Annotated in this window: 52 protein-coding genes (2 of these 52 cut by a window edge); 33 read left to right on the forward strand and 19 right to left on the reverse strand. The window is 60.9% G+C overall.

Going from position 1 to position 57,062, the window contains the following annotated elements; all coding sequences use genetic code 11:
• The 3 genes in view from ASE94_RS07950 to ugpC (ASE94_RS07960) are tightly spaced (at most 27 nt apart) and all read left to right on the forward strand, a layout consistent with a single transcriptional unit that may run on beyond the window.
• A protein-coding gene (locus ASE94_RS07950) for a carbohydrate ABC transporter permease (protein WP_062629918.1) crosses the window boundary here: on the forward strand, positions 1-144 show its final stretch. 735 nt of this gene lie to the left of the window's left edge; the window shows 144 of its 879 coding nt (coding positions 736-879); its start codon lies beyond the left edge, outside the window; its stop codon occupies positions 142-144.
• A gap of 27 nt (positions 145-171) precedes the next feature.
• Positions 172-1,164, forward strand: a complete 993-nt coding sequence (locus ASE94_RS07955; protein WP_062629919.1) for a levansucrase — start codon at positions 172-174, stop codon at positions 1,162-1,164.
• A 20-nt stretch (positions 1,165-1,184) separates the two neighbouring features.
• The gene (gene ugpC, locus ASE94_RS07960; protein WP_062629920.1) at positions 1,185-2,270 is read left to right on the forward strand and encodes a sn-glycerol-3-phosphate ABC transporter ATP-binding protein UgpC; all 1,086 of its coding nucleotides are present in this window, start codon (positions 1,185-1,187) and stop codon (positions 2,268-2,270) included.
• A 72-nt stretch (positions 2,271-2,342) separates the two neighbouring features.
• Here the strand turns inward: ugpC (ASE94_RS07960) and ASE94_RS07965 are convergent, their stop codons facing one another.
• The 4 genes from ASE94_RS07965 to ASE94_RS07980 form a co-directional block, all read right to left on the reverse strand.
• Positions 2,343-5,468 carry an autotransporter domain-containing protein gene (locus ASE94_RS07965; RefSeq protein ID WP_156352018.1) on the reverse strand — a complete coding sequence of 1,042 codons (3,126 nt, stop codon included), beginning with the start codon at positions 5,466-5,468 and terminating at the stop codon, positions 2,343-2,345.
• 139 nt (positions 5,469-5,607) lie between these two features.
• A complete protein-coding gene (locus ASE94_RS07970; RefSeq protein WP_062629922.1) occupies positions 5,608-6,105 on the reverse strand; it encodes a DUF427 domain-containing protein in 498 nt (165 codons plus the stop codon).
• A gap of 63 nt (positions 6,106-6,168) precedes the next feature.
• On the reverse strand, positions 6,169-8,712 hold the full coding sequence (locus tag ASE94_RS07975; RefSeq protein ID WP_062629923.1) for an FtsX-like permease family protein: 2,544 nt from the start codon (positions 8,710-8,712) through the stop codon (positions 6,169-6,171).
• Complete coding sequence (locus ASE94_RS07980; RefSeq protein ID WP_062629924.1) at positions 8,709-9,413, reverse strand: ABC transporter ATP-binding protein; 705 nt, start codon at positions 9,411-9,413, stop codon at positions 8,709-8,711. The genes ASE94_RS07975 and ASE94_RS07980 overlap by 4 nt, the downstream gene beginning before the upstream one ends.
• A gap of 66 nt (positions 9,414-9,479) precedes the next feature.
• On the opposite strand from ASE94_RS07980, the gene ASE94_RS07985 reads away from it, so the two are divergent.
• The gene (locus tag ASE94_RS07985) at positions 9,480-10,106 is read left to right on the forward strand and encodes an arylesterase (protein WP_062629925.1); all 627 of its coding nucleotides are present in this window, start codon (positions 9,480-9,482) and stop codon (positions 10,104-10,106) included.
• A 10-nt stretch (positions 10,107-10,116) separates the two neighbouring features.
• On the opposite strand, the gene ASE94_RS07990 is transcribed toward ASE94_RS07985, so the two are convergent.
• Positions 10,117-11,130: a LacI family DNA-binding transcriptional regulator gene (locus ASE94_RS07990; RefSeq protein ID WP_082461063.1), complete on the reverse strand. Its 1,014-nt coding sequence runs from the start codon at positions 11,128-11,130 to the stop codon at positions 10,117-10,119.
• Between the two features lie 120 nt (positions 11,131-11,250).
• Here ASE94_RS07990 and ASE94_RS07995 point away from each other — a divergent pair, with 120 nt between their 5' ends.
• The 9 genes from ASE94_RS07995 to ASE94_RS08035 all read left to right on the forward strand — a co-directional run bounded on the left by ASE94_RS07995 (position 11,251) and on the right by ASE94_RS08035 (position 20,789).
• A complete protein-coding gene (locus ASE94_RS07995) occupies positions 11,251-12,207 on the forward strand; it encodes a glycosyl hydrolase family 32 (protein WP_062629926.1) in 957 nt (318 codons plus the stop codon).
• Positions 12,204-13,361: a serine hydrolase domain-containing protein gene (locus ASE94_RS08000; RefSeq protein WP_062629927.1), complete on the forward strand. Its 1,158-nt coding sequence runs from the start codon at positions 12,204-12,206 to the stop codon at positions 13,359-13,361. The genes ASE94_RS07995 and ASE94_RS08000 overlap by 4 nt, the downstream gene beginning before the upstream one ends.
• A 108-nt stretch (positions 13,362-13,469) precedes the next feature.
• A complete protein-coding gene (locus tag ASE94_RS08005; RefSeq protein ID WP_200913607.1) occupies positions 13,470-14,771 on the forward strand; it encodes an ABC transporter substrate-binding protein in 1,302 nt (433 codons plus the stop codon).
• Between the two features lie 172 nt (positions 14,772-14,943).
• Entirely contained in the window at positions 14,944-15,879 is a 936-nt protein-coding gene (locus ASE94_RS08010; protein ID WP_082461065.1) for a sugar ABC transporter permease, read from the forward strand.
• Positions 15,876-16,700 carry a carbohydrate ABC transporter permease gene (locus ASE94_RS08015; RefSeq protein WP_061909262.1) on the forward strand — a complete coding sequence of 275 codons (825 nt, stop codon included), beginning with the start codon at positions 15,876-15,878 and terminating at the stop codon, positions 16,698-16,700. The genes ASE94_RS08010 and ASE94_RS08015 overlap by 4 nt, the downstream gene beginning before the upstream one ends.
• A gap of 13 nt (positions 16,701-16,713) precedes the next feature.
• Positions 16,714-17,799 carry a sn-glycerol-3-phosphate ABC transporter ATP-binding protein UgpC gene (gene ugpC / locus ASE94_RS08020; protein ID WP_062629929.1) on the forward strand — a complete coding sequence of 362 codons (1,086 nt, stop codon included), beginning with the start codon at positions 16,714-16,716 and terminating at the stop codon, positions 17,797-17,799.
• 166 nt (positions 17,800-17,965) lie between these two features.
• Complete coding sequence (locus tag ASE94_RS21480) at positions 17,966-18,994, forward strand: ABC transporter substrate-binding protein (RefSeq protein ID WP_062629930.1); 1,029 nt, start codon at positions 17,966-17,968, stop codon at positions 18,992-18,994.
• Positions 18,995-19,035: 41 nt separating this feature from the next.
• A complete protein-coding gene (locus ASE94_RS08030) occupies positions 19,036-20,031 on the forward strand; it encodes an iron ABC transporter permease (RefSeq protein WP_062630014.1) in 996 nt (331 codons plus the stop codon).
• Positions 20,028-20,789, forward strand: a complete 762-nt coding sequence (locus ASE94_RS08035) for an ABC transporter ATP-binding protein (protein WP_062629931.1) — start codon at positions 20,028-20,030, stop codon at positions 20,787-20,789. Before ASE94_RS08030 ends, ASE94_RS08035 begins: the two co-directional genes overlap by 4 nt.
• 49 nt (positions 20,790-20,838) lie before the next feature.
• Here ASE94_RS08035 and ASE94_RS08040 read toward each other — a convergent pair whose 3' ends face one another.
• From ASE94_RS08040 to ASE94_RS08055, 4 genes are read right to left on the reverse strand one after another with little or no spacing between them, the layout of a single operon-like run.
• A complete protein-coding gene (locus tag ASE94_RS08040) occupies positions 20,839-21,825 on the reverse strand; it encodes a TIM barrel protein (protein ID WP_062629932.1) in 987 nt (328 codons plus the stop codon).
• A 14-nt stretch (positions 21,826-21,839) separates the two neighbouring features.
• Entirely contained in the window at positions 21,840-23,303 is a 1,464-nt protein-coding gene (locus ASE94_RS08045) for an FGGY family carbohydrate kinase (RefSeq protein ID WP_062629933.1), read from the reverse strand.
• Positions 23,300-24,259: a transketolase C-terminal domain-containing protein gene (locus tag ASE94_RS08050; RefSeq protein WP_062629934.1), complete on the reverse strand. Its 960-nt coding sequence runs from the start codon at positions 24,257-24,259 to the stop codon at positions 23,300-23,302. Before ASE94_RS08050 ends, ASE94_RS08045 begins: the two co-directional genes overlap by 4 nt.
• The gene (locus ASE94_RS08055; protein WP_200913624.1) at positions 24,259-25,011 is read right to left on the reverse strand and encodes a transketolase; all 753 of its coding nucleotides are present in this window, start codon (positions 25,009-25,011) and stop codon (positions 24,259-24,261) included. The genes ASE94_RS08050 and ASE94_RS08055 overlap by 1 nt, the downstream gene beginning before the upstream one ends.
• 485 nt (positions 25,012-25,496) lie before the next feature.
• Between ASE94_RS08055 and ASE94_RS08060 the strand changes: the two genes are divergently transcribed.
• The 13 genes from ASE94_RS08060 (at position 25,497) to ASE94_RS08120 (ending at position 40,705) form a co-directional block, all read left to right on the forward strand.
• A complete protein-coding gene (locus ASE94_RS08060) occupies positions 25,497-26,240 on the forward strand; it encodes a DeoR/GlpR family DNA-binding transcription regulator (protein WP_244483997.1) in 744 nt (247 codons plus the stop codon).
• A 319-nt stretch (positions 26,241-26,559) separates the two neighbouring features.
• Positions 26,560-28,419 (forward strand): ABC transporter substrate-binding protein, encoded by a 1,860-nt coding sequence (locus tag ASE94_RS08065; protein ID WP_162236061.1) that lies wholly within the window; start codon positions 26,560-26,562, stop codon positions 28,417-28,419.
• Between the two features lie 71 nt (positions 28,420-28,490).
• A complete protein-coding gene (locus tag ASE94_RS08070) occupies positions 28,491-29,492 on the forward strand; it encodes an ABC transporter permease (RefSeq protein WP_062629938.1) in 1,002 nt (333 codons plus the stop codon).
• On the forward strand, positions 29,489-30,400 hold the full coding sequence (locus ASE94_RS08075; RefSeq protein ID WP_200913610.1) for an ABC transporter permease: 912 nt from the start codon (positions 29,489-29,491) through the stop codon (positions 30,398-30,400). Before ASE94_RS08070 ends, ASE94_RS08075 begins: the two co-directional genes overlap by 4 nt.
• Positions 30,397-31,308 (forward strand): ABC transporter ATP-binding protein, encoded by a 912-nt coding sequence (locus ASE94_RS08080; RefSeq protein WP_062629939.1) that lies wholly within the window; start codon positions 30,397-30,399, stop codon positions 31,306-31,308. Before ASE94_RS08075 ends, ASE94_RS08080 begins: the two co-directional genes overlap by 4 nt.
• Positions 31,305-32,129 carry an ABC transporter ATP-binding protein gene (locus tag ASE94_RS08085; RefSeq protein ID WP_062629940.1) on the forward strand — a complete coding sequence of 275 codons (825 nt, stop codon included), beginning with the start codon at positions 31,305-31,307 and terminating at the stop codon, positions 32,127-32,129. The genes ASE94_RS08080 and ASE94_RS08085 overlap by 4 nt, the downstream gene beginning before the upstream one ends.
• 37 nt (positions 32,130-32,166) lie before the next feature.
• A complete protein-coding gene (locus tag ASE94_RS08090) occupies positions 32,167-33,744 on the forward strand; it encodes a DUF5060 domain-containing protein (protein WP_062629941.1) in 1,578 nt (525 codons plus the stop codon).
• A gap of 10 nt (positions 33,745-33,754) precedes the next feature.
• The gene (locus ASE94_RS08095) at positions 33,755-35,269 is read left to right on the forward strand and encodes a DUF5060 domain-containing protein (protein ID WP_062629942.1); all 1,515 of its coding nucleotides are present in this window, start codon (positions 33,755-33,757) and stop codon (positions 35,267-35,269) included.
• 3 nt (positions 35,270-35,272) lie between these two features.
• A complete protein-coding gene (locus tag ASE94_RS08100) occupies positions 35,273-36,235 on the forward strand; it encodes a nucleoside hydrolase (RefSeq protein ID WP_062629943.1) in 963 nt (320 codons plus the stop codon).
• A gap of 462 nt (positions 36,236-36,697) precedes the next feature.
• Entirely contained in the window at positions 36,698-38,620 is a 1,923-nt protein-coding gene (locus ASE94_RS08105; RefSeq protein ID WP_062629944.1) for a hypothetical protein, read from the forward strand.
• Between the two features lie 11 nt (positions 38,621-38,631).
• Positions 38,632-38,859, forward strand: a complete 228-nt coding sequence (locus ASE94_RS08110; RefSeq protein ID WP_062629945.1) for a hypothetical protein — start codon at positions 38,632-38,634, stop codon at positions 38,857-38,859.
• An 8-nt stretch (positions 38,860-38,867) separates the two neighbouring features.
• Positions 38,868-40,007, forward strand: coding sequence for a YcaO-like family protein (locus ASE94_RS08115; protein ID WP_280137170.1), 1,140 nt, complete (start codon positions 38,868-38,870; stop codon positions 40,005-40,007).
• Positions 40,004-40,705: a TfuA-like protein gene (locus ASE94_RS08120; RefSeq protein WP_062629947.1), complete on the forward strand. Its 702-nt coding sequence runs from the start codon at positions 40,004-40,006 to the stop codon at positions 40,703-40,705. Before ASE94_RS08115 ends, ASE94_RS08120 begins: the two co-directional genes overlap by 4 nt.
• A gap of 42 nt (positions 40,706-40,747) precedes the next feature.
• Here ASE94_RS08120 and ASE94_RS20930 read toward each other — a convergent pair whose 3' ends face one another.
• Genes ASE94_RS20930 through ASE94_RS08135 form a run of 4 tightly spaced genes read right to left on the reverse strand, consistent with a single transcriptional unit; the run spans position 40,748 to position 43,026 of the window.
• Positions 40,748-40,990, reverse strand: coding sequence for a hypothetical protein (locus ASE94_RS20930; protein ID WP_156352024.1), 243 nt, complete (start codon positions 40,988-40,990; stop codon positions 40,748-40,750).
• Complete coding sequence (locus tag ASE94_RS08125; RefSeq protein ID WP_062629948.1) at positions 40,974-42,017, reverse strand: DUF3618 domain-containing protein; 1,044 nt, start codon at positions 42,015-42,017, stop codon at positions 40,974-40,976. The genes ASE94_RS20930 and ASE94_RS08125 overlap by 17 nt, the downstream gene beginning before the upstream one ends.
• Complete coding sequence (locus tag ASE94_RS08130) at positions 42,017-42,433, reverse strand: phage holin family protein (protein WP_062629949.1); 417 nt, start codon at positions 42,431-42,433, stop codon at positions 42,017-42,019. Before ASE94_RS08130 ends, ASE94_RS08125 begins: the two co-directional genes overlap by 1 nt.
• A 2-nt stretch (positions 42,434-42,435) precedes the next feature.
• Positions 42,436-43,026, reverse strand: a complete 591-nt coding sequence (locus ASE94_RS08135; RefSeq protein WP_062629950.1) for a hypothetical protein — start codon at positions 43,024-43,026, stop codon at positions 42,436-42,438.
• A 265-nt stretch (positions 43,027-43,291) separates the two neighbouring features.
• Here ASE94_RS08135 and ASE94_RS08140 point away from each other — a divergent pair, with 265 nt between their 5' ends.
• Positions 43,292-45,202 carry a methyl-accepting chemotaxis protein gene (locus tag ASE94_RS08140; protein WP_162236062.1) on the forward strand — a complete coding sequence of 637 codons (1,911 nt, stop codon included), beginning with the start codon at positions 43,292-43,294 and terminating at the stop codon, positions 45,200-45,202.
• Between the two features lie 78 nt (positions 45,203-45,280).
• Positions 45,281-45,535: a hypothetical protein gene (locus tag ASE94_RS08145; RefSeq protein WP_156352027.1), complete on the forward strand. Its 255-nt coding sequence runs from the start codon at positions 45,281-45,283 to the stop codon at positions 45,533-45,535.
• Positions 45,536-45,538: 3 nt separating this feature from the next.
• On the opposite strand, the gene ASE94_RS08150 is transcribed toward ASE94_RS08145, so the two are convergent.
• Positions 45,539-46,075, reverse strand: a complete 537-nt coding sequence (locus ASE94_RS08150; RefSeq protein WP_062629953.1) for a TetR/AcrR family transcriptional regulator — start codon at positions 46,073-46,075, stop codon at positions 45,539-45,541.
• 81 nt (positions 46,076-46,156) lie between these two features.
• Here ASE94_RS08150 and ASE94_RS08155 point away from each other — a divergent pair, with 81 nt between their 5' ends.
• Positions 46,157-47,677: an MFS transporter gene (locus ASE94_RS08155; protein WP_062629954.1), complete on the forward strand. Its 1,521-nt coding sequence runs from the start codon at positions 46,157-46,159 to the stop codon at positions 47,675-47,677.
• Here ASE94_RS08155 and ASE94_RS08160 read toward each other — a convergent pair whose 3' ends face one another.
• Positions 47,678-48,568 (reverse strand): LysR family transcriptional regulator, encoded by an 891-nt coding sequence (locus tag ASE94_RS08160; RefSeq protein WP_062629955.1) that lies wholly within the window; start codon positions 48,566-48,568, stop codon positions 47,678-47,680.
• Between the two features lie 98 nt (positions 48,569-48,666).
• Here ASE94_RS08160 and ASE94_RS08165 point away from each other — a divergent pair, with 98 nt between their 5' ends.
• Positions 48,667-49,770 (forward strand): aldo/keto reductase, encoded by a 1,104-nt coding sequence (locus tag ASE94_RS08165; protein WP_062629956.1) that lies wholly within the window; start codon positions 48,667-48,669, stop codon positions 49,768-49,770.
• A 19-nt stretch (positions 49,771-49,789) separates the two neighbouring features.
• On the opposite strand, the gene coaBC is transcribed toward ASE94_RS08165, so the two are convergent.
• Both coaBC and ASE94_RS08175 read right to left on the reverse strand, forming a co-directional pair.
• Entirely contained in the window at positions 49,790-51,010 is a 1,221-nt protein-coding gene (gene coaBC, locus ASE94_RS08170; RefSeq protein ID WP_062629957.1) for a bifunctional phosphopantothenoylcysteine decarboxylase/phosphopantothenate--cysteine ligase CoaBC, read from the reverse strand.
• Positions 51,007-51,786: a nitrilase-related carbon-nitrogen hydrolase gene (locus ASE94_RS08175; RefSeq protein WP_162236063.1), complete on the reverse strand. Its 780-nt coding sequence runs from the start codon at positions 51,784-51,786 to the stop codon at positions 51,007-51,009. Before ASE94_RS08175 ends, coaBC begins: the two co-directional genes overlap by 4 nt.
• Before the next feature lie 107 nt (positions 51,787-51,893).
• Here ASE94_RS08175 and ASE94_RS08180 point away from each other — a divergent pair, with 107 nt between their 5' ends.
• Positions 51,894-52,691 carry a phosphodiester glycosidase family protein gene (locus ASE94_RS08180; protein WP_062629959.1) on the forward strand — a complete coding sequence of 266 codons (798 nt, stop codon included), beginning with the start codon at positions 51,894-51,896 and terminating at the stop codon, positions 52,689-52,691.
• 3 nt (positions 52,692-52,694) lie between these two features.
• On the opposite strand, the gene ASE94_RS08185 is transcribed toward ASE94_RS08180, so the two are convergent.
• Entirely contained in the window at positions 52,695-53,393 is a 699-nt protein-coding gene (locus ASE94_RS08185) for a DedA family protein (RefSeq protein WP_061909329.1), read from the reverse strand.
• Between the two features lie 328 nt (positions 53,394-53,721).
• On the opposite strand from ASE94_RS08185, the gene ASE94_RS08190 reads away from it, so the two are divergent.
• Together ASE94_RS08190 and fdhD are read left to right on the forward strand one after the other, a co-directional pair.
• Positions 53,722-56,010, forward strand: coding sequence for an FdhF/YdeP family oxidoreductase (locus tag ASE94_RS08190; RefSeq protein ID WP_062629960.1), 2,289 nt, complete (start codon positions 53,722-53,724; stop codon positions 56,008-56,010).
• Positions 56,007-56,780 (forward strand): formate dehydrogenase accessory sulfurtransferase FdhD, encoded by a 774-nt coding sequence (fdhD, locus tag ASE94_RS08195; RefSeq protein WP_062629961.1) that lies wholly within the window; start codon positions 56,007-56,009, stop codon positions 56,778-56,780. Before ASE94_RS08190 ends, fdhD begins: the two co-directional genes overlap by 4 nt.
• A 105-nt stretch (positions 56,781-56,885) precedes the next feature.
• On the opposite strand, the gene ASE94_RS08200 is transcribed toward fdhD, so the two are convergent.
• Positions 56,886-57,062, reverse strand: partial view of an ATP-binding cassette domain-containing protein gene (locus ASE94_RS08200; RefSeq protein ID WP_062629962.1) — the final stretch only. It continues 603 nt past the right edge of the window; 177 of the gene's 780 nt are visible here — the last part of the coding sequence; its start codon lies off the right edge, out of view — the gene reads right to left on this strand; it ends in the stop codon at positions 56,886-56,888.

Genomic DNA, 57,062 nt, shown 5'->3' on the forward strand with positions numbered 1-57,062 from the left:
CTCCAATACTTCTTCCAGCTCAACACCGCCTGGGGCGAGGTCATGGCCTACCTCTCCATGATCACCCTGCCCGTCCTCGCCTTCTACCTTTTCCTCCAGCGCGCCTTCATCACCTCGATCGCCTCAACCGGCATCAAGGGCTGACGCTCCTAGACCTAGAAAGACACGACATTGGTTCTCGCACTTAAAGACAAATGGATTTGGGATTTCTGGACCTATCGCGATGGGGACGACTACCACATCTATTTCCTCCAGGCCGACAACACCCTCGCCCATCCAGACATGCGCCACCGCAATGTCACCCAGGGCCACGCGGTCTCCAAAGACCTGATCAACTGGACCCATCTCGGCACGACCTTTGCGCCTGCCGCTCCGACCGCCTGGGACGATTGGACCACCTGGACCGGCTCGACCCTCCGTGACGATACCGGCCTCTGGCACCTCTTTTACACCGGCACCGAACATGCCGAAGAGGGCATGAAGCAGCGCATCGGCCACGCCACCTCGACCGATGGCCACAACTGGACGCGCGTCGGCAATGGCCTCGCGCTCGACATTTCCGGCCCGGACTATGAGGAATACACCCCCGGCCACTGGCACGACCGCGCCTTCCGCGATCCATGGGTGATGAAGAACCCCAAGGGCGATGGCTGGATCATGTATATGGTCGCGCGTCAGCCCGGCACGGCCGAGCCCAATGCCGGTGGCACGGTTGGCTTTGCCACCTCGCCCGATCTCAATACCTGGACGCTCCAGCCGCCCGTTTATAAGGGCGGCATGTTCGGCCAGATGGAAGTGCCGCAGGTCTTCGAGGTCAACGGCAAGTGGTACATGCTGTTCTGCACCGATGGCTCGCACTGGTCCGAAGCCTATAAGAAACTCAACCCCGAAACGCCCGTCCGCGGCTCGCATTATCTGATGGCCGATGATCCGCGGGGCCCGTGGGAAGTTGCACCTGGCCCGTTCTTCGATGGGGCCCAGGGCAGCCGCTATGCTGGCAAGATCGTCGAAACCGACAATGGCCTTGTCTTCATGGGCTTCCTTCACGACGCCGCCGATGGCTCGTTCATCGGCCAGGTGTCCGACCCGATCCCGGTGCGCGTCGACGCCGACGGGCTCCTCCACACCGAACTCGACAAGCTGCCCGCGGGCACCAAGGTCTAAGCGAAAACGGAGAGAACATCATGGCTGGACTGAGCCTGCAAAACCTCCAGAAGACCTATGGCAAGGTCGAGGTCATCAAGGGCGTCAACCTTGAGATCGAACATGGCGAATTCGTCGTGTTCGTCGGCCCGTCCGGCTGTGGCAAATCCACCCTGCTCCGCATGATTGCGGGGCTCGAAGATATCACCGGCGGCGAACTCAGCATCGGCGGCCAGGTGGTCAATGCCATGCAGCCGCGCGACCGCGGCGTCGCCATGGTGTTCCAGTCCTATGCGCTCTATCCGCATATGACGGTCTACGACAATGTCGGCTTCGGGCTTCGTATCAAGAAGACCCCCAAGGACGAGCGCGACGCAAAAATCCGCGAAGCCGCGCGTATTCTCCAGATGGAGCACTTGCTCGATCGCAAGCCAGCCCAGCTCTCGGGCGGCCAGCGCCAGCGCGTCGCCATCGGCCGCGCCATCGTGCGTCAGCCTGAAGTGTTCCTCTTCGACGAACCACTCTCCAATCTCGACGCGTCGCTGCGCATGGACATGCGCATGGAGATCTCAAAGCTCCACCAGGATCTGGGCGCCACCATGATCTATGTGACGCATGATCAAGTCGAGGCCATGACCCTCGCTGACAAGATCGTCGTCCTCAATGCCGGCGTCGTCCAACAGGTCGGCTCGCCGCTCGAACTCTATCACCGCCCCGCCAACCTCTTCGTCGCCGGCTTCATCGGCTCGCCCAAGATGAACTTCCTCGACGTAAAGGTCGACGAAATCGGCTCAAGCATGGTGACAGTGTCCGGTCCGGATATGAAGCCGGTATCCATCCCAGTCGCCACCGATGGTCTCAAAGTCGGCGCCGCTCTGACGCTCGGCACCCGCCCCCACCAAATGCTGGCCGCCGATCAGGGCCCCATCACGGCAACGGTGGCCCTCGTCGAGCACCTCGGCAACGAAACCATCGTCAGCCTGCGCCTGCCATCCGGCAAAGCCATCGTCGCAGCCCTGGACGGCGACTTCCCCGTAACCCACGGCGCCACCCTGCACCTCACCCCCGAGGCCAATAAGGTCGTTCTGTTCGACGCAAATGGAAACGCACTGCCGGTGGCACGATAACGTCTGGCGGCAGGGCACCGACCGAGCAAAAGCATCTGCCCTGCCGCTTTAATCAAACTGGGATTACCCGGCCTAAAACTTGACCCGCAGCGCGAGGCGGGCGGCGTGGCTCATTTCGGAGCCGCCCAGTGTCGCGGCATAGTCGAGCGAGAGGATCACATCAGGGCTCGGTTGATATTCGACGCCCGCGACGAGCCGCAGGCGATCCTGGCCGGGACTGGCACCCGACACGACGAACGGCCCGCCGCCGCCCGCAAGGGAGACCGTTTGCGCATTCGCACCATCGACAAAGGAATGTTGCCACAGCGCCTTCCCGACCACGGAGAGATTGGCGCCATCGTCGAGCGGCATGTCGTATCGCGCAGCAACGCCTATCCCAGCATCCACCTTCCATTGATCGGATGGCGCAATGGTCTGGTTGAGCGTTCCCGCCCCGGTTTCCGTGGCTCCGCCATGCCCGGTCCAACCCACATCGAGGGAAGCCACAGGCCCGACGAAAAGATTATGCGCCAGCTCGAACTCATAGCGCGCTTCGAGCCCTGCCCCGAGCGTCTGGGTCCAATAATCGGCAGTCGCCGTACGCGATAGGCCGCCGATTTCAAGGCCGCGAGATGTCTCGATATGGTTGGCGCCATAGGCAAGCTGCCCGTCGAGCCAAGCCGGCCCTTCTCGCCACTGGCCATAGAGTCCTGCATAATAGCCCTGCCCGGCGATTGACGAGAGGCGCTGGTCGATCGTTGCGCTGCTCGCAATCGTGCCAAGACCAAACCCGACGACCGTATGGCCAGTGCCCGTTTCGCTGGCGATCTCATAGCCCGCCGCCAATCCGCCGCTCGTCCAGTTCACCGCCCCGCCATTGCCATCGCTGGCAAGTGTGCCAAGGCCCCCAAGCGGCGCGACCCAGCCGGTTTGCGTCACTGTCGGCGTATCGAAACCAACATCGAGCGCCGTCCCAACAGCCGTTCCCGCTGACCGCTGCTCGACGATACCGTTTAGGGAAGCGCGCCGGCTGGGCTTGAGGCTATCGGCAAAGAGCCCAAAAGACCGCTGCGACACCGTCGAGGCAGCCGCATGCGCCTCTCCGCCCCCCAACTCATAAAAGCGCCGCGCGTCCGTAGCATTGGCCGTCAGCAGCGCGGCAAATACGGGATCGGCCGGGGCAAACCCTTCGAGCGCCGTCGCGGCTGCCCGCTGGTTCGGGGTCAAGGCGATATCGGAAAACCGCAGCCCATTGCGCGCAATGGTCAAGGTGATCGCTGTCGACCCCTGATCGAGTTCGGGCAGCAGGAAAGCATAGTCATAGGGATCAAAAACAAACGACCCGGTGATAGTGGCCGCGCTCAGGATGACATAGCTGCCGGTCGGATCGGGAGTGGTGAAGTCACCGAGCGCCAGTGTCGCCCCGCCAATCGTGGCAGTATTGCCAACGGTGAGACTGTCGCTCCCCGTGCCGGTAATATCGACCCGATAGACCGCGCCCGCATCGAGCAACAGATCCGAGGCAATGGTGAGATTGCTGCCGCTCCCCGGATTGATCGTGCCGCCCGCCAAAACATGGGTATCGCCCACCGCGCCCGACCCGGCGAGCGTTCCTCCGGCAACCGTCAGCGGCGATTGCGCAAAACTGCCATTCACCCGCAGCGTACCCGCCTCCACTCGGCTGTCGCCGGTATTGGTGCTGGTGCCACTCAGCGTCAGCGTGCCCGTGCCGACCTTGATAATCCCGCCATCGGCCTGAAAATCGCCGGAGAACTCGGACGATTGATTGTTTGTCCCGATCGTCAGCCGGTTCGGCACATTGCCAAGGATCACCGACCCTGCCCCGGCGAGCGAGCCGATGGTCTGATCCCAGGCGCCGATATCGAGCTCTGAACCAGCCGCCAGCACGACCCCTGACAGCGGTGCAAAGGCGTCCGCCGAAGCCGCCTTCAAACGTCCGGCTTCGACACGGGTCAACCCGGTATAGCTGTTCGTCCCGGTGAGCTCCAATTCGCTCGTGCCGACCTTGGTCAGCGATCCCCCGGTGCCGCCGCCAAGGCCGCCATCTTGCAGGCCCGAAACCACCATGGGCTGCTGGTTCGTGCTGCCCACGGTGAGCGTCTTGCTGCCCAAGGCCACGACACTGCCCACATCGCTCGTCAGCGCCCCGATCGATAGGCCAGCGGTATCGAGCAGCGAGATATCGAGCAACCCGCCATTGGCAACGCGCAGCGCTGCTGTCCCGCCCGATGCCGATCCGTAGAAGATCGTCTGGCCACCCGCCTGGGTCCTGATGATCGACTGGCCCGCGCTCGCGTTCTCGCCGAAATAGAGCTGGCCATCATTGGTCAACTGGCTGCCAATTCCCGCATTGGAGGCGCCAAGGAAAGCAGCCATGCCGGTCTGGTTGTTGTTGATGGTTGCCGCGTTGGCGGTGCTGTTGCCGGTAAAGACCAGCGTGCCGCTATTGGCGAGCGTCGCGCTCCCCGCGCTCGCCGTTTCGCGCAGCAGCATATTGCCGGTGGCATTGTTGACGACCAGGCCCGTACCGAGATTGGCCGTGCTGCCGGCAACCACGAGCCCGCTATTGTCGAATGCCCCACCAATGGTGCTGTTCCCAGCCAGATGCAGCTCGCCGGTTTGATTGTTGACGACCGCGCTCCCGCCTGTCCCGGACTGATCGAGGAAAATGGTCGTGCCATTATTGGTGAGTGTCGCGCCCGCCGCCCCCGCCACCGCACTGTCGGTGAAGACCGTGACCGCCCCACCATTGGTGACGATCTGCGCTTGGCCGCCGCTCGCATTATCGGAAAACTGCAGCGTGCCATTATTGGTGATGTTGGCGCTGGCCGCGGTGCTGTTGTCGTAGAACCGCGTCGCGCCGCCATCATTGTTGACGATATCGGCGTTGCCCGCAGAACCCGTGCCGGTAAAAATCACCGTCTCGCCAGTGTTCTGCGTCAGCGTGCCGCTCGCCGTCGTTCCGGAAGAAAAATTGGTCGCGGCCTGCACATCGGTGGCATTGACCTGAAACGGGCCCGGCACAGGGGCGCCATTGGCATATTTCTGCAAATCGCTCGACAGCATCTGAAAGGGCGCCGCGCTCTGGGCAAAAGCCGGCTGCGCGAGAAGGGGCGCCGTGCCACAGAGGAGCGCCGCCGACCATCCGAAAACGCGGCGTGTGGGGTAGTCCTCGCGATGTCTACGTAATCTGGCCATGCTGCCAATACATCTGCGGAGCCCTACGCTCATGGCGCAAGGCTATCACCCACCTATGCGGGCGAATAGTTTACAAAGTCCTTTTTTAAAGGTTTCGATAACCAAGCGCCGTGCGCCAATAGCGTCCCGCGCTGTCGGTTCACCAGCCCATCGATCCAGGCTCGCCCTTGAATGGGCCAACCACATCGGGCGTCACCCAGCCGCCATAAAATCCGCCCGGCTGCGGCGAAGCTATCACGCCGCCCACCGTGCAACGATCCATTGGCCCCGCATAAAAAGCGAAGAACCCGGCAATGGCGCTGAATGAGGCCGTCGGAGAGGGATAGCGCCATGCGGCGCGCTGAGCGGTTCTGCCATTGGCCACGACATCGAAATAGTCCGCGCGGCCCTTCCATTCGCAAACGCTCGTGCCGTGAGCCTGCCTGAGCGCATCCGGCCTGATGAATTCAGGCGCGATATAGTAGACCGGCGGATGGCTGGTTTCGAGGACCCGGAAACAGCGCGGGGCGTCAACAATACGCATCCCGGCAAAATCGATCTCGATCCGCTTCTCGACACGTTCGAGGCGCGGCGGACGCGGATAGTCCCAAACACTTTCCTGCCCTACTTGTGGCTCGATTGGATCGGGAATGTTCATTGGCTCACCTCAAGGATCAGTGTCTCTACGTCTGCTCCCGAACTCTGGATCGGCACGTTGGGCTCATCCGATATCAGCCCGCAGCTGGCGCGCCGGCCTGACGGACATTGCCGACCACGTGGTCAGCACACCTGTGGCAATCGTCGTCACGACAGCCCCTGCAACCACAATGGCGATGGTCGTCAGATTGGGCGCGAACGGAATTTCCATGACAAAGGTCAGGATGGCCCAAGTCGCAGCGACCCCAAGGCCGGCACCCATCGCCGCTGCCAGAGCGCCTAACACGCCATATTCGACGACAAAGGCCACAATAACCTTGCGGCGCGTCGCCCCCAGCACCTTCATGACCACGGCATCCGCCTCCCGCTGCTTGCGACCGACGGCCATGGCGCCGGCAAGGACAAGAACCCCGGACACGACGGCAAGACTACCGACCAGCGCCACGGCATTGGCAAGGCTTGAAAGGATCGCTTCGATCCGCTCGAGAGCATCCCCCACCGGCAAGAAATTCAGCGTTGGAAACGCCTTGCTCAGCCGGCTCTCGACCTCTGGCGCCGCGCCGTCCAACACATCGATACTGCCCATGACTGTCTGGGGCGCATTTTCGATCACACCGGGCGAAAACAGCAGACGGAAATTGAGCCCGCCCTCGCGCCAATCGATCTCGCGGAAATTGGCCACGGTCACCGCGATCGGCCGCCCCGCGACGACGATACCTATGCTGTCGCCCACCGCAAGACCAAGGGGCGCGCGCAATTCGGTACTGAGCGAAACGAGCGGCGGCCCAGAATAATCGTCCGGCCACCACGTCCCATCGACCACCGTCGATCCCTGCGGCAGGCTGCGGGCCCAGCTCAGGGCCGTATCGCCTTCGAACATATCGGCAATGTCGTCGGGCACGGGACCGATATCCTTTGCCGCGGTGTCCTTGATGGTCTCGATGGTTCCGCGCAGCATGGGGATGGTCGCCAGCGTCTTGATCCCGGGATCAGCCTTGGCAAAGGTTTCGACCAGCGGCACTTGGTCTTTGGGCATATCGAGCAGCACGAAAGCCGGCGCATCCTCGGCTACCGCGCCGTCGATCTGGCTGCGGAGGTTCTGGTCGAGCAGCGTGATCATCAACAAGAGCGCCAGCCCAAGCCCCAGCGACAGCACCACTACCGGCGCGACCGAGCCGGATCGGTGAATAGCCTTGAAGGCTTGGCGCAGTGTGGTGTTGGGCAAGGGTGGCAGCAGACGCAACACGACCTGCAAGAGCCAAGCGGCCGCGCGCAACAGGGCAAAGGCGATGATCGCCCCAAACGCATACCACAGCACCAGCCATGGCGAGCCGGTGGTAAAGACCGCTAGCCCCACAATGGCAATCAGCGCGCCAAGCAGCGGCAGCGCCGTGCGCCAATCGGCGAGGTCGCGCCATCCAAGCCGGGTCTCGCCGCCATCGGAGGCGCGAAAGAGACTTGCCGGCTTGAGCTTTTGCGCGCCGCGAAGCGGCAGCAGGGCAAAGGCAAAGCCGATCAGCAGGCCAAAACCAGCGGCAGTCAGCAGCGATCGGGCATCGAGACTGGGCGCAAGATCAAGGCCCAGCATGCCGGACAGAACCGGTAGGGCCAGAAGGCTCGTCGCCGCGCCCAGCATCAACCCCAGAACCACACCGGCAAAAGACAAGACCATGACCTGGGTCAGGAAATGCACCATCACCCGCGCGCTGGTCGCGCCAAGGCTGCGCAGCGTCGCGATCGAACTGCGCCTCTCGGTGATATAGGCGGAAATCGCATTGGAGACGCCAACGCCGCCCACGAGCAGGGAAGAAAGACCGACGAGAGTAAGGAAACGCGCAAAAAGATCGAAGAAGCGCTTTAAGTTTGCGGCCGCGTCCTCCGGTTGCCGCAAATTCCAACCCGCCTCGGGAAAAGCCGTCTCAAGACCCTTTATGGCCGCAGCCGCATCGTCGTCTGCCAGCAGAATCTTATAGCTGAAGCGGCTGAGAACACCCTGTTGCTGCAATCCCGCCTCAGCCAACGCGCTGTCGAGAATGACGGCCGGCAAACCCAGTTGAAACCCCTGCGCCGCCTGATCGGGCAAGGCGACTAGCGTCCCGCGCACGGCAAAATCCGCGTCGCCAATCCGGATCGTGTCGCCGACTGCCACACCCAGCCGGTCGAGCACGCCTTGGTCGACAACCGCCCCCGGCACGCCATCCCGAACGGCGAGCAAGGCGCCGAGCGGTTGCGCATTTTCGGGCGCTACCGTCACCGTTCCCAAAAGTGGGTAATTGTCGCTGACAGCCCGGAGGCTCAGAAGCGTGCTGGCCTCATTGGCGCTGGCGCGTGCATTGATATCGACGACGCGTGCGGTCTGGCCCAGCGCCTCGACAGCTTTTCGCTGCTCCGGCGTGATATCGTTGCCGCGCTCGCGAACTTCGATATCACCTCCAAGGATGACGCGCGCATCGCGCTGCACCGCCGCCTGCAAGGCAGCACCGACCGAAGACACGGCCGCAATGGCCCCGACGCCGAGCGCGAGGCACGCGAGAAGAATGATGAACCGCCTGATGTCCCCGCGCAGATCGAGAACACCGATCCGCATCCAGCCCAGATATCGGCTCATGCAGGCACGTCCTCGGTCAGGGCCGTCAACCGCCCGTGGTTCATCGAGAGCACGCGGTCAGCCCGCCGCGCCAGCGCCGGATCATGCGTGATCAGGAACACGGCCGTGCCATTGTCTCGCGCCAGCGCAAACATCAACTCGATCACCTTGGCCCCGGTGTCTTGATCGAGATTTCCCGTCGGTTCGTCGGCCAAGAGGAGTTTGGGTTTGTTGACGATGGCGCGGGCGAGACCGACGCGCTGCTGCTCGCCGCCCGACAAGGCGCTCGGACGATGATCGAGCCGATCGCCCAGCCCCACCGCAATCAGCGCCTCCTTGGCCGCAGCCATGATCTGAGAATATTTTTGGCACGTCTCCCCGATTTCGAGCGACAGCGCGACGTTTTCGAGCGCCGTCATCGAGGGAATGAGATGAAAATTCTGAAAGAGGATGCCGAGATGCTGGCGGCGAAAGATCGCGAGGTCATCTTCGCTGAGGCCGGTGATCTCGGTGCCGGCGACACTCACGCGACCGTTTGTTGCCTGTTCCAGCCCGCCCAGTACCATGAGCAGCGAAGTCTTGCCGCTGCCCGACGGCCCGACCACCGCCACCACCTCCCCCGGCGCGATGGAGAATTCGATATCCTTAAGAATGTGGAGTGGCGTCTTGCCCGATTGGAGCTGCAGGTTCATGGCGGCAGTCGCGACGACGGGGCTGCTCATCAGCGGCACTTTCTCAGGAAATCGTTCGATTAGAAGTATGTAGTCCCGACGGAAAGAACATCAGCGATGAGAAAAATTGTTCGTGACACCATCCGGCATGCCGCATTGGCCTTCGCTTTGATCGGCCTGACGCTGGTGCCCGCGCGTGCTGCCGAACGCACCTTGATGCTTTATGGCGATAGCCTGATGGCCGGCCTCGGCCTATCGGCTGAGGACAGTTTCGCCGGTCAATTGCAGCAAGCGCTCGGGCCTGATGTCACCATCGTCAATGCCAGCGTTTCCGGCGATACCTCGGCCGATGGCCTCGCGCGGCTCGATTGGTCGCTTGGCGACCGGCCCGATGCCGTCGTCCTTGAACTCGGCGCCAACGACATGCTCCAGGGCCTGCCCGTGGACGCCATGCGCCAAAATCTGACCGCGATCATCCAGCGCTTCAAGGACGAAAACATTCCCGTCCTCCTCGCCGGCATGCGCGCGAGCCCAAGTCTCGGCGCCGATTATGTCAAAGCCTATGAAGCGGTCTTTCCCGACCTCGCCGCAGAATTTGACACGGCTTATTATCCCTTCTTCCTCGAAGGCGTCGCCACCAATGCCGCCCTCAACCAGGCCGACGGCATGCACCCCAACGCCCAAGGCGTCAGCATCATCGTCAAAGCCATCCTGCCCACGATCCAAGCTTTCCTGGCCTCCTGAGCGCGACCTCCTAAGGGCGGGGCAGCGAGCCCCGCTCGATCACCGGCATGGGCACCAGCGCCGGTTCGGGCTTGTCGCCGAGCAGCAATTGAATGGCGGCACGCCCCATTTCCTCATGCGGCAGGCCAACCGTCGTCAGCCCCGGCCGCAGATAAGACGCCAATTCGTCATTGTCGAAGGAAACGACGGCGATATCCTCGGGCACCCGCAGCCCCGCCTCCGCCATGGCCTGATAGGCACCAAAGGCCAGCCGATCATTGAGGCAAAGCAGCGCCCGCGGCTTCTTCGTCTTTAAAAGCTTCCGCGTCAGTTCGTAGCCATTGCCTGGCTCCCAGTTCCAGCAACTGAGTTCGCTCGAAAACGCCATGCCCGCGTCGCGCATCGCCTCGCGTATGCCGGCAAACCGCCGCGCAATGGTTTCGGACCGGAAAAGACCCGTCTCCACTTCGGCATTGTGCCCCAAAAGCACGATGCCATCCGTGATCCCCGCCTCGCGCAACAAGCGCACCGCTGTCTGCCCGCCGCGATATTCATCGGGCAGCACCGAGGTTGGAAACCGCGCGCTCGTGCCATTGAGCATGACCGTCGGGACATTGATCGTCAGGTCGGGCACGAATACTTCCCGCGCCCGCATCGCCGCAAAGATCAGCCCGTCGACCTGCCGGTCGAGCGCCGTCTCCACCGCCTGGATTTCCCGCGCCGGCTCGCCCCCGGTTTCGAGCACCAGCATGACGTGCTTGGCCTCTTCCGCCGCCGCCAGCGCCCCGCGGATCAAGCCGCTCGCAAAACGCGTTGTCGCCACATAGTCCGAGATAAAGGCGATGGAGTGCGATTTGTCCGTCCGCAGCGCCCGCGCCGCTACGTTGGGCCGATAGCCTAGGCTCGCCGCTGCCGCATGCACCTTGGCATGCGCCTCGGCAGAGAGGCGCGTATCCGGCCTGCCGGTCAGGATCATCGAGGCGGCGGTCGTCGACATGCCCGCAAGGCGAGCGACATCGGCCAGTGTAACGCGTTTCTTTTCCAACCCAGCCCCTCGCCCGGCGGCATACACCCGCCTTGTTCATGTTTGGATAGCCATGCCGCCGCCGCTTGACAACCAGCACGAGGCATTGCATTTGCTAAATGGTTTTAGCAGGGGTTGTGGATGAGTTTCAACCGAGCAGATCACTGGGTTTGGGATTTCTGGCTGGCCGATGACGGCGAGCTCTACCACCTCTTCTATCTCCACGCGCCAAAATCGCTCGGCAACCCCGACTTGCGCCATCGCAATGCCCGCATCGGACACGCGACCTCGAACGATCTTCGCACCTGGACCGATCACGGCCTCGCCTTCGATGCCGGCACTCCTGGCAGCTTTGACGGCAGCGCCACCTGGACTGGCAGCGTCGTCAGCGACAGCGGTCTATGGCACATGTTCTACACCGGCTCCCGCTTCCTCTCGCCCAACAGCGCCGCCAATATCGAAACCATACTCCTCGCGACATCCGAAGATCTCTTCACTTGGACCAAACAGCCCGGCCCGATCTGCGTCGCCGATCCCGCGCTTTACGAAACCCTCGGCACCTCGTCATGGCCCGAAGAAGCCTGGCGCGACCCTTGGGTGTTCAAAGATACCACCCAGGATACCTGGCACATGCTGGTCACCGCCCGCAGCAAGCACGGCACCGAGCCCGATCGCGGCGTCATGGCCCACGCCACATCGACCAATCTCCGCGATTGGACCGTGCAGTCCGCCCTCAGCGAACCCGGCTCCGGCTTTGCCCATCTCGAAGTGTTCCAGATCGTCGCGGTCGATGAACGCCAGCATGTGATCTTCTGCTGCGATAGCGCCAAGCTCGTCGGCCCTCGCGCCGGGCAAGTCGGCGGCGTCTGGTCCCAGCCGCTCGACGCCTTTCTCGGCCCCGTCGATTTCAGCAAGGCCCGTCGCCTCGTCGATGAAACGCTCTATGCCGGCCGCATCGCCTTTGACAGAACTGGCGCTCCCGTCCTTCTCGCTTTCAACAATGTAACGACCGACGGCGTCTTCATCGGCGGCATTTCCGATCCCATCCCGGTCAGCACCGGCCCCGATGGCTATCTCACCGTGGAGCCCGCCCAATGAGCGCGACAATCTTGGGTTCAGCCGAGCGCGGCTATGAAGCCGTCGCCGAAGCCTTCGCCAAAGCCTTCGATGGTCGTCCGGCAATGGGCGCGGCCCTCCACATCGTGCGCGATGGGCATACCGTCGTCGATCTCTGGGGTGGCGTCGCCGATGCGCGCACCGGCAGGCTCTGGGGCCAATATACCCCCTCGGTGGTGTTCTCCTGCACCAAGGGCCTCGTCTCGATCCTGGCGGCGCGCCTCGTTCAGGAAGGCCGGCTCGATTACACTGTCCCCGTCAGCCAATACTGGCCCGAATTCGCCGCAGCCGGCAAAGCCGCGGTTACAGTGGGCCAGGCTTTGGCCCACCAGGCTGGTCTCTCCGCGCCACGCGCCGATCTCAGCGAAGATGATATCGTCGATTGGGAGCGGGTCACGGCGGCCCTTGCCGCGCAGGAGCCGCTCTGGCCCCTTGGCACCGGCTATGCCTATCACGCGCTGACCCATGGCTGGATCGCAGGCGAAATTATCCGCCGCGTCACCGGAATGTCGGTCGGCCAATATTTTTCGAACCTCATTGCCAACCCGCTTGGCGTCGATGCCTGGATCGGCCTCCCAGCGGCGCAAGCCGATCGCGTCGCGCATCTTCAGGTCAGCCCGCCGCTTTCGGCGCTCTGGGCCGATGAAGCCAGCAAACCCGCCCCCAATTGGCCCTATAAGGCCATGACCCTAGGCAATGCCTTGCCGGCCGATCTCGTCTCGGACAATGGCGGCTTTAACACGCAGCGCATTCGCGCCGCCGAAATTCCCGGCGCGGGGGGCATTGCCTCCGCCGAAGCCCTTGCCACCATCTGGTCGGCAACGGTCGTGCCCACGCGCGGCATCAAGCTTCTTGAGCCTCCCGTCATTGCCGAAGCGACCAAGGTCCAGAGCGAAGGCGCGTCGGTCTTTGGTGGCGAGCCGCCCTATTCGCGCTGGGGCTATGGCTTCCAGCTCGATTCCCCAGCTCGGCGCTATCTCGACGACCAGTGTTTCGGGCATGATGGCGCAGGCGGACAGGTCGGCTTTGCCGATCCCCGGCGCCGGATCGGTTTCGGCTTCGTCACCAATTGGATGATGGGGCCGGAAGACCAGCGCGCAACCGAGATTATCTCGGCCCTCCGCGCCTCGGTCTAGTCACCGCGCAAGGGACACTGGCGCCATATTGACAGCGCCGATGGCTCATGCGCTAAATCCATTTAGCAGACATCGAATTCTGTAGACTATACCTGGAGGAGGCAAGTCGTGAAAAACCAAAATCGCCACGCCATTCGCACACTCGTAACGCTCTCGGTCGCCGCCATGGCCGGCACCGCAATGGCCGCCCCAAGCTGCGGGCCAGACCCGGTTGTGCTCAATGCCTATTTTGAGACCGGCTTCCCCCTGCCGACGCGTCTCAGCGAAGAATTCACCAAGCAATTCCCCAATGTCACCTTCGACATCAAGGAAGATCAGTTCGCCAATATGATGGAGAATTCGCCGCGCATTCTGTCCGAAGACAATGCGCCGGATCTGATCCGTCTGCCCTCGCTGACCGATCTCGTCGCAAACAATCTCCTCCTCAATCTCGATACCTATTTCACCGAGTTTGGCTGGGACAAGTTCCCCGAAGGCCAGTTGGTGCAGTTGCGTGTCGAAGAAGGCGGCCGCCCGCGCGGCACCGGTTCGCTCTTTGGCATGGGTCTCAATTATTCTATGACCGGCGTCTTCTACAACAAGGCCCTCGCCGAACAGATCGGCATGACCGAGCCGCCAAAGACCGTTGCCGAGCTCGATGCGCTTCTGGCCAAGGCCAAGGAAGCCGGCATTCAGCCGATCATGCAGTGGAACAAGGGCACAGCCGGCCTCGCCTTCCCGCTGCAAAACCTGATGGGCGCCTATGGTCCGCCGGAGCCGATTAACGACTGGATCTTCCAGAAGGATGGCGCCACCATCAATACCCCTGATGCGCTCAAAGCAGCCGAACATCTCGATGGCTGGATCAAGGCGGGCTATTTCCCAACCGATGCCAATGCCATCGAATATTTCCAGATGATGAGCCGCTTCATCGGCGGCGAAGGCCTCTTCATGTTCAATGGCGATTGGGAATCGGGCAATCTCGATACCAATGCCAAGGACAAGTTCGGCTTCTTCATCATGCCGAGCGCCGAAGAAGGCGGTCGCCATGCCTCCATGTCCGCTCCGCTGAGCTATGGCATAGGCGCCAAGGCGGCCCATGCCGATTGCGCGGCCTTCTTCCTCGATTGGGTCGCAACCAATGAAGAAGCCCGCAAGATCAACGTCGCCGTTGGTGGTTCCAATCCCGGCGGCCCCGCCGATATGGCCATTCCCGCTGTCGAGCCCGGCTCGGTGACCGAGCAGTCTCTCTCGGCTGGCGCGACCTTGGCTCAGGACAATGGCGCGATGGACTTCATCGCCAACGCCACCGGTGCCATCTTTGCCGCTGGCTGGACGCCGGAACTGCAAAAGATGGTCGGCGGCCAGCAGACCCCTCAGGGCCTCCTCGAAGCCGTGCAGGACGAATACGAAACCCAACTGTCCCGCTAATCCCTCTCAACCCCAGGGAGGGCGGCCCGCCACAGGCCGCTCTCCCGCCGCACTGTCACCCTGGCGCAGGCCGGGCCCACCCTTTGAATTTGAGATGGGCCCTGCCTTCGCCGGGGTAACAGTCGAGACAGACGGCCCCACCTCTCCGCTGCACAAGCGACCGGAATGACCCATGCCTGAAACAACATCGTCCGTTCCGGACGCAAGACCAGAACAAAAACGTCGCCCCGCCTCGCGGCGCAGCCGCAAGACGTGGCTCACCGCGGTGCTGTTCATCGCTCCTGCCTTCCTTGCCTATGCAGCCTTCGTGCTCGTGCCCCTCTGCATGAGCCTTTATTATTCCTTCCTCCGCTGGGACGGCATCGGCCAGGCCCGTTTCCACGGTCTCACCAATTACATCACCGTCCTGACCGATCCCGATCTCCTCCAGATCATCGGCAATGCTTTCCAATTGGTGCTCTATTTCACCGTCATTCCCGTCGGCTTGGGACTCGCCGTCGCCTCGGCCATTCGCGGCCAGATGAATGGCCGCTTCGGCATGGCGACCCGCACCATCCTTTTCCTGCCCCAGGTTATTCCGCTCGTCGCCGCCGGCATCGCCTGGAGCTGGATGTTCGCCTCGACCGGCCTCATCAATCAGGCGCTCAAATCCGTTGGACTTTCGAGCTGGGTCAAGGGCTGGCTGGGCGACTTTGTCTGGGCGCTGCCCGCCGTCGGCGTCATCGGCGCTTGGGTTCTGCTCGGCCTTTGCACCATGCTGCTCGTCACTGGCATCACCAAGATCGATGCCAGCCTTTACGAAGCCGCCCGTCTCGATGGCGCGCGCCCCTGGCATGAATTCCGCTACATCACCCTGCCCGGCCTCCGCCAGGAAATCGGCGTCTGCATCACGGTCACCGTCATCGCAGCGCTCGCCAGTTTCGACATCGTCTATATCTCGACCCAGGGCGGCCCCGGCATCACCACAACCGTTCCTGGCCTCGAAATCTATCGGTTGGCTTTCGCCCATCGTCAGGTCGGCCTCGCCTCGGCGCTCGCTATCGTCCTGATGGTTCTGGTGCTGCTCTCGATTGCTCCCGTCCAATGGTTCACGCGGGACAAGAAATGAACTCCTCTTCCGCCAATACGCTTATCGCCCGCGGCCTCATCGTCCTCCTGATGGTGATCACGCTGCTGCCCTTTCTCAGCATGCTCTCGGCAGCGCTTGCCCCGCAAGGCTCCTACCCCAACGGCCTCCAATGGCCGTCCGATCCGCAATGGAGCAATTTTGCGCGCGCCTTCGAGGTCGCCAAAATGGATCAGCTCCTGTTTTCCAGCATGCTGATCGTCCTTGGCGTTGTCCCGATTTCGGTGCTGGTCGCCACCATGGGCGGCTATGGCCTCGCCAAGCTCACTTCCGACAAATACAAGTGGCTTTACCTGGTCTTCGTCTTCGGCCTGACCCTGCCCTTCGAGGCGGTCATCACCCCGCTCTATTATGAAGTGCGGGCCATGGGGCTCCTCAACACGCGCTTTGCCATCATCCTCCCACTCATCGGGCTCTACATGCCCTTCGGCGTCTATTGGATGCGCGCCCACTTCCTCAACGTGCCGCAGGATCTCAGCGAAGCCGCGCAGATCGACGGCGCCACACGCTGGACCGAGTTCTGGCACGTACAGGTGCCGCTGGCGCGCCCCGCCATCATGTCGCTCACCATTCTCCTCTTCCTCTGGACCTGGAACCAGTTCCTCCTGCCCGTCGTCCTCGTTCAGGATCCCATGCAGCGCACCATGGCTGGCGCCCTCGGCGCTTTCCAGGGCCAGTGGGGCACCGACATTCCGCTGCTCTGTGCCGGATCATTGCTGATCCTCACCCCCACCGTCGTTCTCTTCCTCATTTTCCAGCGCCAGTTCGTCGCCGCCCTCATGCAGGGCGCGGTAAAGGGCTGATCGGAGTTTTATCATGGCCGGACTGACCCTAAGCGCGCTGCACAAATCCTATGGCAAGGTCGATGTCATCAAAGGCGTCGATCTCACCATCGAAAATGGCGAATTCGTCGTCTTCGTCGGCCCCTCGGGCTGCGGCAAATCCACCCTGCTGCGCATGATTGCGGGTCTTGAGGACATCACCTCGGGCGAACTCTATATCGGCGACCAGCTCTGCAACGATGTTGAGCCGCGCGATCGCTCGATCGCCATGGTCTTCCAGTCCTACGCGCTCTATCCGCATATGACCGTCTACGACAATGTTGGCTTCGGTCTCAAACTCTCGAATACGCCAAAAGACATCCGCGACCAGAAAATCCGCGAAGCCGCGCGCATCCTCAAAATGGAGCACCTGCTCGATCGCAAGCCGGGCCAACTCTCCGGCGGCCAGCGCCAGCGCGTCGCCATCGGCCGCGCCATCGTGCGCCAGCCCGAAGTCTTCCTCTTCGACGAGCCGCTCTCCAACCTCGACGCCGCGCTTCGCGTCGATACCCGCATGGAGATCGCCAAGCTGCACGCGACGCTCGGCTCGACCATGATCTATGTCACCCACGATCAAGTCGAGGCCATGACCCTTGCCGACAAGATCGTCGTGCTCGATGCCGGCGTCGTCCAGCAGGTTGGTTCGCCCATCGAACTCTATCAGCGACCCGCCAATCTTTTCGTCGCCGGATTCATCGGTTCGCCGAAAATGAACTTCGTCGAAGTCACGGTCGACGCCGTCGAATCCGACACGCTCGTCGTCTCGAGCAAGGATGTCGCGCGTTTGCGCGTTCCTGCGCGTGTAACAGGCGTCAACGTTAACGCGTTGTTAACGTTAGGCATCCGTCCGTACGACCTTCAGCCGCATGATGGAGGTGCCATTCTCGGTCGGGTGAGCCTCGTCGAGCGCCTCGGCAACGAGACCATCGTCAACCTCGAACTTGCCTCCGGAGCCCCCTGGCTCGCCGTTCTTGACGGCGACCAACCGCTTGAAATCGGCCAAAATCTCTCCCTCGCCGCGGACCCGGCAAAGGCCATTCTCTTCGACAAAAACGGCCTTTCGCTTCTCGGGTCCGCATAGTTATCCCCGGGTCTGCATTCGGGACCTAGGGCACGAGTGAAGCTCCCCAAAAATTGGGGGGCTTTTGATTTGTTGACTATTGCACTCTTGTTTTTGACAGCATTCGCGGATAGGTCACCTCGGCGATCCAATCGCTTCCTTCCATTCCTGCCTCGAGTTTTTCTCAATGTTTTCAGTGAAGTCGATCGGCGCCGTCTGCGGCGTGATCCTCCCTGTTGTCATGTCGCTCACCCCCGCCCATGCGGCCTCGACCGTCTATCCGCTGACGATCGACAATTGCGGTGTCGAACTGACGTTTGAAAAGGCGCCGGAACGCGCCGTGACCCTGGGCCAAAACAGCGCTGAAATTTTGCTTCTCCTCGGGGTCGCCGACTCCATGGTCGGTACCGCCTTCTGGCCGTCCGAAGTCTTGCCCGAGCTCGCCGAGGCCAATGCCAAGGTCAAGCGCCTGTCGCAGGAAATCCCGACCCTTGAATCGATCCTCGCCGAGCGCCCCGACTTCGTCGCCGCCCAGCTCGCCCATCTCCTCGGCCCAGAAAGCAAGGTCGCCAAGCGCGAAGACTTCGCCAATCTCGGCATCAACAGCTACCTATCCCCGGGCCTTTGCGTCGCGAACCACGACAGCGGCGACGTCCATGGCGCCCGTGCCGAGCTCTGGAGCATGGACCTGCTCTACCAGGAAATTGACGAGCTCTCGCAGATCTTTAACGTCGCCGACCGCGGCCAGGAACTGATCGCCGATTTCAAGGCCCGCGAAGCCGCCCTCCGCGCCCGCGTCTCGGACGAAGCGACCGACTTATCCTACGCCTTCTGGTTCTCGAGCCCCTCCCCCGAAGCAGATGCCTATCTCGGCGGCAAGAACGGCTCGTCCGGCTTCATCGCCGATCTCCTCGGCGGCCACAATGTCATCCAGACCGAAGTCGAATGGCCCACCGTAAGTTGGGAAGGCATTATGGCGGCCAATCCCGATGTCATCGTCGTCGGCGAAGTCGCTCTGACCCGCGGCTGGGAACTCGACAAGGCAGACAACAAGATCGCTTTCCTCAAAGCCGATCCCGCCATCAGCCAGCTCGAAGCGGTCAAGCAAAACCGTCTGGTCAAGATGGATGCGCAGGCGATGAACCCGACCATCCGTACCATCTACGGCGCCGAGCAGGTCGCGGCACAACTGGAAGCGCTTGGCCTTTTCAAGTGACGACACCGAAGCTCAATTTTGGGGAACAGGCCGGTCTCGGCCTGTTCCTTCTGCTTTCAACCGCCTTGCTGCTCCTTGCGATTGCGGCAGGGACAGGTATTGGCGAAATGCCGATCCCGCTCGACACGACCTTTCTCGCCGTGACGAACAAGTTCGGCTGGACCGCGGCAGATCTTGATCCGATCCACCAAAGCGTCATTTGGGATTACCGGCTGAGCCGGGCGCTTGTCGCCGCCTGCTGTGGTGCAGGATTGGCTCTTTGCGGCGCGATCCTCCAATCGCTGCTGCGCAATGCCTTGGCCGAACCTTATGTGCTGGGTGTTTCCGCAGGCGCATCGACCGGCGCCGTCGCCATCATGATCCTCGGTTTTGGATCTGGCGCTCTCACCCTATCCGCGGGCGCCTTCGTCGGCGCCTTTGCGGCCTTCATTTTCGTCGCTCTTCTGTCCGATGGCGCGCGGGCCGGCGCAGGTAAAACGATCCTCGCAGGTGTTGCGGCAAGCCAGTTGTTCAACGCCCTCACCTCTTACGTCGTCAGCACGTCGGGCAATGCCCAACAGGCCCGCGACGTCATGTTTTGGCTGCTGGGCAGTTTTGGCGGCGTCCGCTGGCCTGAGTTCTATCTTGCGCTGACCGTCGTCATCGTCGGCTTTCTCGTCTGCATCTATTTCGCCAAGGCACTCGATGCCTTCGCCTTTGGCGATGATGCTGCGGCGTCGCTGGGCATACCGGTTGATACGGTCCGTGTCGTGCTGTTCGCCGTGACAGCACTCCTCACGGCCACCATCGTTTCGATGGTCGGCTCGATAGGCTTCGTTGGCCTCGTTGTCCCGCACGCAGCGCGGTTCATCGTGGGGCCATCGCATATGCGGCTGCTGCCAACCTGTCTGGTCACCGGCGCCATCTTCCTGGTGCTGGCCGACATCGTCTCGCGGGTCATCCTACCACAACAGGTCCTGCCAATCGGCGTCGTCACGGCGCTCGTCGGCGTCCCATTCTTCTCCGTCATTCTCTATCGATCACAGCGCAGCCAATGACGATCGAAACCAAAAATCTCACATGGAAAATTGGAGCGAAGGTCATCGTCGACGACGTCTCGCTCAGGGCGCAGCCGGGCAAGATACTGGGCCTGCTTGGACCGAACGGCTCCGGAAAATCATCGCTTCTGCGTCTCCTAGCGGGCCTCCGAAAAGCTCACTCGGGAACGATCACACTTGATGGCAAAGACATCAGCCACATCAAGCGCAATGCCGTCGCGCGGCGAGTTGCCCTTGTGGAACAGCATGCCAATACCGAATCCAATGTGAAGGTGCGCGAAGTGGTCAAGCTTGGCCGCATTCCGCATCATCCGCCTCTCGGCGGATGGACCAAGGCCGATGACGACATTGTCGACAGCGCCTTGGCCCGCGTCGGCATGTTGGAACGGCAAGGCCAATATTGGCAAAGCCTCTCCGGGGGCGAGCGGCAGCGGGTGCATATTGCCCGCGCTCTTGCCCAGTCGCCCAGCGAATTGCTACTCGATGAGCCGACCAATCACCTCGATATTCAGCACCAGATCGAGCTCTTGCGTCTGATTTCAGATATATCGCTGACATCGATCATCGCTATCCACGATCTCAACCATGCAGCGATGTTCTGTGACGACCTCGTCGTACTCGACGGAGGAAAAGTCGTGGCTCACGGCGTCCCGGCAGATATCTTGACGGCAGACCTGCTCCGCACCGTCTTCCGCGTCGAGGCAATTGTCGAGCGGTCTCCTCACCATGGCAAACCGCACATTCACTACATGCGCTAGTCATTTGGGGCAGCGAAAGGTGCCGGGCTCGATGCCCGGCACTATCCCCCTACTCCGCAAGAGCGCTGAAGAGAGCCTTTTGGGCGATCTTCATGGCGCCGATGGCGTCGTGGCGGCTCTGGGCTTCCTGGAGCGCATCGATGTCGAGGCGGTCGAGGCCCTTGGCTGCGGCCTTGAGGAAATCGATGGCGTGGGTGGCCGTGGCGACGGAATCTTCGCGGAAGGGGAATTGGTCGAGCTGCCAGACGCCGTTCCAGTTGTTCTTCTTGAGGACGTAGAAGAACTCGAACAGTTCGAGCGGGTGAAGCGAGCCGGCGACCAGATCGTCGTCCCAGGAGCGGTAGTTGTCGTTGACGTCCATGCCGAAGAGGCGGCCGTGGTCGATGGCGAGCTGAGCGCTATCGGCAGCGGATTCGCCGCCCATGATGGCGTGGCCGAAATCGAGGAGGATGCCGACGTTGGGGAGGCCGATCTTTTCGATGCCGAGAATGGTGCGGGCAACCGAACCGAAGCTCATGCGAACGCGGGGTTCGCGGGGCTTGTATTCGATGACGAATTTGAGGTCCGGGTTTTCGCTAGCGAGCTGGCCGACGCCGTCGAGCGAGCGCTGCCACTGGGTGCCGTAATCGACCTGGAAGGGATAGTCCCATCCGTCCTGACCTGGCCAGAGCTTTACATAATCGGCTTTGTGGAAGCGGACGACGTCGCAGGCGGCGGTGATCAGTTCATGGGCGCGGCGACGGACGCCGGCGTCGGGATTGGTAAAGGCGCCCTTGACGAATTCGCGGGTGTAGATCTCGGGCGTGATGCCGATGACCGAGAGATTGTTGCGGTCGAGTGCGGTCTTGATCTCGGTGTCGGAGAATTCGCCACCAAAGTAGGGCCAGTTAAGGTCGACAACGGAGAGGTCTTTCACCTGACCGGCGATGTCGATGGCTTCGATGATATTGCGCGGGATGCCGTAGCCGTCGGTGGCGTAGCGATCGAGGTAGGTCGCAAAGTGCCAGATGCCGGCGCCGAAACGTGGGGTGGTCATGGGGTTCCTCCTGTTTATGTGGCCAAGGTCTGGGTCACGGCGGACTGCCAGCGCTGGCGATGTTTTTGGGCGATGTCGGCGCCCATGGCGGGCGTGAAACGGCCGGCGGCGGGGACGCCCGGCATGGAAATGCCTAGGGATGAGAAAGCAAGGGCAGCGGCGCCGAGGGCGCTGAGTTCGGGCGCGGCGGCGGCAGCGACGGGGCGGCCGAGAATGTCGGACTGGAACTGCATCACGGTCTGGTTGCGCGAGGCGCCGCCGTCGGCGCGGAGTTCGCCCAGGGGCGAGCCCATGTCGGCTTCCATGGCGGAATAGACGTCGGCGACCTGGAAGGCGATGGCTTCCAAGGCGGCGCGAGCGAGGTGAGCTGGCTTGGTGCCGAGGGATAGGCCGGTGATGGTACCGCGCGCGTCGGCGCGCCAATAGGGAGCGCCCAGGCCGACAAGGGCGGGGACGAAGGCGACGCCATTGCTATCCCCGACGGTTTCGGCAAGGGCCGAGAGGGCGGCGGGGTCGGAAAGTCCCAAAAGTTCGGCAGCGAAGGCGGCGGTTTGGCCGGAGACGGAGATATTGCCTTCTAGGGCGTGTTGGACGTTTCCACCTTGGCTCCAGGCGATGGTGCTGGAGATGCCGTGGGTGGAGCGGACGCGGGTTGGCGTCAGGGCCATCAGCGAAGTGCCGGTGCCGTAGGTGGCTTTGACCGTGCCCGGCGTGCGAACGCCGTGGCCGAAGAGGGCAGCGTGGGAATCCCCGATCATGGCGCGCACAGGCACGCCGGAGCTGAGGGCGCTGACCCCGGCCGCGACACGGCCAAACTCTGAATCTGAAGAGCGCACTTCTGGCAGCATGGAGAGCGGCACGCCAAAGAGGGCGCAAAGGTCGGCGTCCCAGGTCAGCGTTTCGGTGTTGAACAGCTGGGTGCGGGAGGCGTTGGAATGGTCGGTGGCGTGTGTTGCGCCGCCGGTGAGATTCCAGAGAAGCCAAGAGTCGACGGTGCCGACGCGGAGTTCGCCCTTTTCGGCACGGTCACGGGCGCCGGGCGTGTTGTCGAGCAGCCAGGCGATCTTGGCGGCGGGGAACAGGGGATCGAGCGCGAGGCCGGTTTTGGCCTCGATGGTTTCGGCGTGGCCGGCGGCGCGGAGGGCGTCGCATTTGGGGGCGGAGCGGCGGCACTGCCAGATGACGACGGGGCCGATGGGTTTTCCCGACTCGGCATCCCAGACGAGGATGGACTCGCGCTGGTTGGAGATGGCGATGCCGGCGATGTTAGCACTGCCAGCTTTGGCGACGACTTCGGCGATCACCGTCTTTACACCATCGACCAGCGCGGTGGCCGATTGCTCCGCCCAGCCGGGTTGGGGATAGGTGACCACGTTGGGCACCGAGGCTTGGTGCAGCACGCGGCCGGAAGCGTCCACCAACAGGGCCTTGGTGTTGGTAGTGCCCTGATCGATGGCAAGGATCAGCTCGCTGGTCATTTTTTGCGCGCGATGGTCTGGCGCACGGCGTCGGCGATGCCGGTTTCGTTGAGGCCAAAATTGTCGAAGAGCCATTCGGCAGAGCCGGTGGGCACGAAGCCGGGGAAGCCGAGGATGCGCATGGGCACGGGACTGGTCGAGATGACCACCTCGGCCACGGCGCCGCCGAGGCCGCCGCGGACGGAATGTTCTTCCACGGTGACGATAGCGCCGGTTTCGGTGGCGGCTGCGATGACGGCTTCGTCGAGCGGATTGACGGTGGCCATGTTGACGACGCGGGAGGAGATGCCTTCGGCGGCGAGGGCTTTGGCAGCGGCGACAGCGCGGTGGACCATGGTGCCGTTGGCGATGATGGTGGCGTCAGAGCCTTCGACGAGGGTTTCGGCTTTGCCGATTTCGAAAACGGCGCCTTCTGGGCGGTCGAGGGCGGGGACGGCCATGCGGCTGACGCGGACGAAGACCGGGCCATCATATGCGGCGGCGGCCTTGATGGCTTCGGCGGTCTGCCAGGGGTCAGCGGGGACGATCAGCTTGAGGTTGTTGAAGAGGCGAAGCCAGGCAAGGTCTTCGATGGAGTGATGGGTCGGGCCGAGCTCGCCATAGGCGACGCCGGAGGACTGGCCGATCAGTTTTACGTTGACGTTGGAATAGGCGATGTCGGCCTTTACCTGTTCCAGCGCGCGGCCGGTGATGAAGCACGACGCGGCCGAGACGAAGGGCACCTTGCCGCCGTTGGCAAGGCCAGCGCCGACGGCGACGAGGGTCTGTTCGGCAATGCCGACATTGACCATGCGATCTGGGAATTTCGTGCGGAAGCCGCCGAGTTTGGAGGAGCCGACGCTATCGCTGACGACGGTGACGATGCGCGGATCGGCTTCGGCCAGAGCTTCGATGGTTTTGGCAAAGCTGTCGCGGCAATCGAAAAGGCCGGCTTTGGAGGGGACAGCAGCGCTCATCAGACGAGTTCCCGCATGGCTTGTTCAAACTGATCCTTGGTCGGCACGCCATGATGCCAGGCGACGTTGTCATGCATGAAACTGACGCCCTTGCCCTTGAACGTATTGGCAATGACGCAGAGCGGCTTGCCGCGGCCCTTGGGCGAAGCCGAGAGGACTTCGAGCAGCTTTGCGTGGTCGTGGCCATCGACGACTTCGACATGCCAGCCGAAGGCGCGCCACTTGTCATCCAGCGGATCGAGCGAGGCCGTGTCCTCGGTGCGGGCGCCCTGCTGCAGGCGGTTGCGATCGATGATCAGCGTGAGGTTTTCGAGCTTGCGGTGGCCGGCGGTGAGGGCCGCTTCCCAATTGCTGCCTTCCTGGAGTTCACCATCGCCGGTGAGGACGAAGGTGCGATAGTCGGCATTGTCGATCTGGCCGGCAATGGCGATGCCGAGGGCGACGGGGAGGCCGTGGCCGAGAGGTCCGGTATTGGTTTCGACGCCGGGGAGGTAATTGCGGTTGGGGTGGCCGTTCAGTTTGGAGAGCGGCTCCATATAGGTCGAAAGGTCGGCTTCCGGGAAATAGCCGGCGCGGGCGAGGACAGAATAGAAGGCGCCGGTACAGTGGCCCTTGCTCATGACGAAACGGTCGCGCTTGGGATCGCGGGGGTTTTTCGGATCGTAGCGCATGATGCCGAAATAGAGGGTTGCGAGCACGTCGGTGGCGCTGAAATCGCCGCCGGGATGGCCCTGCTGCGCTTCATAGACCATCTGGAAGCTGCGGCGGCGAATCCAGAGCGCCTGTGCGGCAATCTCGGCGACGAGATCGTTTTTCAAAGGTGTGGCGGGCACGGGCAAGGCGGCCTCCTGACTAGCCGGAAGGCGCAGGGTGATCCGCCAAGGCGCAGCCGGCAACCCGCGGTCTGCGGCGCAATGGCCGAACCGAATAGTCGCTTGCAGAACTCCTCCGACCAGCTTGCGCCGTTCTTTGTTTTTTGAATAGCTACAGCCGCACCCGCTTTCGTGCAATAAGGAAAATTCGCGATTTTTTTCGTTTCGCTTTTGATTTCTGATTGCGGCGAAAAAATCTAAATCGTGGAAAAGCGGCGTGAACGCACTGCCGGCGGCCCAAACGCGATAAAATAACTGGCATTCGGGGGATGATGACGATGGCGCAGAAACCAAGACCGGTCAGGAAGAGTGCTGCGTCTGCCAGTGCTGCCGGGCAGCCGCAATTGCTAGCAGAACCGCGACGCATGCGCATCCTCGAATGGCTGCAGGAAGAGGGAAGTGCGCGGGTCCGCGACCTTTCGGCGGCCTTTGGCGTTTCGGAAGCGACGATCCGGCAGGACCTCGAGCGGCTCGACAATGAGGGCTATATAACCCGCGAGCATGGTGGCGCTTATCTAAAATCCATTCCGCAGCAGGTGCAGTCGATGTCGCTGCAGCATGTGCAAAACATGGACCGCAAGCGGGCGATCGGTCAGGCGGCGGCAGCGCTGGTGTCGGACAACGATACGCTGATCATCGATTCCGGTACGACAACTACCCAATTTGCGGAAAATCTGAAGGTTCGTCAGGATCTTAACATCATCACCAATGCGCTCAATATCGCGCTGATCTTGGGTGCTATTCCCACCAACACAGTCCACATGCCGGCGGGGCAGTTCAAGGCGCCGACGCTATCGCTTAGTGGCGAGAAGTCGGTCGAGTTCTTCGTCGGCATCTATGCGCAAAAGCTGTTTCTGGCGACGGCCGGCGTTTCCTTCGATGTTGGGCTGACCTATCCGGCCATCGGGGACATTTACGTCAAGCGTGCCATGGTGAAGGCGGCCTCGCACGTTTACCTGCTTGCCGATTCGACCAAGATCGGCCGGGTGTCGTTCTCGGCACTCGGTGGCGTGGAGATGGTGCATACGCTGATCACCGACGATGGCATTTCGGATACCGATCGCGCCGAGTTTGAGCGGCGCGGCGTCGAGGTGATCGTCGCGCCTTGACGGGTTGCGAACGTTTCGACTTGGTTGCTTGAGAGCCATTGACAAGCGAAAGGCTCGATCCTATTCGTTAGAAATCGCAAGTAATCGAAAACAAAAACGCGAAGCTTGCGGCCGCGTCGGGAACGCGCGGGAGGATACAGACGACACTTCACGGTTTTGACGCGCACGGTTTGTCCCGGAGCGCGAACGGAAGTGCCTGCCTGCCAACTCCGATCAGCCCCGGAGTTCTTTGGCCAGCCCAAAGTGGCGGCCAGCAAAGGAGGAGACTATGGCACGGCTTGGCCGTTCTTGGATGGCGTCCCTGCTCTTGGGAAGCCTGATGACCACCACAGCATTTGCGCAAGGGGCGATGACCGATGTCGGTACTCCGCGCAGCGAAACGCTGATCGTACAAACGTTCGATGGCCGTTCCGCCAATCCGACGGCACAAAACCCACTCAATTCCTATGCCATCTGGCGCGGCTTCCGTGAGCTCGGCTGGGGCTATCTGTGGGAAATGGACACCGCTACCGGTGAATCCTACCCCGAAATGGCCGATGGCATGCCGGAAGTGCTCAACCCCGAGCACACCCAGTTCCGCATCAAGATCCGAAAAGGGATCACCTGGAGCGACGGCGTCGAATTCACCACCGACGACATCATCTATTCGCTCGATACGGCTTTCAAATATCGCGAGCAGCTGACCAACGTCGCCAGCGTCACCGTCTATCTCAAGAGCTACAAGAAGATCGACGACTACACGTTCGAGGTTGAGACGGTGAACCCGTCCTATGACCTGACGACGCGCCTCGGCGTCTATACTTGGGGTACGCCGTTCAACTGGGTGCCCAAGCACGTGTTCGAGCCGCTTGGCGACGAGGTCGTGACTTTCCAGAACGCGCCGCCGGTGACGCTGGGGCCCTATAAGGTCAAGGAATTCGACCCCAACGGTTTCTGGCAGCTGTGGGAATTGCGCGAGGATTGGCAGAAGTCGAGCTGGGGTAATCTCGGCACGCCGAAGCCAAAATTCATCCTCTACAAAGACTTTGGCGCCGAAGAGACCCGTGCGCTGGCCTTCGTCCAGAACCAGTACGACGTCGACACCTTCATGAGCCCGGACAGCATCGACGCTGCCAAGGCCCGCAATCCTAAGGTGCAAACGTTCTCAGCGACCTTCCCCTATCACGACATGAACGACGCCTGTTCTTATGGCGTCTATATCAACCAGCAGCGCGCGCCTTACGATATGCCGGAAGTGCGCTGGGCCCTGGCGCTGTCGCTTGACCTGTCGCAGGTCGGCATTTCGGCGATGAGCGGCCAGTTCAAGGCGGCCGCCCTGCCCCTGCCCGATACGCCGATCACCGGCCCGATTTTCTACGAGGCTAATCTCCAGAAGCTGCAAGACCTGACGATCGGCGATGGCTACAAGCCCTTCGATCCCGGGTTCAGCACGACGCTCGTCGAAACGCTAAAAGCACAGGGCATCGATCCTTCGCTCTTGCCGACCGGCGATGCCGTCAATGCCGGGTTCGGCGCGGGCTGGTGGAAGCATGATCCGGCGGAAGCGGAAAAGCTGCTCGGTTCGGTGGGCATCAAGAAGGGCGCCGATGGCTTCTATGCCATGCCCGACGGCTCGCCCTGGGTGATCGAATTCGTCATCCCCGGCGATTGGAACAAGGTGCTCCAGCGTCTCGGCTTCTCGATAGCCGATAGCTGGCGCCAGGCCGGGTTCAACGTCAATGCGCGCCAGGTGGACAATGGTGAATATACCACCGTCCAGAACACCAATGCCCGCAACGAGCTGCAGATCAACTGGTCCAATACCTGCGTCTACAACTCCAATTGGCTCGGCAACTGGAACCAGTTCCGTACGGAAAACATCAAACCGGCTGACTCCAACGATCCGTTGAGCGGCAATTATGCCCGCATCACCGATCAGGAAGTGCTCGATCTTGTCGCCGAAGGAGCCAAGCTGCCGCTCGATGATCCGAAGTTCGTGCAGAACGGGCAGGACATCGCGATGCGGATCGCGAGCGAGATGCAGATCATCAACCTGATGAACATCCCGACGACGATCCCGACCAACTCGACCTATTGGACCAATTTCCCCAAGCAGGACAACTTCTACGCAGCGCCCTACACTTGGTGGAGCTCGTTCAAGAAGACCGTGGTCTCGATCGAACCGACCGGCCAGCAATAATCTGACCGGTTCGGGCAGGGCGGCATGTCCTCCGCCGCCCTGCCTTTTCTTCTCCGTCAAAGGATCCGCCCATGGGTGTGCTGCGCTATGTCGCCAAGCGCCTCGGCCTTTATCTGGCCGTTCTGTTCATTGGCTTGACGATAACCTTCATCTTGCCGCGGCTGATGCCGACCAATCCCGTGGATGGCTATATCGGCCAGCTCCAGAGCCGCGCCAATGGCACGCTGACCTCGGAAGCCATTGCAGAGATGCGCACCAATCTCGAGCAGCTCTATGGGCTCAACGGCGATATCTTCACACAGTATGTGGCCTATCTGAAGCGCGTCGTGCTGCATTTCGATTTCGGGCCGTCCTTCACCTATTACCCTCAGCCGGTTTCGGCGATGATTCTCAATGCGCTGCCATGGACGCTGGGGCTACTGCTGACGGCGACATTTATCGCCTGGGTGCTCGGGAATATGGTCGGGCTCGTGGCCGGCTATTTCCACAAGAAGCGCGCCGCATCGGTCCTCGAATTCCTGGGAATCCTCCTCTACCCGATCCCCTATTATATTCTCGCCGTCACGGTGTTGCTGCTGCTCGCCTATATATTCCCAATCTTTCCGCTCTCGCCGACTTTCCCGGTGGGGCAGATGACGCCCGAAAAGATCGGCATGATCTTTTACAATTCGCTCTTGCCCGGGATCACGCTGGTGCTTGCCGGCTTTGGGTGGAACATCCTTTCGATGAAGGCGCTGGCCGTCGCGACGACCGAAGAGCCCTATGTCACCTATGCACGGCTCAAGGGCGCGTCGAACTGGACGCGGATGACGCGCTATGTCTTCCGCAATGCGCTGCTGCCGCAGGTGACCGCTTTGGCGCTGTCGCTCGGCATGGTGTTCAACGGCGCGCTGCTGACGGAGATGATTTTCTCCTATCCCGGCATCGGCCTCATCATGCGCACGGCCGCGACGGGCGGGGACTATAACGTGCTCTATGGCGCGATAACGCTCTCGATCATCGCGGTGGCTACGGCCGGGCTCGTCATCGATCTCATCTATCCTCTTCTCGACCCGCGGATCCGTCACAAATGAGCATGAGCAAGGACGTCGATCCCATCGTCATGGCCGTTCCGGCGGCGCCAATCGCCAAGTCGCGGCGGCGGGGGAGCCTCGTCTGGCTCTTCAATCCGCGGCTGGCCATTGGTCTCGTCATTCTCGTCATCATGGGCCTTGGCAGCATGATCCTGCCCTGGTTTGCGCCGGTCGATCCTTCGATCCAGGCGAGCTATATGCGCAACCTGCCGATGTCCGGAGTGCACTGGCTCGGCACCAACTCCCTGGGCCAGGACATCTTCTGGTTCCTCGTCTTCGCCATCCGCAATTCGCTGGCGCTTGGCGTGTTAGTGGCGGTGGGCGTGACGCTGATCGCGACGATCGTCGGGCTGAGCGCCGGCTATATCGGCGGGCGCTTTGAGCGTGTTGTGATGCTGATCGTCGATACGTTCATCACCATTCCGCTCTTGCCGATCTTGATCATTCTCGGCGCACTGATCCGCGGCAATACCTCGTTCTTCACGGTCGGGTTGATCATCATCATCTTCGGCTGGGCGTGGGACGCGCGCACGGTCCGCTCGATGGCGCTATCTCTGCGCGAGCGTGAATTCATCAACATGGCGCGGTTTTCCGGCGCCAATACGCTGCAAATCATCGCGCGGGAGATTTTCCCCTATGTCTCCGCCTATATGGTCGTCGGCTTCATCAACGTCGTGCTCTTTGCCATCAACACCGAGGCGACGCTGGCGGTGATCGGGCTCTCCAAGGTCGAAGTGCCGACGCTGGGGTCGATCATCTTCTGGGCGCTCAATTACAATGCGCTCTTCACGGGCCAATATGTCTGGCTCGTCGCGCCGATCGTCGCCACGGTGACGCTGTTCCTTGGGCTTTTCCTCACCTCGACAGGCTTCAACCAGGCCTTTGCCAGCAAGCGGGGTGTTTCATGATCCGCCTCAACGATCTCAAGATCAGCTACCGGATCGGCAGCCGCGTCATCGATGCTGTGGACGGCGTCAGCCTCACCATCCCGGAGGGCTGCATCGTCGGTATTGCCGGGGAATCGGGTTCGGGCAAGTCGACGCTGATGAAGGCGATCTACGGCGACATCCAGGCGCCGATGTATATCTCGCGCGGCTCGATCGATTACGGCTTCAACGGTTCGGACGGCAAGCCGGTGACCACGGCCAATATTCGAGACGAATGGTTCAAGACCATATCCTATGTGCCGCAGAGTTCGATGAATTCGCTCAATCCGGTGGTTCGCATCGGCAAGCAGTTCACCGATTTTCCCGGCACCGATCGGGACAAGAAGCGCGTGCTCGATCGGGCAACGGCATTTCTCGGCAAGCTCGGCCTGCCGCCGGAGGTCATGACCTCCTATCCGCACCAGCTTTCGGGCGGCATGCGGCAGCGCGTGATGATTGGTTTGGCGACGTTCTTCCAGCCCGGCCTCATCATCGCCGACGAGCCGACGACGGCGCTCGATGTGGTGGTGCAAAAGGAAATCCTGATGCTGCTGATGGAGCTGCAGGAGGAGATGAACAACACCATCCTCGTCGTCTCGCACGACATGGGCGTGCACTATCAGGTCACCCACAAGATGCTGATCATGTATGCCGGCAAGGTGGTCGAATATGGCGACACCGAAAGCGTCTTCGCCGACCCCCAGCACGCCTATACCAAGATGCTGATCGATAGCCTGCCCACCATCGGTGACGACAGCATGCGCGGCGTCATCGCCAGTGCGGCAGGGGCAGGGGGCGATCGTGCCTTTGGGGTCGGGACTGGGCTTGTCGAGGTCAAACCCAACCACTTTGTTTCGCTCGCGAACGAGACGGCGGGAGTGCCGGCATGACCCTCATTCTCAAGACCGAAAACCTCAACAAGGTCTACCGTCGTGGTGGCCTGATGGGCGGCAAATCCATCAGTGCGCTCAACGAGGTCAACATAACCGTCGAGAGCGACAAGCCGGTGGTGATCGCCGTCGTCGGCGAATCGGGCAGCGGCAAGACGACCCTGGCCAAGACCTTGTTGCGGCTTGAAACACCGACGTCGGGCCGGGCGATTGTCTATGACACGGTGGTGGCCGGGTCCGGCGCGACGCCGTCGAAACGCGATTTTCTGGGGCTCGTGCAGCCGATCTTCCAGAACCCGTTCGAGGCTTTTAGCCGCTACCGGCCGGTCGATGCCTATCTCCATGAAACGGCGCGGCGCGTGGCTGGGCTCGATGAGGCACAGGCCGATCGGGCGGTGGACGAGGCGCTCAAAAACGTCGGGCTCAACTATGACGAGATTCGCGGCAAATATACCGGCCAGTTTTCTGGCGGCGAATTGCAGCGCATTTCGGTGGCGCGGGCGCTGATCCCGCAGCCCAAGCTGATCATTGCCGACGAACCGGTCAGCATGATCGACGCTTCGCGGCGGATGATCATCATCAACCTCTTCAGGCGGCTGCGCGACGAGGCGGGGCGGAGCTTTCTCTACATCACCCATGATCTGGCGACGGCCTATTACATCTCCGACTATGTGGCGGTGATGAACAAAGGGAAGGTGGTCGAGTTCGGGCCGGCCCGCGCGGTGATGAGCAATCCGAGCCACGCCTATACGCGGCTTCTGCTCGACTCCATTCCCACCACCAAGAGCCGCTGGCGGCCGCGGGTCAGCCGCGCTGGCTGAGCCCATTTTGTAGACCCAAGACTATTGGATTTGATTCATGAGTGATCCTCTTTCCGCAACGCTTTGGGGCCTGTTCGAGATTGCGCTCGATGGTCCTTCGACGGGTAACCCCTTTCTCGATGTGACCTTCGAGGCGACGTTCAGCCAGGGCGGTACAGTGCTGAAGGTGCCCGGCTTTTATGACGGCGACGGCGTCTACCGCCTACGCTTCATGCCGCAGGTCGAGGGGGTCTGGCAGTATCAGACGTCGAGCAATGTCGCGGCGCTCGATGGGGTCGAAGGTTCGGTCAATGTGGGGCCAGCCAAGCCCGGTGATCATGGGCCGGTGCGCGCGGTGGGCGAGCATTTCCGCTATGCTGATGGCAGCCGCTACATCAATATCGGCACGACGGCCTATGTCTGGAACCTCCAGGGCGATGCGATGGAAGAAGAGACGCTGGCAACGCTTGCCGATGCGCCCTTCACCAAAATCCGCATGTGCGTCTTTCCCAAGCATTATCGCTACAACCAGAACGAGCCGCCGCTCTACCCGTTCGCGCTACTGAAGCGCGGCACCAGCGAGTGGGGCGGCGCGATGAAGAATGGCGGCTGGGAGTTCGATTGCGACCGCATCGAACCGGCCTATTTCCGGCACCTCGAAAAGCGCATTGCCGATCTCAATGCGCTGGGGGTCGAGGCGGACCTGATCCTGCTCCATCCCTATGATCGCTGGGGCTTTGCCCATATGTCGGCGGAGCAGGATGATCGCTATCTGCGCTATGTCGTGGCGCGGTTGACGGCCTTTCCCAATGTCTGGTGGTCGATGGCCAATGAATATGACTTCATGTTCAACAAGACCCTGGCCGATTGGGATCGCATGATCGGCGTCGTCGCCGAGGCTGATCCATTTGGCCATCTGCTCTCGGTGCATAATGGTTTTGCGCCCTATGACTATTCAGACAAGCGCATCACCCATGTCAGCATTCAGCGGCCCTATACCGATCGCATTGCGCTGTGGCGCAAGCAATTCGGCAAGCCGGTCTCGGATGATGAATGCTGCTACGAGGGCGATATCGCTGAGCATTGGGGCAATATATCGGGCCGCGAACTGGTGCACCGGTTCTGGGATGGCACGGTGGCCGGTGGCTCCGTGACCCATGGCGAGACGTTTTATAACGACGTCGAAAACCTGTGGTGGGCCAAGGGTGGCAAGCTGGTCGGGGAAAGCGTTTCGCGCATTGCCTTCCTGAAGAATATTCTGGAAGCCGCGCCCGAAGAGGGGCTCGATCCAGTGCCGACGACCGGCGCATACAAAATCATGATGGCCGGTGGGCTCGACCATGCGGACCTGCGCGAATTGATCAGTCCCAATCCGGGCGAAGAAGGATGGGTGCGCGTGGGTGCGCCCTTTGCGACGGCAGGCCAGCCGCATCGTTATTACCTGACCTATTTCGGGCAGAACCAGCCGGGCGAATTCGCCATCGCGGTGCCGCCCGAAGAGCACTATAGGGCAACGCTGATCGACACTTGGGAAATGACCGAGACGGTTATCGCCGAAAGCGTGCAGCGCGGCGATGTGTTGCGCTTCAAGGCCAAGCCTTATCAGGCACTGCGCCTCAACCGTATCGAGGCCTGAGGGAATTACCATGACCAATATGACAGCCGTCTGGGATATATTCGAACTGGCGGTGGACGGCCCGAGCGAGGGTAATCCTTTCCTTGAGGTCGAGCTTGCGGCGGTGTTTTCGCAGGGCGGACGCTCGGGTCGCGTGCCGGGATTTTACGATGGCGAGGGCCGCTATCTTGTCCGCTTCATGCCTGATGCGGTGGGGGAATGGCGCTATGAAACGAGTTCGTCGGCGCCGGCGCTTTCTGGCAAGACGGGGAGCTTCTCCGCAACGGCACCGCGGGCCGGGGTCCATGGGCCGGTGCGCGTGGCCAATCAGTTCCACTTTGCCCATGCCGACGGCACGCCGTTCCTTTCTTTCGGCACCACCTGCTACGCCTGGACACATCAACCGCTGAGCGAGCAGGAGAAGACGCTTTCGACCCTTGCAAAGGCGCGGTTCAACAAGCTGCGCATGGGTGTGTTCCCCAAGGACTATCCCTATAATGTCAACGAGCCGCTGCATGATATCTATCAGCGTAAGGCCGATGGCAGCTTCGACTTCGATCGGCCCAATCCCGAAAGTTTCCGGCACTTCGAAAATCAGGTCAAGGCGCTCGGCGATATGGGCATTCAGGCCGATATCATCATGCTGCATCCCTATGATCGCTGGGGCTATTCCGGCATGAGCGAAGCGCAGGATTATCGCTATTTCGCCTATCTCGTCGCGCGCCTTGGCGCCTATCACAATGTCTGGTGGTCGCTCGCCAACGAATACGACTTCCTCCTCGATACCAAACCCATGGAACAGTGGGATCGGTTCTTTGCCGTCATCCAGGAAAACGATCCCTATGATCATCTCCGTTCCATCCACAATGGCGATCCTGAAGCCAATTACGACCACACCAAGCCTTGGGTGACCCACACTTGCATCCAGAATTGGGATGTGAAGCGCACCGGCGAATGGCGGGAAGCCTATGGCAAGCCGGTGGTCAATGACGAGCCGGAATATGAAGGCAACATCATTCAGTGCTGGGGCAATATATCGGCCGAAGAGCTGGTCCATCGGTTCTGGATCACCGCCATGCGCGGCGGCTATGCAGGCCATGGCGAAACCTATAGCCACCCCGACGACCTAATCTGGTGGGCTAAGGGTGGCGAGTTGCATGGCACGGCCTGGCAGCGCATTGGCTTCTTGCGCCAAGTGATGGAAGAAAGCGTCAAATCCGGGTTCGATCCGATCGATCCCAAGATGGGCTTTCCTTGGAACCGGATTTCCGGCGCCCGCGATGGCGACACGACCATCATCTATTTCGGCGAACACCAGCCCATCATCTGGGCAACGGGCCTCCCTCAGGACGACCGACAGTACGAAGCTGATATCATCGACACCTGGAACATGACCGTGGAGAAGGCCACCATCGTTCCAGCTCCCGCCAACCACCCTACCCGCCACGGCAGCGTCACGCGCCCTCGCAAGCCTGATGCCGCCTTTGCCGTCCAACTTCCGGGTCGCCCATATCTGGCGCTTCGCGTCCGTCCAAAGGCGGGTTGAGCAATGCCCAACCGACTAGATTGGCCGCTTGTTACGCCCCGCGCACGAGTTATCATCGACAATGACTATTCCGGTGACCCCGACGATCTTATCCAAACGGCCCACCATCTCCTGTCGCCATCAGTCGAAATTCCTCTGATCGTCCCGTCGCACCTGTCTGCTGGGGATCCGTGGGATCCGAGCACACAACAGGCGGCCAACGCAGAGAAGGTTGTCCGCAAACTTCTGAGCGTCATGGGCGTCGAGAATGATTTCACAGTCATTCGCGGTGCGGAGACCGCGATACCGAATATCGACACGCCGCATGACACCGCGGCTGCTCGCGCGATCATTGCCGAAGCCAATCGAACCGACACCGATCTTCCGCTCTATTACTGCGCCGGTGCCGGCCTTACGGATCTCGCTAGTGCGCTTCTCATCGAGCCGACTATTGCGAAACGCATGACTCTCGTCTGGATCGGCGGCGCCGAATATCCTGACTTGGCCCAACCGCCGCCGGGAGCAGACGACATCGAATACAATCTGCGCATCGATATCCCCGCAGCGCAGGTTGTTTTCAATTCGGACATGCCGATCTGGCAAGTTCCCCGCGATGTCTATCGGCAGGTTCTCATGAGTTATGCCGAACTCCAGGTTTCAATCGGTCAGCACGGCGCTTTGGGTCGCCATCTGCAAGACGCGATCGAAACTGTCATGGCTTGGACGGCAAAGGCCAATTTCCACCTCGGGGAAACCTACGCCATGGGCGACAGTCCCCTCGTGACCCTCACTACCCTGCAATCGGCCTTTCAGCCTGACCCATCGTCAAGTTTCTACGTCTGGCATGACCGCCTGGCGATCCGCGACGACGGCAGCTATGGCGCCAAAACCAACGACAAACAGATCCGGGTCTATACCCAGATCGACAACCGCCTGACATTTGGCGACTTTTTCGCCAAGCTGAAGCTGTACGCCGACCGGCAGTGATGGAGATTGAGCCAAAGCTGACCGAGCTGACGGCTATTTCTCCAAGGCGACGGGGTCGATTTCTCAGATCACTAGAAAAGACGAAGGAGCTGATGTGGCATGGATGCCGGTTCCGCAGACGGGCCCTTTCGGTGGAGGTCAACCCCTTTTCCACCACCGACCGTAGGCGTTACCGTACGGCATCCATGCCACTAGCTCGGCCACTGAGAATTCATACGGCCCTAGGGTCACAGCGTTACGTAGCTCTAGGCAGGGGAAGGTCATCCACGCCCTAAGCATCGTCTGCTGTGCCATTTCGTTCTATCGTGTTGTTAGAAAACTAAAAACTGTCACTTTTCACTAAGGGCCGATCCTGTAACGGTGATATAACGCTGAACCATGTTGACCCCAGACGCCTCGATAGGCTTCCAGTGCCCTTGGAACGCCTTTCCGATGCACGAAAAATGCGGAACCCCATAACGCATGCCAACGGCCCGCTTGAATTTACTTGGCGAACCGACGCTGTTTTCCGAAGACGGCATTCATCTTTCCAATTTTCCGAAAAAGGCATTTGCGCTTGCCGCGTTTCTCGTCCGATCGCCTCAGGCGCGGGCGAGTAAACGTGAACTGGCTGATTTCCTTTGGCCACTCTCCGCCGCTGGCCAGGGCCCGCGAAATCTCCGGCAATTGCTTTTCAGAGTACGCCAATTTGAACTGAGCGCTGGCGTTCAGGTTCTGAACGCAGAAGGCGACACCATCAAACTAGACGAAATGGTCAGCACGGACCTGCTCTTGCTCAAAGAAGGCAAGTGGGCATCTGCGGCAAAAGCCAAGAATCTGCTGTCCCTATATCAGGGCCCATTTTTGCAAGGCTTTCCCACGCTCGGCGATCCCGTTGGGCAATGGGTTTTGCAACATCGGCGCGCCATTGAGGACGAGTTTGTCGAAACCCTTCTGGCAGCCGTCAGCGAAGCCTCGTCCGAGCTGCGGCAATCGTCTCTGTCGCGCGGTATCGAGGTTGCGCCAACAAGTGTAAGCCTTCGACGCGAATTGATGACCGACCTCATCAAGCAAGGAAAACTGCCTGAGGCTCGGCGGATTTTGCGCGATATTCAACTCGTGGATGGCCACAAGAATTTCCCGACGCCGCGTGAACTCGCGCCGATCTCTGCCGTCCCGAACACACCAACACCGATCGATACGACGCCCCTGCCCCAAGCCGGGCGCGATCACGCCGGCGTCCCCCACCTTATCATTCTGCCTCCAAAGCCGATGACCGAGGCGATCGCCGAACAGTTCATGGCCGAGGCCCTGGTCGATGACGTGACGATCGCCCTCACCCGGCTTCGCTCGGTTTCGATATTGGCCCCGCATACCGCGCGGCAGATCATTATCGGCGACGTCGCGGGGCAGTCAGCCATGCTGCGTGCTGACTATGTCGTCACCACCAAATTGGTCGGCATTGGCGCAAAATATGCGGCCAATCGCGCCAAGTTCTCGCTGATGCTCGAAAAGGCATCGACCGGTGACATGATCTGGGCCGAATCTATCGTCCTTAATCACGATACCGGCCCGATCCAGTTTGCTGCAATTGCCAATGGCATCGCGCTCAGCCTGGTCGATGCCATCGAGCGCTCAAAACTTCGATCGTTCCAGGCATCTGCCAAGCCCGACGCCTATATCCACTATCTCAATGGCCAGCGTGACCTGCAAATCCTCGACCTTCCCAGCGTCCGCCGCGCTCGGAACAGCTTTAAGGAAGCCCTTGCGCTATCGCCCAATTTCGCTCCTGCACATGCCGGGTTTTCCCAATCGCTGATTTATGAATGGGTTATGCGCGGCCGCGGCGACATCGATGTGCTCAGCCGCGCCCGTGCCGCTGCCGAACGTGCTCGCGATGTCGACCCACTCTTTGGTGGCGCCCACCAGATGCTCGGGCGCGCCAGCCTTTTTGCTGGTGATTTTTCCACGAGCCTCGAACACTTCAGCGAAGCCGAAGCGCTCAATCCGCATCATGCCGATATGCTCTGCGACTTCGCCGACACCCTCATGCACTCTTCCCTCGATAAACGCGCAAACAGCACGATCGAACTGGCCATCGAGCTCAATCCGCTGGCGCCAGACGCCTATTGGTGGGCGTCTGCCGGCATCAAGTTTTTCGTCGGTGACTATAACGAAGCCTTGCAGCACCTTGAAAAGGTAAAAAATCGCGAACCTGTACTACGTTTGACTGCAGCCTGTGCAGCAATGGCAGGTCAAGACAGCCTTGCGAATCTCGCCCGAACAAGATTTCTAGAGACGGATCCGGGTTTTAAGCTTGATGACTGGATCAGTGTGTTGCCGGTAAGGGACGCGTCCCACCGCCGTCATTATCGCGACGCCCTGCGCAAGGCAGGTTTTAAATAATTGGGGGACTGATGGCTAAGTTTGTACTTCTGGGTATTGCCGGCGAAGCTGGATTGTCGCTGATCAATCTCGATAGCGGCGCGATTGAAAAAGTGTCGGCCGATTCCGTGGATGAAGCCGTTGCAAAGGTGCGCCAGAGCGGCGCAGCGGTGATCAAGGGCGTCGATCTCGCCGTTGCCGTAGAAAGCCGCGACGATGCTGTTGGCCGCTTCTTCTTCGATGGCGGGGCCGTACGCTGACCCACTGGCTGGAAGGGCTTCGTCGTCGGCATCAGCCAGACGAAGCCCTCTCTCTAATCATGCCGAGACTTTCTGAGTTTGGCATTACGCGCCTCGCACAACAAACCAATCTCGATATCATCGGCATCCCCTGCTATGCCGCCATCCGTCCCAATTCGCGAACGCTCTCCGTTCATCAGGGCAAGGGAACGACCGAAGCCGCCGCCAAACTGTCAGCTATCATGGAAGCGGTCGAATTTGCAGTCGGCGAGAGACCTCAGGCGCCATGGGTCAGAGCTTCGCGCGAGGACCTAACGCGCGACAATCGGACATTCCATTGGCCTGGCGGCCGGCTTCCGCGTGGTTTTGTATGTGCGGTAGACACGCAAATTCATTGGCTTCAGGGTCACCGCATCGGTTCGAGAGACCCAATCCTCGTCCCTCTCGACAGTGTCGCCATCGCGCCCAATGCTCAGGAGAAAATCCCTTTCGCGCAATCGTCCAACGGCCTTGCCGCGGGCTTTGGCGAGGCCGAAGCTATAGCCCACGGCCTTTTCGAAGTACTAGAGCGCGACGCCTCTACCCTCTGGGCCTTGCGCTCGCTCAATCATTGCGCGAAATCCGCCCTCGATCTTTCACGCGTAGACAATGCGCGCATCTCGGCCATCTTAACGAAACTTCGAGCCGCCAAGATCGAGGTGTTGGTTTTCGATCTCACCACGGATCTCGGCGTGCCAACGATGATGGCACTTCTTTGGTCTGGAACCCCTGCCCTTTTCTTCGATATTGCTTCCGGCGTGTGCGCTCATCCCTCGCCCGTTAGAGCGCTTCTTGGCGCCCTCGAGGAGGCGGCCCAAACCCGCATTTCCAACATTGCCGGCGCCCGGGACGATATTGAGCCAGGTGATTATTCCAAGCCGCTTCCAGACTGGCTGCCGAAGCTCATCGCAAAAGTACATCCCAAACGGGGTCTCCCTCCGGCAATGTCAGAAGACGAGCTTGCACGACTTCCGAACATTCTCGGCGACAGCCCCATCGTCGTCCCGCTTTCCGCACCGAACGCCGAAATCTCGGTGGTCAAAGTTCTCTCGGCCAAGCTCGAAGATCGCCCGACCAATGTTCACTGGCGGCCCGGCGCGCGCGCCATAAAAGCGATGACGGCGCTATGACCCGCATTGTTTTCGCTGGACCGAGCCTGTACGGCATCGCGCACCCAAATGGCTTGACCATTGCCCCGCCCGCAGCACAGCGCGACCTCATTTCCGCGGTCGAAGCCGGCGCCACACATATCGGGCTCGTCGATGGCTATTTCGGCTCTTGCGCCTCCGTCTGGCACAAAGAAATCCTTTACGCACTGTCCAACGGCTGCCAGGTTTTTGGCGCCGCCTCGATGGGCGCGCTACGCGCTGCCGAATGCTGGCAGTTCGGGATGATCCCAGTCGGCAGCATTGCGCACGCCTACATCGCTGGCGATCTGACCGATGATGCCGACGTCGCTTTGCTGCACGGCCCAGCCGAGTTCGACTTTATACCCTTTACCGAACCGCTTGTGGACGTCCGCGCGACGATAGAGTGCTTGAAGCGCAATGGCTCAATCTCCGCTGCGGAATCCATTGAAATGCTGGCCATCGCGCAAAGTATCCACTTCAGCGCCCGCGACCTTGATACGCTCTTTGCTGGGTGTAGTTTCGAGATCGCCCGCGGTTTAGAAATCCGCGCACTTTATGAAGCCCATGTCGTTCGGACCAAGCAACACGATGCCTGCCTGCTGCTCGCGGAAATGCTGAAAAACAACGAGAAAAAAAGCGCCGGTGACTGGACACTAAGCCAGTCAGCGGCGCTTTTGGGTTTGCTAGAAGCGCGTTGATCCCGATCCAATCGGATCCAACACCGCCATCTGACTCTGCATTCACTGGTTCCGAACAGTCTGTGACACTGGCGGGTTAGCTTCCAGCCGCTCGAGTGCGGTCTGATAGCGGGCCGCCACGTCTTCATCAAAGGCGTGGTCTATGCTGGTGGCCTCATAGTCATGCACCTGGTCGGGGGTCAGGCCAGCTTCAGCCGCAAAGACGTCGATATCCATCCCCAGCGCAATCCGCCGATTATGATCACCCTTCGGCTGATGCCGTGCGTCGCTATTGTATTCCGCCATCATTGGCTCCTTTGTCTCTTAGCCCGTCTTTAACCTGGCCATAGACTTCAGCAGCCTTTTCCGTGGCAGTTTCATAGACCTCGGCGGCCTTGTCGCGACCTTCCTCATAGCCCTCCTGCACAGCCGCGCCTGCCTTGGCTTTCAGCGCATCTGCCGCTTCGCCGATCAGCTTGTCTTCTTCGCGGGTATGCGGAAGGGCCGAGCCGAGAGCTGCGCCAAGTGCGAAGGCGAGTGCACCGCCAACAAGTGGCTGATCGCGGAACTGATGCAAGACGGTCTGCTGCAATCCTTCGACACCATGCAGGGCAGAGCCTGCCATATCGCCCGCATGCGAGCGCCCAGAATGCATGCCGGATCCTGCAGCATCACGCAGATCATGCATGCGTTCACGCGCCTTTTGCCAGGTATGGGACGCCCAGCCACTGGCTTCCTCCAGCGCATTTCCAGCTTCATCGCGGAAATGCTCGATGCGCGCGCCCGTCGCGTCGGTAAAGCCCTTGAAGCGATTGCCAGCTTCGTCGACGAAATGGCTGGCGCGATTACCGTGCTCGTCTGACTCTGCCGAGTATGTTTTGCCGGCATCATCTGAGAACCGGCTAATACGCCTTCCCTGCGCGTCCGATGCGAGGCTCTGACGACGGAGGCTGCTGCCGGAAATGATCGTCACCGGATAATCGTTTTCGTCGATATCGGATGACGCCGCATAACCGCGGTTGCGGTTGATGCTATCGTCCCACGCACGGTCGCTTTGGGCTCGAGCCTTATCCCCGCTTGCGGGCTTTGCCATCAACCAGGCGAGGCTGACGCCGAGCAAGGCAACGGGAAGCGGATTGGCAGTTACCTGGCGTTGCAGGGTTGAAACGAATTCGCCGCCGCTTCCCTTGGTATAGGCGAGGAGTTCATCGACGAGTTGGCCCGGCGAAAGCTTGGCGGAAATTTCGTCGATAGTGTTTTCCACCCGATTGCGTTGCATCTCGATTTCGCGCTGCAATTCGGCGGAGCTTTTATGTTCCGTATCACTCGACATTAGAGTCTCTCCTTGACCACATCAGCGTCGCGGCCGAGCGAGGCGGCCGTCCGGTTCATATTGAGATTGCTTGCCTTGAGGGCGCTGAGCCCTTTAGAGAGCGTCATCCATCCGATTAGTCCGACCACCACCGTCACGATGCCGGCAGCGACTGCGTTGGAAAGCGTCGGGTCCATACCCGCATTGACCATCCACGCTGCAAGGAGCGAGACGAGACCAGCCAGCAAAACGCCGAGCGCGCCAAGCAGCAAGACGCCACCAACGGCTATCGATCCAGCAGCACCCATGACCTGAGATGCCTTTTCAGAAGCCTCGGTCTTGGCAAGCTGCACTTCCTTGCGGAAGAGATTGGAGAGATCTCCGACCAGCCCGCCGAGCAATTCGGCAAGCGGGCGACCTTCTTGAGCCTGCGACATGATCAGAACCCTCCCTGATCGCGCGTCGTCTGCGCATCATAAGAAGTCGTCGGCGACGCTGGCTCTCTCTTCGGTTGCGTTTGGCGGCCCGGTTCGCGTCGCTGCGCCGAAGCCATTGCAAACCGGCTGGCCACGAACCCGGCCAGAGCCGCGGCACCGAGGAAAGCCACGGGCTGCGTTCGGCCAAAATCCTGCGCCGACCCCATCAGCTCATCGACATCGGACGTCTGTACCCGATCCCCAACGCGCGTTAGCCCATTAGCAAGATCGCGCGCATAGCGGGCAACCGTCTGCTGGTTCGAATTTTCGAGTTCACCTGCAACTTTCGAAATCGCCGCTGCAATACCGTTGATCTGGTCTGCTGCCAGATCCTTTTGGTCTGTGGCAAAGGATTTTGCTTTGCCTGCGACCTCTGAAACTTTCTCTTCAGCCATATGCCCAAGGTTTTTGGCATCGTGAGCCGCTCGTTGAGTGACCGCCTCCAGATCATCACCGGCCCTCGAAACGGCCTGGTTCAGATCGTCAGCAACCTGATTTTTCAGTTCCGGCGATGCGCCGGCAGCGCCGTTCGCATTCGGATCCTCGATGCTCATCTGAAACTCCTGGAAGTATCGGCCGCAACCCGTGGCGGACGCTTTCCGGAGAATGGAGAGTGGTGGAGGCAGTTCCGCTTATTGCCTCAAGGCAATTGGGCACCAAATTGGAACCAACAGCGTAGCAGCGTTCGTCCAATATTAAGTTCTATATCCGTATAAATGCGTATGCTTGTGGCTAACGGCAAATTGGGAAGATGCCAGCCAAGCGAAGCATCCTTGAGGTTGGGCGGACCTTGCCGTTTGCATGCAGGCGAAAAAAGCAATGACGATCAAAACCAAGCTGGTTCTGACGCTGGCCGCACTGAGTCTGGTCATCACAGCGCTGGTTTTCGAGAATTTCTCTTCGGCGCTCAGTCTTAATGGCGACCTCAAGACCGTCATCGAGGATCGGCTGATCCCGCTGCAACAGATCAAGGAAGTCGCAGATGCCTATGCCGTCTTCGTTGTCGATGCATCCCACAAAGTCCGCTCCGGCGCTTTCTCCTGGGAAGAAGGTGCGCAATCCATTGAAGCGGCGATAGCGACCGATACAAAACAGTGGCAGGCTTATGTCAGCACTTATCTGACGCCTGAAGAACAAGCGTTGGTGCAAAAGGCCGACGCCGCCCGGACCACTGCAGAAGCCGCAACGAAAAAGGCACTGGCACTATTCAAAGCTCAAGATAGCGAAGGCCTCGTTCAGTTCATCAATACTGAACTCTACCCGGCCATCGATCCGCTAAGCGCAGCGTTGACCGATCTTGTCAATCTTCAGGGCCATGTCGCGCTTGATGTTTACGCGCAAAGTCAGGCCGGGTTCTCCAAGCTGCTTGTGCTTCTTTACGGCATGGGCGCCATCGCGCTGGCGGCTGTCTGCTATGCGAGCTTCGTCATCTTCCGCACCGTGTCGGGCCGCCTCACCAAGATGGAGGGGGCTCTCCTCGCCGTTGCCGAAGGCAAGCTCGATACCAAGATTCCTTCAGCCGGTGACCGCGACGAAATCGGCCGCATCGCAACAGCCGCAGAAATCTTCCGCCAGAACGGGCTCAAGATCGCAAACATGACCGAGGCCGAAGTGGCTCAAGCCGCAGCCACGGCCGCAGACCGCCGCAAGATGATGGCCAATCTCCAGGCTGCCTTCGGCGAGGTGGTTTCCGCCGCCGTCAATGGCGACTTCACCCGCCGCGTCGATGCCAATTTTCCAGATACCGAGCTCAACACGCTCGCCGGCAGCGTCAACCAGCTCGTCGACACTGTCGATCGCGGCCTCGGGGAAACCGGCGATGTGCTGACGGCTCTGTCGAACACCGATCTCACCAAGCGCGTTGCGGGCAACTATGCCGGGGCCTTCGAACGCCTCAAGCACAACGTCAACACCGTCTCCGATCGCCTGACCGAAATCGTTGGTCGCCTCCGCCACACCTCGCTCGGCGTCAAGAATGCCACCGGCGAGATCCTGGCCGGCGCCAATGACCTTTCAAGCCGCACGACCCGTCAGGCCGCGGCGATCGAGGAAACTTCGGCGGCGATGGAACAGCTTTCCCAAACCGTCACCGAGAACGCGAGCCGCGCCAAAACCGCCAGCCGCCAGTCCGTTCAACTTGCAGAAGCCGCAGACCAGACTGGCGCTGTCATGGCTCGCGCCAACGAGGCGATGGAAGACATTTCCGCCAGCTCGCGGAAAATATCGAACATCATCGGCATGATCGATGACATCGCTTTCCAGACCAACCTGCTGGCCCTTAACGCTTCGGTCGAAGCCGCGCGCGCTGGTGAGGCGGGCAAGGGCTTTGCCGTAGTCGCCGTAGAAGTTCGCCGTCTCGCCCAGTCTGCAGCCCAGGCATCGAGCGAGGTCAAAGCTCTCATCGAAGAGTCTGCAAGCCAGGTTGATGGCGGCTCCAAACTCGTTGCCGAAGCAACAACCCGCCTGGGCACCATGGTATCAGGCGTCCGCGATGCTGCTCAGCTCGTGGAAGCAATTGCAGCCTCAAGCCAGGAACAGTCCACCGCGATTGCCGAAATCTCGACTGCCGTGCGCCAGATGGATGAAATGACCCAGCAGAATGCGGCCCTCGTCGAGGAAACCAACGCCGCTATCGAGCAGACTGAATCCCAGGCCATTGTCCTTGATCAGATCGTCGAGGTCTTTACCATCGACAACACCAATCTCCGCGCCTCGCGTCGAGCGGCTTGAGGCTGCCGCTCTTGTCGGAGGAACAAGTCATCCCCCATGTCGTTTCTGCTCTGGCCAAACCCAGAAGCGGAGACCGGCATGACCACCCCAAATGACCTGAGCGACAAGGCACTCGCCGTCTTTGCATTCGCCGCCTACCATCAGCTCGAATCCGGTGATGCAGTAACCAGTGTTATTGCTGGTGACGGGGCCGGCCATCGCGCAGACCCCCAAGCCATTTCTGAGCTTTCGGAGAGAGATCTGGGCAAGCTGGATGGCGACCGCTTCCATTTCACCTCGGCCGGACAGTTGATGCTCTCTCAGATCATCGACCGCATCCGCGGCTCTTGGTAGCCCCTAGTCGAGCAGCCGGCTCAGCACGGCTTCAACGTCGTCGAGAAAGCCGAGCCAGGCGCCCTCTTGGTCGATCCCCGCAATGCGAAGCTGGAACAGGCCCTCGACCGCCAGGAACGCGACGCGCACGGCCTGCGCGTCTGGATCCTTGCCCGCGAACTTATCGAACATGGACTGATACCACGCCCGCGTTTCCTTGAGGTTCTCCGGGTCCTGGATATAGGCAATCATCAGGCCGGCAAGCTTGGCATTCATCGCGCCTTGTGATGACCGGGTCACGGCAATATAGCGCCGGATAATTTTGCTCATCGTTTGATCGTCATTGTCGGCCAGTTCGGCATCGAATTGACTAGTCCAGCGATCCACCAGCGCTTTGACCAGCTCGTCCTTGGACGCAAACGAATATTGCACCCCACCCTTCGAGATTTTGGCGGCTTGCGCCAGTGCATCCACCGTCAGCGCCTTAACCCCATCGGTGCGCACGATTTCTTCGGCCAGTTCAAGCAGCTTCACCCGCGTGATCGTCGGCTTCCTGCCCATGCTGAGACCTCCCGCAAATTCGTGAATTGAAATCCATACGTATGTATTTATATTCGGACGCTCAATAGCGTCAGGTGCTTTATGTCTACGACCCGTCCCGACCCGAAGCGTTGGCTTGTTCTCGTCGCCGTCATGCTGGCTTTCCTGCCGGTCGTGCTCGATATGACCATCCTTCACGTCGCGGTGCCAACCCTAACCCAGGCGCTACGCGCCTCAAGCACCGAGGTGTTGTGGATCATCGACATTTATCCGCTGCTGATGGCTGGCCTCCTGGTGCCTATGGGCACCTTGGCAGACCGCATCGGCAACCGGAAGATCCTTCTCACTGGCCTGGTAGTGTTCGGCTTCGCATCGGTCGGGGCAGCCTTTGCCCAGAACGCTGCCATGCTGATCGGCGCCCGCGTGCTGCTTGCGCTTGGCGGCTCAATGATCATGCCCTGCGTTCTCGGCATCATTCGCCGGACCTTTGAAGATCCAAAAGAACGCGCCATTGCCCTGGGACTTTGGGGCACGGTCGGTTCTGCCGGTGCCGCCATCGGTCCACTCGTCGGCGGAGGCCTCCTCGAACATTTTTGGTGGGGCTCGGTGTTTCTCATCAACGTGCCCGTCATGGTCGTGGTGATTTCGGCCTGCTTTTTCCTCCTACCGCGCGTCGAGAAGACGACATCGGGCAAATGGGCCATTGGTCAGGCGCTCCTCCTCATCGCCGGGATGATTTCGGTCGTCTATGGCATCAAGGCCGGCTTCGGTGCCAAACTCCCGCTTGTCCTCGCGTTGGGGATCGTCGCCATCGGCCTTTGCCTTCTCGGCGCCTTTGCCCGTCAGCAATTGCGCTCTAAAGAGCCGATGCTCGATCTCTCGCTATTTTCCCACCCCGCTATCGTTGCCGGCATGATCATGGCTATCGTCGCCACCAGTTCGTTGGCCGGCGTCGAGTTGACACTCGCGCAGGAACTGCAATATGTGCTCGACAAGACCCCGCTCCAGGCTGGCTTGTTCATGATCCCGATCATGGCAGCCTCGGCCGTCGGCGGCCCGATTGCCGGTTTTCTGTCGAACCAGTTTGGCCTTCGTCTTGTCGCCAGTTCGTCGCTGCTGCTCTCGGCCGGGGCGCTGGCCATGCTCGGCGCAAGCGACTTCCACGATCCCGGCTTCACGGTGCCCGCACTCCTGGCGCTGCTGGGCCTCACGCTCAGCATCGGGCTGACGGCATCCTCTATTGCGATCATGGGTTCGGTCGAAGCCAACAAGGGCGGCGCGGCGGGCTCACTCGAAGCCACCGGTTACGAGCTCGGCACCGGCCTCGGCATCACCCTCTTCGGCGTCTTCATATCGAGCGTTTACGCCCGCTCGATGACCCTACCCGCCGATCTCCCTGCAACGCTCGCTGACGATGCCAGCCGCTCCATTGGCGATACCTATCTCGTCGCCCAGAGCCTGCCAGAAGATCAGGCCACCGCCCTGATCGACGCCGGCAAGGCGGCCTTCACCGCAACCCACTCGGTGTTGCTCTCGACAGCCGCCGGGCTGATTTTTTGCCTCTCCGTGCTGGTCTTTTTCATGCTCGCTAAATATCGCGGGACGACGGCGACTGCCCACTGATCAGCGTACGCGCAGCGCCTCGATCAGCGCCCGCAGAGCCGGCGGCGATTGTCGCCGGCTCGGATGATAGAGATAGCAGCCGGGAAAACTCGGGCAATATTCGTCGAGGACCTGCACAAGCCGCCCTGCGGCCAGGTCCTCGATCACCTCTTCTTCCATGATGTAACCCAAGCCCACCCCTGCCCGGATCGCGGAAGCAGCCAAGGCGCCATCATTGACCACCAGAGGGCCGGTTGTGCGGACCTTGATATCTTTGCCATCCACCCGGAACTCCCAAGGCAGAAGTCCACCCGAAGTCGTCAGCCGGTAGCCGATGCACTCGTGTCGATCGAGATCATAGGGCGAGACGGGCGGCGGGATGCGCGCGAAATAATCGGGCGTGGCGACAACGATGGTTCTGAGGTCCGGCCCCACCCGCACCGCCACCATGTCCTTGTCGAGCGTTTCGCCGAAGCGAATGCCCGCATCAAAGCCCGCAGCCACGATATCGACAAGGGCGTCCTCGATCTCGACTTCCACGCGAATGCCGGGATTGGCGAGAAGAAAGGCCGGCAGTTTCGGCTCGAGGATTTTTTCCGCCACCCAGGCAAAGGTCGTGATCCGCACGGTGCCGGTCGGACTGCCGCGCCAATCATCGAGCCCCTGCAAGCCCTCCTCGATGCTCCGCAGCGCTGGCCCGAGCGTCGCCAGCAAATGCGCTCCCGCCTCGGTTGGCGCCACGCTCCTCGTCGTACGCGACAACAGCCTGACGCCAAGCCGCGTTTCGAGCCCGCGCATGGCGTGGCTCAGGGCCGAGGTCGACATACCGAGGATGGATGCCGCGCGGGTAAAACTGCCCTCCCGCGCAATAACGGCAAAGGTCGATAGATCATTGAGCTGATTGCGGTCCATTATTGAAATTTGCTCACAAGCTCGTGCCATGGGCAAGCTCTAATGCGCGTCGCGTCTCCGGCCTATCTCTGCTTCACCAGCAGTGGAAGGAACGCAGCATGAGCATGACCAATTATCGCACGCTTGGAAAATCTGGACTGATTGTCAGCCCCCTTGCCCTCGGCACCATGACCTTTGGCACCGATCGCTGGGGCGCCGACGAAGCCACTTCGCGCACCATCTTCGATGCCTATGTCGAGGTGGGCGGAAATTTCGTCGATACAGCCGATATCTATTCCGGTGGCCAGAGCGAAACCATGCTCGGCCGCTTCATCCGCGAACGCAGCCTGCGAGATCGCGTCGTTCTGGCCACCAAATTCGGTTTCTCCCGCGAGCAGGGTACCCCGCTCGCTGGCGGCAATGGTCGCAAGAATATCCGCACCGCGCTCGAAGGCTCGCTCAAACGTCTCTGCACTGATTATGTCGACCTCTACTGGATGCATGTCTGGGATCGCACGACGCCCGCCGAGGAAGTGCTCGCCGCCATCGCAGACGCAATCCATGCGGGGAAAATCCTGCACTACGGCTTTTCCAATACGCCGTCCTGGTATGTCGCGAAGATCGCAACTCTCGCCGAAGCCCATGGCCTCCCAAAACCCATTGGGCTGCAATACTCCTATTCGCTGATCGATCGCGGCGTCGAACTCGACATCTTGCCTGCAGCGAACGAGTTTGGTCTTGGCCTGGTGCCATGGAGCCCGCTCGGCGCTGGCCTTCTCACCGGCAAATATGGACGCGACAAGATCGCTGAAGCCAATCGCGCGCCCGCAATGCCGGATGGCACTGCTGACGCAAACGCCGCAGAAGGCCGCCTTAACGGCGACAATCCTTTTGGCGGCATGCTCTTTACAAAGCGCAATTTCGATATCGTCGACACCGTCCGCGCCATTTCCGAGGAAGCAGGAAAAACCATGGCGCAGGTCGCGCTTTCCTGGGTCGCTGCTCGTACTGGCGTCGCCTCGGTCCTGATTGGCGCTAGCCGCCCGGACCAACTCGTCCAGAACATAGCTTCGCTTGAATTGGCCCTATCCGAAGACCAGCTCAACCGGCTTGAAGCGGCGACAGCGATAGCGCTCCCCAGCCCCTATTTCATCTTCCAGCTTCCGCGCCAGGCCTTCTTCGGCGGCCAATCGGTTTCGCCTTGGGCGCCGCGTCGCGCCTAGCCAATACAAACGGCGGTGGTTATTCCGTCGCCGTTTCCCTCCCGAATAATACGGCAATCTCGCGCACCAGTCGCTCAGCCAGTTGTGTCTTGCGGCCGCTTCCCCAATCGACAACCCCGTCTTTCCCAACCCGGTGGATATGATTGCTATCCGCCCCAAAGACAGCAGCGGAGACATCGTTGGCCAAGATCCAATCCGCCCCCTTGGAACGCAATTTTTTCTCGGCATTGGCGATGAGATCAATGGTCTCCGCCGCAAAGCCGACCACAAGCGTCGGCCGCTGCGCATGATGCCCGACGGTCGCCAAAATATCGGGATTGCGCACGAGCCGCAGCACCAGCTCTTCGTCCGCCCCGCCCTGCTTCTTCATCTTTTGGGACGCGACTTCGGCCGACCGCCAATCCGCTACTGCCGCCGCAAAGATCGCGCCATCGACCGGCAATCCGTCTTCAACAGCCGCCAGCATTTCCGCCGCCGATCCCACTGAAACCACCTCAGCGCCCTTGGGCGCCGGAATGTTCACCGGCCCGCTGACAAGGCGAACGCGAGCGCCCGCACGCAGCAGCGCCGCGGCAATCGCATGTCCTTGCTTGCCCGAACTGCGATTGGAAATGAACCGCACCGGATCAATCGGCTCTTCCGTCGGCCCGGAGGTGACAAGAAAACTCAGCCCCTCAAGCACGCGGCTTTGCGGCGCGAGCAGAGCCTCGGCGGCCGCGACGATCGCCAGCGGCTCCGCCATCCGGCCAAGCCCCGCCTCACCGCTCTCGGCCATTTCGCCGCGCTCGGGCCCCACGAACGAAAATCCGTCATCCCGCAATTGGGCGACATTGCGCTGTGTCGCGGGATTGTCCCACATTTTCGGGTTCATTGCCGGCGCCAACAGCACCGGACTACTTCGTGCCGACAGCACGGTGGTTGCGAGATCGTTCGCTAGGCCATGCGCGACACGCGCCAGAATATCAGCCGTGGCCGGGGCGACGACGATCAGGTCAGCGTCCCGCGCGAGCCGAATGTGGCCGACATCGACACCCACTTCGGCATCGAAGAGGTCGGTATGAACCGGCAGCCCGCTCACCGCTGCCAGCGTCGTCGGGGTGATGAACTGATGCGCCGTCGGCGTCATCACGCACTGCACCTTCGCCCCACGCTCCCGCAATCGCCGCACGAGGTCAGGCGCTTTATAAGCCGCGATACCGCCAGCGACGACGAGGAGGATCCGTTTTCCGGTGATGCTCATGGCTGCTCCTGCCGCATGCGGGCAATTTCAAAGCCGCGCGATTTCTGATCTTCCCGCAACAACCGCCCCGCTTCGGGATCGATCTCGAACACCCGAACCTCGCTTTTGCCTAGCGAGCGTAGCAAATCTTGAGTCCGCGCCGGATCGGGATGCGCCAGACCCGCCACGCCGCTGCTCGGTCGGATTTCTTTACCCACCGGATAGGCCCAATCGCTCACCGCGATATACGCCGCCTGCTCGAAAGCCCGCGCGATCATCGCATGGCGCCACCGCGCCCGCGCCAGATCGGGTGTGCTTTTCCGGCTCACTGAAAAGGCGGGCACGAAAATGATTTCCGGCTGCGCCGGCAACCCGCGATAAGCGTCGACATGCCAGAAATCGGCACAGACCAGGACGAAGCATTCGACCTCGCCAATCTTAAAGCTCGCCCCCGCCCTATCGCTGCCCGTCGAGAATTCCCGCTCGAGCCCATAGGGATTGGCTTTTTGATACAGCGTCACGACCGCACCCCGTGCATCGACCACCGCACCCTGGTTGATCATCCGCCCGCCAGCTTCGGTAAAGTGACTACCCCCGATCACATGGCAGCCGAACTCCTGCGCCATCGCCGCGCAGCGCGCCAGATAGTCCGCCGTCGCGCTATTTTCGCCGATCAGCTCGGGCAACACGATCACGTCTTCCGACTGCCCACGAAACCGGCGCTTGCGCAGCAGCGTCGCTACATAATCGAAGTCGGAAGCATCCCGTGCCCGGACGCTCGGCTGGGTCAGAACCACACGCATAAACGTTCCTCGCCCAAAGGTGATGCGCCTGCCTAACGCAGGGCGACGCTCGAAGGCAAGGAAGGGTTGCTCCATCCACCCGATCGGGCGAGACTACAGCAATGACTGATTTTCTTTCTCCCGGCCGCGCGTCTTTGACCTTTTCCGCCTTCGCGCTGGCCGTCCTCGCTACCTCGACCGCCGCCCAAGCGGACGACGTCTGCAATAAGGTCGACTATAACGACGCCGCCTATTTGGTTTGCGATTTCGACCATCCCGCCGATCTTGGGCTACACTGGGCGGGCGCCGATGGTCAGCCCTACCGCACCTTCGCCGCCCTCGCCGATGCCGAGGCCACCAAGGGCCGCGAGCTCCTCTTCGCTCTCAATGCCGGCATGTACGACACCGATTATCGTCCCATGGGCCTGTATGCCGAGAGTGGGGAAGAGAAGACGCGGCTCAATACCAAGAGCGTGGGCGGCGCAAATGGGCCTGTGCCCAATTTCTACAAATCGCCCAACGGTGTCTTTTATGTCGATTCCGAAGGCCAAGCCGCCGTCGTCACGACTGACGCATTTTCCAGCGCCGCGCCGCAAACCCGCATCGCCACCCAATCCGGCCCCTTGCTGGTCATGGATGGCGAACTGAACCCCATCCTCATTCCCGGCTCAACCGATCGTAACCGCCGCAGCGCTATCGGCGTCTGCAGCAATGGCATGGTGCGCCTCGCCATCAGTGACACGCGCGTCAATTTCTACGATCTCGCCCAGCTCTTCCGTGAGCACCTCGCCTGTCCGGACGTGCTCTATCTCGATGGCGGCCGCGGCACGGGCATCTACCTGCCGGAGATGAACCGCAATGACATCTCTTGGCATGGCGGCTTCGGCCCGATGTTCAGCTATTCGGTGCCGAAACCTTAAGCCTTAGTGGCTGGGGCGCTGCCCCCAGCGTGCCTGCAGCGAGCGCCCGAACCCGCCCATGACAGGGGCGAAGAACAGCACGATGGTCTTGAAGTAGTGGATCAACAGGAACAGCGCCGTCAGCACGATGGCGCCGACGATGATTACCAGTTCGAGCGACAGGCCGATCGATTTAAGCCAGGCCGTCAGCAGCATGCCCGGCAGGATATGCGCCGCCGCCCAGGCGAAGGCCGAGGTGATATTGATGATGGAAAACCAGCGATAGGGCATGCCCATCATCCCGGCAATCCCCGGCACCACGGCTTTCACCCCGGGAATGAACCGCCCGATGAACACCGACTTGCCACCGTGCTTGGCAAAGAAGGCCTCGCCGCGTTCGAGCAGATCAAGATAGTTCCGGAACGGCCAGATCGTCTTGATCCGGTCTTTGAGCGCAAAGCCGACCGTATAGGAGATCGCGTCCCCGATCACGGCGCCCAGCACAGCGGCAAAATAGATCTCCCAGAACGGCAATTTGCCCGTCGCAATAATACCGCCGACCAGCAGCAAAACTGGCGTCGAGGGCACAAACAGCCCGAGGATGAACACCGCCTCGCCGATAGCCACGAAGAAAATGAACGCGATCGAGAGCCAGAAATTATCCGAGACGGAATTGAGCAGCGACTCGAGCCACACCGAGGTGGAATGGAGAAATTCGATCATAAGGTGTTGGTGGCCGTAAGAGTGAAAGAACGGGGAAGGCAGGTCGCGCCAGTTTTTAGCCGGCCTTGGAATTCGCTAGCGGCTGGACGCCTCACTCGATCACCCCATTCACTCTGCAACCATCTTGGCTGCAGAACATAACTCAAGACTACTCTGACCATAGCGCAAATAGCCAGCGGACAAGTAAATCCCGGCGATGACAAACGGGCGACTGTTTCCCGCGTGCATCAGGTCCTCGCGATCACGGGAACAATCCCCCAGCGCTCCCATTCCCCTTTCAACTCAATTCCATGGCGGGCATCTCCGCCAGTGCCGGGGAGCGCGAACAATGTCCAGCAAATCTCATATCGCGCCATATAAGGGTCCGGCCGGCGGCTGGGGTTCGGCCAAGTCCGTGGCGAAATATCTCGCGAGCGAAAGCCTGCTGCTCGATGGCCCCGGCATTCTCCTCAAGCAAAACAAGCCTGATGGCTTTGCCTGCGTCAGTTGCGCCTGGGCCAAGCCCCACCCCACCCATCCCGCCGAATTCTGCGAAAACGGCGCCAAGGCCACCGCCTGGGAGCTGACCAAGAAGCGTGTCACGCCCAAATTCTTCGCCGAACACACGGTCAGCGAATTGAAGACCTGGTCCGACTATGCGCTTGAAGAAGTGGGCCGCCTAACGACACCGCTGCGCTACGACGCCAAAACGGACAAGTTCGTCGCTGTCGATTGGACCGAAGCCTTTGCCACCATCGGACGCGAACTATCGGCCATTGCCGAGGTCGATCCCAAGCGCACCGTCTTTTACGCCTCGGGCCGCGCCTCGCTTGAAACGAGCTATATGTACGCTCTGCTTGCCCGGCTCTATGGCAACAATAACCTGCCCGACAGCTCCAACATGTGCCACGAGTCGACCTCTGTCGGCCTCAAGGCCAGCATCGGCGTACCCGTCGGCACTGTGGTTATCGAAGATTTCGATAAGGCCGATGCGCTGTTCTTCTTCGGCCAGAATGTCGGCTCCAACAGCCCGCGCATGCTGCATCAATTGAAATCGGCCGTCGATCGCGGCGCCACTATTGTCGCCTTCAATCCCCTCCGCGAGCGCGGCCTCGAACGCTTTACCGATCCGCAAAATCCGGTGCAAATGGCAACGCTTAGCGAAACCCAGATCGCCCGCGAATATTTTCAGGTGCGCCCTGGAGGCGACATCGCCGTCGTCGCTGGCATGAGCCGCTGGCTGATCGAACGCGATGCGGCCGCAACGTCCGCCGGCAAGCCGGCTATCCTCGACCACGCTTTCATCGCCGAACACACTTCGGGCTTCGGCGCCTTTTCCGAATGGGTCATGAGCCTCTCATGGTCCGATATCGAACGCGAATCCGGTCTGACGCAAAGGCAGATCGAAACCGCAGCCCGCATCTATGCCGAAGCCCCCGCCACCATGCTCGTCTACGGCATGGGCATCACCCAGCATAAGCTCGGCGTCCAAGCGGTACAGATGCTGGTCAATCTCGCGCTGCTGCGGGGCAATATCGGTAAGCCGGGCGCCGGTCTCTGCCCCGTCCGCGGCCATTCCAACGTACAGGGGCAGCGTACCGTCGGCATTTCCGAAAAGCCCGAGCTCGTTCCCATCGATCGCCTTGAAGAGCAATATGGCTTCACCGCCCCGCGCGAAAAGGGCCTCTCCACGATCGATACCTGCGAGGGGATAATCGACGGCACCGTCGACGCTTTCATCGGGCTCGGCGGCAATTTCCTCCGCGCCGTGCCCGATCACGGTCAGATGGAAAAGGCCTGGACCAATATGCGCCTGACCGTGCAAGTCGCGACCAAGCTCAATCGTGGTCATCTCTTCAATGGCAAGACAGGTTTCCTGCTTCCTTGCCTTGGTCGCATCGAAAAAGACCGCCAGGCGACAGGCGAGCAGATCGTCACTGTCGAAGACTCCACCTCCGTCATTCACCGCTCAAAAGCGCTGTCCGAGCCCGCCAGCCCCGACCTTCTCTCCGAAGCAAAAATTGTCGCCGAGATCGCCAAGGCCACCCTGCCCTATAATCCGAACGTCCCTTGGGACAGTTGGGTCGGCGATTACAGCAAGGTACGCGACGCCATCGAGGCGACATATCCCGATCAATTCAAGGATTTCAATCGCCGCATTATGGAGCCCCAAGGCTTCCGCCGCCCCATCGCCGCCAGCCACCGCGAGTGGAAAACGGAAAGCGGCAAGGCCGACTTCGTCGTCCCAAAAGCCCTTCACGCCAGCTTCGATGATGGCTCCGACAAAGATGTCCTGCGGCTCATCACCCTTCGCAGCAACGACCAGTTCAACACCACCGTCTATGGCTATGATGATCGCTTCCGCGGCATCCACGGCACCCGCGAAGTTCTCCTGATCAACAAAGCAGACATGGAGCGTTTTGGGATCAGCGAAGGCCAGATGGTCGGCCTCAAGACCGTGGCGGATGATGGCATCGAGCGCAGCCTCGGCGGCCTCCGCGCCACCGCCTACAATATCCCGCCTGGCAGCGTCGGCGGCTATTATCCCGAATGCAATGTGCTGATCCCTGTCTATCAGCACGCCGAGGAGAGCAAGGTGCCTGCCGCTAAATCCGTGCCGGTCAGGCTGGTGCCATGAGCTTTGTCACCCACTCCGCCTATGCCCCCCAAAGTTGGGGCCGCGGCCGCACCGAGCGCAATCTGGCTGAAGAAGTTGCCGTCGCCATTGTCGTCAATGGCAGCACGCTCGCCGTCATGATGGCGACACCCGCTGATCTCGAAGCTTTTGGTATTGGCTTTGCACTGACCGAAGGTATTATCGAAACCGCCACTGAAATCGAGCGCATCGAAGTGCTCGACCACGATCTCGGCATCGAAGTACGTCTCTGGATCGGCGCTGACAAAGCCAACGCCCTCAACAAGCGCCGACGACAGCAAGCCGGTCCCACCGGCTGCGGCCTCTGCGGCATCGAAAGCATAGAGGCGGCCATGCGCGACATTGCCCCGGTCACGGCGCGCCTTGATCTCTCTAGCGAAGAGATCACCGCCGCCGCTGCCAGTCTCCGACCCGCCCAAAGCCTCAACGCTGCGACCCACGCCGTCCATGCCGCCGCGCTTTGGCACCGCGAGAATGGCCTCCTCGCCATTTGCGAAGACGTTGGCCGACACAATGCGCTCGACAAACTCGCCGGCCGCGCCGCCCAGATGAACCTGCCGACGTCGGAATGCGCCGTTCTGTTGACCAGCCGCGTCTCGATCGAACTGATCCAGAAGACAACCCGCCTCGGCGCGCCGGTAGTGATCGCTATCTCGGCTCCGACCCGCCTCGCCGTAGACGAAGCGCAGAAAGCCGGCATCACCCTGATCGGCGTTGCTCGAGAGGATGGTTTCGAAATCTACGGCGCCTAAGCGCCTCAAGGCAAAGCAAAGGGTGGCACGGCTGAACCGTACCACCCTTTGCCGGGCTCTCCCCAATGAGGACAAAGAAAGAGCCCAACCGCAACGGTCAAACGTTTAGTGCCGCACCATCTCCGCTCCCGGCGCCGCTTTTGCGCCGGTCATGAAGGCCACCGCGTCGGACATGGTGTAGTCCTTGGGATCGATCAGGCAGAGCCGCCGCCCCAAGCGATGGACGTGGATACGATCCGCCACCTCGAACACATGCGGCATGTTGTGCGAGATCAGGATGAT

It is taken from the genome of Devosia sp. Leaf64, assembly GCF_001421945.1.
In the GTDB taxonomy this organism is placed as follows: Bacteria; Pseudomonadota; Alphaproteobacteria; order Rhizobiales; family Devosiaceae; genus Devosia.

Bases quoted from the DNA above. Each gene is read 5' to 3' on its own strand.
- ugpC (WP_062629920.1), top strand. From the start codon at position 1,185: ATGGCTGGACTGAGCCTGCAAAACCTCCAGAAGACCTATGGCAAGGTC.
- ASE94_RS07965 (WP_156352018.1), bottom strand. From the start codon at position 5,468: ATGGCCAGATTACGTAGACATCGCGAGGACTACCCCACACGCCGCGTT.
- ASE94_RS07970 (WP_062629922.1), bottom strand. From the start codon at position 6,105: ATGAACATTCCCGATCCAATCGAGCCACAAGTAGGGCAGGAAAGTGTT.
- ASE94_RS07975 (WP_062629923.1), bottom strand. From the start codon at position 8,712: ATGAGCCGATATCTGGGCTGGATGCGGATCGGTGTTCTCGATCTGCGC.
- ASE94_RS07980 (WP_062629924.1), bottom strand. From the start codon at position 9,413: ATGAGCAGCCCCGTCGTCGCGACTGCCGCCATGAACCTGCAGCTCCAA.
- ASE94_RS07985 (WP_062629925.1), top strand. From the start codon at position 9,480: ATGAGAAAAATTGTTCGTGACACCATCCGGCATGCCGCATTGGCCTTC.
- ASE94_RS07995 (WP_062629926.1), top strand. From the start codon at position 11,251: ATGAGTTTCAACCGAGCAGATCACTGGGTTTGGGATTTCTGGCTGGCC.
- ASE94_RS08000 (WP_062629927.1), top strand. From the start codon at position 12,204: ATGAGCGCGACAATCTTGGGTTCAGCCGAGCGCGGCTATGAAGCCGTC.
- ASE94_RS08010 (WP_082461065.1), top strand. From the start codon at position 14,944: ATGCCTGAAACAACATCGTCCGTTCCGGACGCAAGACCAGAACAAAAA.
- ASE94_RS08015 (WP_061909262.1), top strand. From the start codon at position 15,876: ATGAACTCCTCTTCCGCCAATACGCTTATCGCCCGCGGCCTCATCGTC.
- ugpC (WP_062629929.1), top strand. From the start codon at position 16,714: ATGGCCGGACTGACCCTAAGCGCGCTGCACAAATCCTATGGCAAGGTC.
- ASE94_RS21480 (WP_062629930.1), top strand. From the start codon at position 17,966: ATGTTTTCAGTGAAGTCGATCGGCGCCGTCTGCGGCGTGATCCTCCCT.
- ASE94_RS08035 (WP_062629931.1), top strand. From the start codon at position 20,028: ATGACGATCGAAACCAAAAATCTCACATGGAAAATTGGAGCGAAGGTC.
- ASE94_RS08040 (WP_062629932.1), bottom strand. From the start codon at position 21,825: ATGACCACCCCACGTTTCGGCGCCGGCATCTGGCACTTTGCGACCTAC.
- ASE94_RS08045 (WP_062629933.1), bottom strand. From the start codon at position 23,303: ATGACCAGCGAGCTGATCCTTGCCATCGATCAGGGCACTACCAACACC.
- ASE94_RS08050 (WP_062629934.1), bottom strand. From the start codon at position 24,259: ATGAGCGCTGCTGTCCCCTCCAAAGCCGGCCTTTTCGATTGCCGCGAC.
- ASE94_RS08055 (WP_200913624.1), bottom strand. From the start codon at position 25,011: ATGGTCTATGAAGCGCAGCAGGGCCATCCCGGCGGCGATTTCAGCGCC.
- ASE94_RS08060 (WP_244483997.1), top strand. From the start codon at position 25,497: ATGCGCATCCTCGAATGGCTGCAGGAAGAGGGAAGTGCGCGGGTCCGC.
- ASE94_RS08065 (WP_162236061.1), top strand. From the start codon at position 26,560: ATGACCACCACAGCATTTGCGCAAGGGGCGATGACCGATGTCGGTACT.
- ASE94_RS08070 (WP_062629938.1), top strand. From the start codon at position 28,491: ATGGGTGTGCTGCGCTATGTCGCCAAGCGCCTCGGCCTTTATCTGGCC.
- ASE94_RS08075 (WP_200913610.1), top strand. From the start codon at position 29,489: ATGAGCATGAGCAAGGACGTCGATCCCATCGTCATGGCCGTTCCGGCG.
- ASE94_RS08080 (WP_062629939.1), top strand. From the start codon at position 30,397: ATGATCCGCCTCAACGATCTCAAGATCAGCTACCGGATCGGCAGCCGC.
- ASE94_RS08085 (WP_062629940.1), top strand. From the start codon at position 31,305: ATGACCCTCATTCTCAAGACCGAAAACCTCAACAAGGTCTACCGTCGT.
- ASE94_RS08090 (WP_062629941.1), top strand. From the start codon at position 32,167: ATGAGTGATCCTCTTTCCGCAACGCTTTGGGGCCTGTTCGAGATTGCG.
- ASE94_RS08095 (WP_062629942.1), top strand. From the start codon at position 33,755: ATGACCAATATGACAGCCGTCTGGGATATATTCGAACTGGCGGTGGAC.
- ASE94_RS08100 (WP_062629943.1), top strand. From the start codon at position 35,273: ATGCCCAACCGACTAGATTGGCCGCTTGTTACGCCCCGCGCACGAGTT.
- ASE94_RS08105 (WP_062629944.1), top strand. From the start codon at position 36,698: ATGCCAACGGCCCGCTTGAATTTACTTGGCGAACCGACGCTGTTTTCC.
- ASE94_RS08110 (WP_062629945.1), top strand. From the start codon at position 38,632: ATGGCTAAGTTTGTACTTCTGGGTATTGCCGGCGAAGCTGGATTGTCG.
- ASE94_RS08120 (WP_062629947.1), top strand. From the start codon at position 40,004: ATGACCCGCATTGTTTTCGCTGGACCGAGCCTGTACGGCATCGCGCAC.
- ASE94_RS20930 (WP_156352024.1), bottom strand. From the start codon at position 40,990: ATGGCGGAATACAATAGCGACGCACGGCATCAGCCGAAGGGTGATCAT.
- ASE94_RS08125 (WP_062629948.1), bottom strand. From the start codon at position 42,017: ATGTCGAGTGATACGGAACATAAAAGCTCCGCCGAATTGCAGCGCGAA.
- ASE94_RS08130 (WP_062629949.1), bottom strand. From the start codon at position 42,433: ATGTCGCAGGCTCAAGAAGGTCGCCCGCTTGCCGAATTGCTCGGCGGG.
- ASE94_RS08135 (WP_062629950.1), bottom strand. From the start codon at position 43,026: ATGAGCATCGAGGATCCGAATGCGAACGGCGCTGCCGGCGCATCGCCG.
- ASE94_RS08140 (WP_162236062.1), top strand. From the start codon at position 43,292: ATGACGATCAAAACCAAGCTGGTTCTGACGCTGGCCGCACTGAGTCTG.
- ASE94_RS08145 (WP_156352027.1), top strand. From the start codon at position 45,281: ATGACCACCCCAAATGACCTGAGCGACAAGGCACTCGCCGTCTTTGCA.
- ASE94_RS08150 (WP_062629953.1), bottom strand. From the start codon at position 46,075: ATGGGCAGGAAGCCGACGATCACGCGGGTGAAGCTGCTTGAACTGGCC.
- ASE94_RS08155 (WP_062629954.1), top strand. From the start codon at position 46,157: ATGTCTACGACCCGTCCCGACCCGAAGCGTTGGCTTGTTCTCGTCGCC.
- ASE94_RS08160 (WP_062629955.1), bottom strand. From the start codon at position 48,568: ATGGACCGCAATCAGCTCAATGATCTATCGACCTTTGCCGTTATTGCG.
- ASE94_RS08165 (WP_062629956.1), top strand. From the start codon at position 48,667: ATGAGCATGACCAATTATCGCACGCTTGGAAAATCTGGACTGATTGTC.
- coaBC (WP_062629957.1), bottom strand. From the start codon at position 51,010: ATGAGCATCACCGGAAAACGGATCCTCCTCGTCGTCGCTGGCGGTATC.
- ASE94_RS08180 (WP_062629959.1), top strand. From the start codon at position 51,894: ATGACTGATTTTCTTTCTCCCGGCCGCGCGTCTTTGACCTTTTCCGCC.
- ASE94_RS08185 (WP_061909329.1), bottom strand. From the start codon at position 53,393: ATGATCGAATTTCTCCATTCCACCTCGGTGTGGCTCGAGTCGCTGCTC.
- ASE94_RS08190 (WP_062629960.1), top strand. From the start codon at position 53,722: ATGTCCAGCAAATCTCATATCGCGCCATATAAGGGTCCGGCCGGCGGC.
- fdhD (WP_062629961.1), top strand. From the start codon at position 56,007: ATGAGCTTTGTCACCCACTCCGCCTATGCCCCCCAAAGTTGGGGCCGC.